Origin of the sequence: Dysgonomonas sp. Shenzhen-Wh21 (genome assembly GCF_043392705.1) — a bacterium.
Classification (GTDB): Bacteria; Bacteroidota; Bacteroidia; order Bacteroidales; family Dysgonomonadaceae; genus Dysgonomonas.
Genome location: NZ_JAIXHZ010000085.1, coordinates 1 through 47,791 on the forward strand (window position 1 = coordinate 1; position 47,791 = coordinate 47,791).

Annotated in this window: 32 protein-coding genes and 2 pseudogenes; 15 read left to right on the top strand and 19 right to left on the bottom strand. The window is 37.4% G+C overall.

Annotated elements, in window-relative coordinates:
* Both LDB17_RS05820 and LDB17_RS05825 read right to left on the bottom strand, forming a co-directional pair.
* Nucleotides 1-192 (bottom strand): annotated as a pseudogene (locus tag LDB17_RS05820) (dioxygenase); the annotation flags it as partial.
* A gap of 76 nt (nucleotides 193-268) precedes the next feature.
* Nucleotides 269-931 carry a YceI family protein gene (locus tag LDB17_RS05825; protein ID WP_252636577.1) on the bottom strand — a complete coding sequence of 221 codons (663 nt, stop codon included), beginning with the start codon at nucleotides 929-931 and terminating at the stop codon, nucleotides 269-271.
* 233 nt (nucleotides 932-1,164) lie between these two features.
* Between LDB17_RS05825 and LDB17_RS05830 the strand changes: the two genes are divergently transcribed.
* The 5 genes from LDB17_RS05830 to LDB17_RS05850 all read left to right on the top strand — a co-directional run bounded on the left by LDB17_RS05830 (nucleotide 1,165) and on the right by LDB17_RS05850 (nucleotide 8,802).
* Nucleotides 1,165-2,094: a LysR family transcriptional regulator gene (locus tag LDB17_RS05830; RefSeq protein WP_252636578.1), complete on the top strand. Its 930-nt coding sequence runs from the start codon at nucleotides 1,165-1,167 to the stop codon at nucleotides 2,092-2,094.
* 98 nt (nucleotides 2,095-2,192) lie between these two features.
* Nucleotides 2,193-3,848, top strand: coding sequence for an AMP-binding protein (locus tag LDB17_RS05835; RefSeq protein ID WP_252636579.1), 1,656 nt, complete (start codon nucleotides 2,193-2,195; stop codon nucleotides 3,846-3,848).
* A gap of 13 nt (nucleotides 3,849-3,861) precedes the next feature.
* Nucleotides 3,862-4,419 (top strand): DUF1697 domain-containing protein, encoded by a 558-nt coding sequence (locus LDB17_RS05840; RefSeq protein WP_252636580.1) that lies wholly within the window; start codon nucleotides 3,862-3,864, stop codon nucleotides 4,417-4,419.
* A 5-nt stretch (nucleotides 4,420-4,424) separates the two neighbouring features.
* Entirely contained in the window at nucleotides 4,425-6,113 is a 1,689-nt protein-coding gene (ettA, locus tag LDB17_RS05845; protein ID WP_252636581.1) for an energy-dependent translational throttle protein EttA, read from the top strand.
* A 130-nt stretch (nucleotides 6,114-6,243) separates the two neighbouring features.
* The gene (locus LDB17_RS05850; protein WP_252636582.1) at nucleotides 6,244-8,802 is read left to right on the top strand and encodes a DUF5686 and carboxypeptidase-like regulatory domain-containing protein; all 2,559 of its coding nucleotides are present in this window, start codon (nucleotides 6,244-6,246) and stop codon (nucleotides 8,800-8,802) included.
* Nucleotides 8,803-8,804: 2 nt separating this feature from the next.
* Here LDB17_RS05850 and LDB17_RS05855 read toward each other — a convergent pair whose 3' ends face one another.
* Nucleotides 8,805-9,752: a diacylglycerol kinase family protein gene (locus LDB17_RS05855; RefSeq protein WP_252636583.1), complete on the bottom strand. Its 948-nt coding sequence runs from the start codon at nucleotides 9,750-9,752 to the stop codon at nucleotides 8,805-8,807.
* A 449-nt stretch (nucleotides 9,753-10,201) separates the two neighbouring features.
* Between LDB17_RS05855 and LDB17_RS05860 the strand changes: the two genes are divergently transcribed.
* Nucleotides 10,202-11,485, top strand: coding sequence for a serine dehydratase subunit alpha family protein (locus LDB17_RS05860; RefSeq protein ID WP_252636666.1), 1,284 nt, complete (start codon nucleotides 10,202-10,204; stop codon nucleotides 11,483-11,485).
* A gap of 95 nt (nucleotides 11,486-11,580) precedes the next feature.
* Here LDB17_RS05860 and LDB17_RS05865 read toward each other — a convergent pair whose 3' ends face one another.
* From LDB17_RS05865 to LDB17_RS05880, 4 genes are all read right to left on the bottom strand, one after another.
* Nucleotides 11,581-13,797 (bottom strand): glycoside hydrolase family 97 protein, encoded by a 2,217-nt coding sequence (locus LDB17_RS05865; protein ID WP_252636584.1) that lies wholly within the window; start codon nucleotides 13,795-13,797, stop codon nucleotides 11,581-11,583.
* 175 nt (nucleotides 13,798-13,972) lie between these two features.
* Complete coding sequence (locus LDB17_RS05870) at nucleotides 13,973-15,367, bottom strand: SusF/SusE family outer membrane protein (RefSeq protein WP_252636585.1); 1,395 nt, start codon at nucleotides 15,365-15,367, stop codon at nucleotides 13,973-13,975.
* A 22-nt stretch (nucleotides 15,368-15,389) separates the two neighbouring features.
* Nucleotides 15,390-16,997 carry a RagB/SusD family nutrient uptake outer membrane protein gene (locus LDB17_RS05875; protein ID WP_252636586.1) on the bottom strand — a complete coding sequence of 536 codons (1,608 nt, stop codon included), beginning with the start codon at nucleotides 16,995-16,997 and terminating at the stop codon, nucleotides 15,390-15,392.
* 13 nt (nucleotides 16,998-17,010) lie between these two features.
* Entirely contained in the window at nucleotides 17,011-20,019 is a 3,009-nt protein-coding gene (locus LDB17_RS05880; RefSeq protein WP_393924931.1) for a SusC/RagA family TonB-linked outer membrane protein, read from the bottom strand.
* A 606-nt stretch (nucleotides 20,020-20,625) separates the two neighbouring features.
* On the opposite strand from LDB17_RS05880, the gene LDB17_RS05885 reads away from it, so the two are divergent.
* From LDB17_RS05885 to LDB17_RS05895, 3 genes are read left to right on the top strand one after another with little or no spacing between them, the layout of a single operon-like run.
* The gene (locus tag LDB17_RS05885) at nucleotides 20,626-21,798 is read left to right on the top strand and encodes an efflux RND transporter periplasmic adaptor subunit (RefSeq protein WP_252636588.1); all 1,173 of its coding nucleotides are present in this window, start codon (nucleotides 20,626-20,628) and stop codon (nucleotides 21,796-21,798) included.
* Nucleotides 21,795-24,947 (top strand): efflux RND transporter permease subunit, encoded by a 3,153-nt coding sequence (locus LDB17_RS05890; RefSeq protein ID WP_252636589.1) that lies wholly within the window; start codon nucleotides 21,795-21,797, stop codon nucleotides 24,945-24,947. Before LDB17_RS05885 ends, LDB17_RS05890 begins: the two co-directional genes overlap by 4 nt.
* On the top strand, nucleotides 24,940-26,319 hold the full coding sequence (locus tag LDB17_RS05895; protein WP_252636590.1) for an efflux transporter outer membrane subunit: 1,380 nt from the start codon (nucleotides 24,940-24,942) through the stop codon (nucleotides 26,317-26,319). Before LDB17_RS05890 ends, LDB17_RS05895 begins: the two co-directional genes overlap by 8 nt.
* An 82-nt stretch (nucleotides 26,320-26,401) precedes the next feature.
* Here the strand turns inward: LDB17_RS05895 and LDB17_RS05900 are convergent, their stop codons facing one another.
* The 3 genes from LDB17_RS05900 to LDB17_RS05910 form a co-directional block, all read right to left on the bottom strand.
* Nucleotides 26,402-29,056 (bottom strand): AsmA-like C-terminal region-containing protein, encoded by a 2,655-nt coding sequence (locus tag LDB17_RS05900; protein ID WP_252636591.1) that lies wholly within the window; start codon nucleotides 29,054-29,056, stop codon nucleotides 26,402-26,404.
* Nucleotides 29,057-29,359: 303 nt separating this feature from the next.
* Complete coding sequence (locus LDB17_RS05905; protein WP_252636592.1) at nucleotides 29,360-30,256, bottom strand: class I SAM-dependent methyltransferase; 897 nt, start codon at nucleotides 30,254-30,256, stop codon at nucleotides 29,360-29,362.
* A gap of 227 nt (nucleotides 30,257-30,483) precedes the next feature.
* Complete coding sequence (locus LDB17_RS05910) at nucleotides 30,484-31,989, bottom strand: helicase HerA-like domain-containing protein (RefSeq protein ID WP_252636593.1); 1,506 nt, start codon at nucleotides 31,987-31,989, stop codon at nucleotides 30,484-30,486.
* A gap of 146 nt (nucleotides 31,990-32,135) precedes the next feature.
* Here LDB17_RS05910 and LDB17_RS05915 point away from each other — a divergent pair, with 146 nt between their 5' ends.
* The 4 genes from LDB17_RS05915 (at nucleotide 32,136) to LDB17_RS05930 (ending at nucleotide 38,237) form a co-directional block, all read left to right on the top strand.
* On the top strand, nucleotides 32,136-33,461 hold the full coding sequence (locus LDB17_RS05915) for a hypothetical protein (protein WP_252636594.1): 1,326 nt from the start codon (nucleotides 32,136-32,138) through the stop codon (nucleotides 33,459-33,461).
* Between the two features lie 83 nt (nucleotides 33,462-33,544).
* Entirely contained in the window at nucleotides 33,545-35,482 is a 1,938-nt protein-coding gene (locus tag LDB17_RS05920) for an ABC-F family ATP-binding cassette domain-containing protein (RefSeq protein ID WP_291106201.1), read from the top strand.
* An 11-nt stretch (nucleotides 35,483-35,493) separates the two neighbouring features.
* A complete protein-coding gene (locus LDB17_RS05925; protein ID WP_252636595.1) occupies nucleotides 35,494-36,162 on the top strand; it encodes a GDSL-type esterase/lipase family protein in 669 nt (222 codons plus the stop codon).
* A 14-nt stretch (nucleotides 36,163-36,176) separates the two neighbouring features.
* Complete coding sequence (locus LDB17_RS05930; protein WP_252636596.1) at nucleotides 36,177-38,237, top strand: M13 family metallopeptidase; 2,061 nt, start codon at nucleotides 36,177-36,179, stop codon at nucleotides 38,235-38,237.
* Nucleotides 38,238-38,306: 69 nt separating this feature from the next.
* Here the strand turns inward: LDB17_RS05930 and LDB17_RS05935 are convergent, their stop codons facing one another.
* Nucleotides 38,307-39,044, bottom strand: a complete 738-nt coding sequence (locus tag LDB17_RS05935) for a glycoside hydrolase family 25 protein (protein ID WP_252636597.1) — start codon at nucleotides 39,042-39,044, stop codon at nucleotides 38,307-38,309.
* Between the two features lie 124 nt (nucleotides 39,045-39,168).
* Between LDB17_RS05935 and LDB17_RS05940 the strand changes: the two genes are divergently transcribed.
* Together LDB17_RS05940 and LDB17_RS05945 are read left to right on the top strand one after the other, a co-directional pair.
* The gene (locus LDB17_RS05940) at nucleotides 39,169-39,552 is read left to right on the top strand and encodes a CD225/dispanin family protein (RefSeq protein WP_006842542.1); all 384 of its coding nucleotides are present in this window, start codon (nucleotides 39,169-39,171) and stop codon (nucleotides 39,550-39,552) included.
* Between the two features lie 63 nt (nucleotides 39,553-39,615).
* Nucleotides 39,616-40,029: a DUF2752 domain-containing protein gene (locus LDB17_RS05945; RefSeq protein WP_252636598.1), complete on the top strand. Its 414-nt coding sequence runs from the start codon at nucleotides 39,616-39,618 to the stop codon at nucleotides 40,027-40,029.
* A 30-nt stretch (nucleotides 40,030-40,059) separates the two neighbouring features.
* On the opposite strand, the gene LDB17_RS05950 is transcribed toward LDB17_RS05945, so the two are convergent.
* The 8 genes and pseudogenes from LDB17_RS05950 to LDB17_RS05985 all read right to left on the bottom strand — a co-directional run.
* A complete protein-coding gene (locus LDB17_RS05950; protein WP_252636599.1) occupies nucleotides 40,060-41,181 on the bottom strand; it encodes an aspartate aminotransferase family protein in 1,122 nt (373 codons plus the stop codon).
* Between the two features lie 14 nt (nucleotides 41,182-41,195).
* Nucleotides 41,196-42,533 carry a hypothetical protein gene (locus tag LDB17_RS05955; RefSeq protein ID WP_393924933.1) on the bottom strand — a complete coding sequence of 446 codons (1,338 nt, stop codon included), beginning with the start codon at nucleotides 42,531-42,533 and terminating at the stop codon, nucleotides 41,196-41,198.
* Between the two features lie 11 nt (nucleotides 42,534-42,544).
* Nucleotides 42,545-43,900 (bottom strand): hypothetical protein, encoded by a 1,356-nt coding sequence (locus LDB17_RS05960; RefSeq protein ID WP_252636601.1) that lies wholly within the window; start codon nucleotides 43,898-43,900, stop codon nucleotides 42,545-42,547.
* A gap of 228 nt (nucleotides 43,901-44,128) precedes the next feature.
* Nucleotides 44,129-45,259, bottom strand: a complete 1,131-nt coding sequence (locus LDB17_RS05965; protein WP_252636602.1) for a glycosyltransferase family 4 protein — start codon at nucleotides 45,257-45,259, stop codon at nucleotides 44,129-44,131.
* A gap of 9 nt (nucleotides 45,260-45,268) precedes the next feature.
* Nucleotides 45,269-45,925 (bottom strand): hypothetical protein, encoded by a 657-nt coding sequence (locus tag LDB17_RS05970; RefSeq protein ID WP_252636603.1) that lies wholly within the window; start codon nucleotides 45,923-45,925, stop codon nucleotides 45,269-45,271.
* Nucleotides 45,926-45,935: 10 nt separating this feature from the next.
* Nucleotides 45,936-46,904 (bottom strand): N-acetyl-gamma-glutamyl-phosphate reductase, encoded by a 969-nt coding sequence (gene argC / locus LDB17_RS05975; protein WP_393924934.1) that lies wholly within the window; start codon nucleotides 46,902-46,904, stop codon nucleotides 45,936-45,938.
* Nucleotides 46,905-46,947: 43 nt separating this feature from the next.
* The gene (locus LDB17_RS05980) at nucleotides 46,948-47,322 is read right to left on the bottom strand and encodes a GxxExxY protein (protein WP_252636605.1); all 375 of its coding nucleotides are present in this window, start codon (nucleotides 47,320-47,322) and stop codon (nucleotides 46,948-46,950) included.
* A gap of 46 nt (nucleotides 47,323-47,368) precedes the next feature.
* Nucleotides 47,369-47,791 (bottom strand): annotated as a pseudogene (locus LDB17_RS05985) (argininosuccinate synthase); the annotation flags it as partial.

The window sequence follows — 47,791 nt, forward strand, 5'->3', positions numbered from 1 at the left end:
TGTTTCCCAGTGCGCTGAGATACAAAGAATAGCACGAGGCTTTGGCAGTTCACTTCCCAGCCGATTCCACTCATTCACAAACTCATTATCTTCTATTGCATTCATTGGGGTTCCATGTCCCACAAAAACAACAGGCATCAAAGGAGTATCATCAAAAGACATAACCTTTTTATGTAATTCTTTCAGAGTCATAATTCTAATCTTATATACAAAAACAGCCCTGACCTACGATCAGAGCTGAATCTCATCTACCTATTTATAAATATATTTATTGTTGCTGAGCTGCCTTTGCTACTATAGTTATCTGTAGTTCAATATTATCGTTTACGATATTCTCTTTCAAGTCTGCAAAAAGAGTTTTAGAACCATATTTTACATTCCATTGCGTACGATCTATAGAGAATGGAACTGTAACAGCTTTATATACATCTCCTTCTTTTGTTATCTTAGCTCCAAATGTAATATTTTTCTCTACATCTTTCAATTTCAGGTTACCGCTCACTTCATAGTTTACACTATCAGTGGGATGAGCAGCCTTCGCTACTTTAGTAATAGTAAATGTACTTTCGGGATAAGCAGCGACATCAAAAAAATCTCCACTTTTAAGGTGACCTGTGAGTTTATCTTTTAATATCTGAGTAGGAAGGTCTTCATCTACAATATTATTCATATCAATCACAAAACTACCTGAAGCTACCTCTTCTCCATTTACAGCTAACTGTCCACTCTTCAATGCGATTGTTCCTACATGGTCTCCTCCAACCTTAGACCCTTTCCATTTAATGATAGACGCTGTTGTATCTACTACCAATTGTTCACCTGTTCCTGTTGCTGCCGACTGGGCATCTGTTCCTTCTACCTTGTTCTTCGTTGTTGTATTGCAAGACACGGCAAACAATACTACCGCAATAGCTAATAAATATGTTTTCATATTATTTATAATTTTTAAATACTAATCGATTTGTTCTATTAAATATGATGCAAAGTTAAATTATCATTTTCTATTTACAAAATAGCAATATTTATACATTATCATAAAAAAATTTATAGATTTGTATTTCTTTAGTCTTTGGTTGCTAATAGTTTCTAATAAATATAGAACTCTGTAACCCTGAAGATTGTTCAATTTCAATTCATGAATTTATAATTTGCAATCAAATAGTAATGGTAAACTTAGAATGGTACAGGACATTTAAAGCCATTTATCAATATGGTACGCTCACAAAGGCTTCACAGGAACTTATGGTATCTCAACCCAATGTCAGTATTCAATTGGCATCCCTAGAAAGCTATATCGGTCAGCCTCTATTTATACGAATGCCTCGCAAAATGGTTCCAACGGAGTATGGAAAACAGCTTTACACGCAGATAGTAGAATCAATAGACAACCTCGAACGAGTTGAAACCGAATTTAAAAGGACTGTACTCAACAAAGCTCCAAGCATACGCTTTGGCACTCCGGCAGAACTCTTTTCGGATTATCTGGCCGAACATATAGGTAGTCAAGATGATCTGCACCTAACCGTTGAATACGGACTGGCGGACGAACTCACAGGCAAGCTTATCAACAATGATCTGGATATTGCAATCATCACCAGGCAGAGCAAATCAGATGATACGCTCACCTATGAGCCTCTATTCACCGAGTCATTTATGATTGTATGCAATTCGAATATGGACACAACTGTATTTGATGACCTAATAGCAAAAAACAATTTGAGCGAAGCTGAGAAATGGCTTAAAACCCAAAAGTGGTATGCCTACGATAATAACCTACCTCTTATCAGGCGCTTCTGGCGCGAGAGCTTCAAGAAACGCCCTATACTGAAATTACATGCTGTAATTCCGGATAACGTATCTATTCTAAAAGCCATAAAAAACAATAGTGGTCTTGCTGTATCATCTGACATAATAGCAGGAAAGGCTTTAGAAAACAAATGGGTAAAGACATTATGGAAAGGAACAATAACGGCAACGAATACACTCTATTTGGCTTACAATAAGAATAAGATACAGCCACAGTATGTAGAAAAAATCAAATCTTTCATATTAAAACATGTTGATACGAATATGGAAGATTTAACAACTGTATAATACCCGAAAAAACAAAATTAAGTTATGATTCTACCTAATTCACAAAAAAGTTAGTTTTTTGTGTATATTTGTATACATTACCTAGTACAATTTAAAATATGGAAAGCGGAAAATTTCTAACCCTCATAAAAGACGGAATATGTAACAACTGGGAGCGACCGGCTCTCACAGATTATAATGGTGAAACATACTTATATAAGGACTTCGCCACAAAGATGGCTCAATTGCATATTCTATTCGAAGATATGGATGTCCAAAAAGGTGATAAAATAGCTATTTGCGGACGTAATTCAGCAAACTGGGCAGTTGCCTTTTTTGCATCCCTCACCTATGGTGCTGTGATAACAACAATACTGCACGACTTCAGCGGAGAAAGTATACATTCGCTAGTAAATCACTCGGAATCAAAAGTATTCTTTGCAGATGAGTTTGTATGGTCGAAGATAGACCCGATACAAATCCCAACTGTGGAAACCATTCTTTTGATAGATGACTTCTCTGTACAGAAATCACGGTCAGCCAAATTGTTGGCATCGTGTGCCAATTTAGATCAGGCTTTACTGAAAAAATATCCCAATGGCTTTACGAAAGAAGATGTAGTTGTACACGACGAGTCGCCCGACGAATTAGCCGTACTAAATTATACATCAGGTACAACAAGCAACCCGAAAGGCGTTATGGTTCCTTATCGCAGCCTATGGTCTAATACACGGTTCGCTATAGATAATATCGAATTCGTAAAAGCCGGTGACGGTATTGTATGCATGCTACCGATGGCCCACATGTACGGATTAGCCTTTGAAGTTTTATTATCCATCGCCAAAGGCTGTCATATTCATTATCTGACACGTGTTCCTTCTCCTCAAATTATAATGGATGCCTTTGCGAAGGTAAATCCGACTTTGGTACTGGCTGTGCCGCTGATTATTGAGAAAATCATACAGATGCGTGTGTTTCCTGAGTTAAAGAAGCAGCCGGTGAAAACGCTGATAAAAATTCCTTTCTTCAGAAAAAAAGTATATCAAAAAATAGCAGACAAGCTAATACCGATGTTTGGAAGCAAGCTGGTAGAAGTTGTGATTGGCGGTGCTGCACTCAACAAAGAAGTAGGACAGTTCCTTACAGACATAAAATTTCCATACACCGTTGGATATGGAATGACAGAATGTGGGCCGCTGATTTCTTACGAGTATTGGGAAACGTACAAACCCGGATCTTGCGGACGTCCTGTAGACAGAATGAGTGTACGTATCGAATCGTCGAATATGGAAACCGAGACAGGCGAAATCATGGTAAAAGGGCAGAATGTAATGCTTGGCTACTACAAGAATGAAGAAGCGACAAAGCATGTCATAGACGAAGCCGGATGGTTACGTACAGGCGATTTAGGCGTGATGGACAGGGATGGTTTTATATTTATCAAAGGCCGGAGCAAGACTATGATACTAGGAGCGTCGGGACAAAACATATATCCGGAAGAAATAGAAGGCTTTTATAACAATTCTCCATACGTTGCCGAATCGCTCATCATAGAAGAAAATGGAAAACTAATCGCTCTCATATACCCCGATAAAGACTATATGAAGAAGCATGATATAAAAGAAAGTGAATTTTCCGAGATCTTCCTTACTGAACGGAAATCTATTAACAAGCGACTGCCAAGCTATAGTCAAGTTGCAAACTTCAGAATACAGGAGCAAGAATTCGAAAAAACGCCAAAACGGAGTATAAAACGATTCTTGTATCAACGATAAATAATATTCCAAGGTGGTATATATTGCGTTCCTCAAGGGAATTAATGTTGGAGGGAAAAATGTCATAAAGATGTCCGACCTGAAACTCATGTTTGCCAACATGGGAATATCGGATGCTATAACATATATCCAAAGCGGCAATATTCTTTTCACATCAGATGATACAGAGGAAGCATTAGTAAAGAAAATAGAAGCTTCTATTTTTAAAACATTCGGACTAAATATTGCGGTTATATTAAGAACTCTAACTGAATTAAAGCAACTGTTGAATTGTATCCCTTTTTCGGAGAATAATATTCGATATATAGAGCAAAATGCAGAAGGTGAAGTGTTCTATTTGTTTCTGTATAAAGAAGCTTTATCTCACGCTAGCAGAGAACGTATATCAGCACGAAAACAAGAAAATGATAGGCTAGAGATAATCAATCGGGATGTATATGTTTTATTTGATAAAACGATCAGAAATTCGAAACTAGCCAATGCTTTGCAGAAAGCAGATGAATATTGCACTTCTCGAAATATAAAAACAATAAATAAATTAGTAGAATTAGGTACAAATAATTTTATATAACAGACATGTCAGTAGACGATAAAAAAATCATCTTTTCAATGATTGGCGTAGGTAAAACGTACCCGCCACAAAAACAAGTATTAAAGAATATCTACCTCTCTTTTTTCTATGGTGCTAAAATTGGCATCATCGGGCTCAACGGTTCGGGTAAGTCAACATTACTAAAGATCATAGCCGGTATAGACAAAGAGTATCAGGGAGAAATTGTATCAGATAAAGGATACTCGGTTGGGTACTTGGAACAAGATCCAAAACTTGACCCCGCAAAAACCGTTAAAGAACTTGTGCAAGAAGGTGTACAACCGATAATGGATGTACTAAAGGAATATGAAGGCATAAACGAGAAATTCGGTCTGCCTGAATATTATGAAGACCCGGACAAAATGGATGCCCTCTTTGCACGTCAGGCAGAATTGCAAGACAAGATAGATGCAAGTGACGCTTGGAATATAGATAACAAACTAGAGCGTGCGATGGATGCTCTTCGTTGTCCGCCCGAAGACCAATTGGCAGCCAACCTGTCGGGAGGAGAAGCCCGCCGTGTAGCTCTGTGTCGTTTGCTATTACAAGAACCTGACGTATTATTGCTGGATGAGCCAACCAACCACCTTGATGCAGAATCAATTGACTGGCTGGAGCAACATCTCCAACAATACAAAGGTACTGTAATTTGTATTACCCACGACCGCTACTTCCTAGACCATGTAGCCGGATGGATTCTTGAGCTCGACCGCGGTGAAGGTATTCCTTGGAAAGGAAACTACACCTCATGGCTCGAACAAAAGACCAAACGTATGGAACAAGAGGAAAAACAAGCAAGCAAACGCCGCAAGACCCTCGAACGTGAGTTAGAATGGGTAAGAATGGCCCCTAAAGCACGTCAGGCAAAAGGGAAAGCCCGCTTGAACGATTACGAAAAACTCTTGAACGCCGACCAAAAAGAACGTGAAGAAAAACTGGAAATATTTATTCCGAATGGGCCTCGTTTAGGAAACAAAGTGATTGAAGCACACGGTGTAGGCAAAGCATTTGGAGATAAACTATTGTTCGACAATCTCGAGTTTATGCTTCCACCATCAGGTATTGTGGGTATTATAGGACCGAATGGTGCAGGAAAAACCACGCTCTTCAGACTGATACAAGGACTCGAGCAAGCGGATAAAGGCACATTCGAAGTGGGCGAAACCGTAAAAATAGGATATGTAGATCAATCACATGCTGATATAGATCCTAACAAAACGGTATATCAGGTAATATCCGGAGGGAGTGAATTTGTTCGTGTAGGAGGCAAAGAAATCAATGCACGTGCTTATCTTTCTCGTTTCAATTTTTCGGGAGGCGATCAGGAAAAGTTGACAGGTGTATTGTCGGGTGGTGAGCGTAACCGCTTGCATTTAGCACTTACACTGAAATCGGAAGCGAATGTATTGTTACTGGATGAGCCGACCAACGATATTGACGTAAACACCTTACGTGCTCTTGAAGAGGGGCTCGAAAACTTTGCAGGCTGTGCAGTGGTTATTTCCCACGACCGTTGGTTCCTCGACCGTATTTGTACTCATATACTGGCATTTGAAGGAAACTCGGAAGTTTTCTTCTTCGAAGGTAGCTATAGCGAATACGAAGAAAATAAAAAAATACGATTGGGTAATGTTGAACCAAGACGTATCCGCTATCGTAAGCTTATGAATTAAAAAAAGTAACGTTTTATGCAACGTTACAGAAATTACATAGTCTAATTAGTATTGATAATCAAGAGTAAATATCGATATTTACTCTTGATTTTTTAAATACAAAAAACAAATGTGATTCCCCAATAAAAGAATGAGTAAAACTCCACAATATATTATACTAAAGAAGACAGTTTTTCTCTTTTTATTCTGTTGTTTTTGTGGCATGACATACGCCCAATCCCTCACAGTAGTACGTGGAACTGTTAGAGATGCTGTAACAAAAGAAAAGTTACCTTTCGTAAGTGTTACGATCGACAATACATCTGCAGTAACATTTTCGGACGAAGATGGTGAATATAGACTAAGCTATAGGGGAAATAGAACGACAGTTTCGGCTTCACTGTTGGGGTACAAAAGCCAATCATTCACGATACATCCGGGCGTAACCACCACAAGAGAGATATTACTAGAACCAGAAGACAAACAACTGAAAGAAGTAATAGTACGTCCACAAAAAGAAAAATATTCGAAAAAGAATAATCCGGCTGTAGAACTGATCAAGAAAGTAATAGCCCACAAAGATATCAATAGTATTTCGGCATTAAAGTACTATCAGTATGAAGAGTACGAGCGTACATTTATAGCTCTGAATGAATTCAAGCCTGAACAATCGCAATTTAAGCGTTACAAATTCCTCCCTAATTATATAGATACATCTTTGATAGATAAAAAGCCTATCTTGCCGGTATCGGTAAGAGAAAAGCTAACAGATGTGTTCTATCGTAAAGATCCGAAAGGCAACAAACGTATTGTAAAAGGCTATCATATAGAAGGTCTTGATCAGACTTTCGAGACCGAAGCTCTCGATGCCATTATCAAAGAAGTTTTTAAGGATATTAATATTACAGACAACTCAATCACTTTACTATTTCAACAATTTGTCAGCCCGCTAAGTGATCACAGCTCTGTAAATTTCTATCGCTGGTATATATCCGACACAGTTAATATAGATCATAACCGATATGTGAAGCTCGACTTTGCCCCGTTCAATTCACGAGATATTGGCTTTACAGGGAACTTATTTATTTCTCTGGATAGTATGTATGCTGTAAAAAGAGCAATATTGAGAACTCCCCAAAAGATGAATATCAATTTTGTGGATGAACTGATCATACAACTCGATTTCAAAAAAACAGCAGACAACAAATGGATTCCGGACAAAGAGCGCATGGCCATAGACCTGTCGATGATAAACATGGTAAAATTCTATGTAGATAAAGTAAAGTCATACGAGAGATTTACAATAGACAATCCGATGGATCCCGTTTTTGCTTTGGCTGCTCCCGAAGCATTTGAAAAAGACTATCTGAAAAGAGATAAAAAATATTGGACTAACAGCCGTCCTCCGGATTTCAAGAAAGATTACCGGATGGATCAGATGATGGAAGATGTAAACAAAGTAGCTCTATTCAAAGTTTTGCTGAATGCTGGAAGTGTATTATCAACAGGCTATTTTCCTACCACCAAAAACAAGGAGGATACAAAGCTGGAAATTGGAAGACTCCCTACAATGTATAGTTTCAACCCTGTTGAAGGGAATCGTTTTAGATTGACCCTCAATACAACGAAGAACCTTCATAAACATCTCTTCTTATACGGATATGCAGCTTATGGTACTAAAGACGAAAAGTTTAAATACTATGGCGAAGCAACATGGGCTTTTAACGATGTAAAATATACCAAAGACGAATACCCAAGAAACAACCTGACGGTAGCTTATAAATATGATGTAAACACGCTTGGGCAACGACAGACACAAGCCGAGAAAGATAACATATTTATGTCGTTTCGCAGATCGAATAATGTGAAGATGACATACAACCGCCAGGCTGAAATATCGTACGATAAAGAATTTTACGGTGGATTCTCATTCACGCTCACCGGGCATACTTTTGATGAAGAAGCAGCCGGAAAACTTCTCTTTGAGAAGATGGACGAAAACGGTAACAAGTACAATGTAAATAGAATACGTACTACCGAAACAATGCTTACCTTGCGCTATGCACCGAATGAGAAATTCTACCAGATGCGCAGAAAGAGAAGTTCGTTGACTGCACCACGAACCATCTATACCTTATCGCATGTGATGGCAGTAAATAATCTCTTTGGTGGGCAATACAATTACAACAGAACTTCATTATCATTCTTCAAACAAATGTGGGTAGCTCCCTACGGAAAGCTGACCTTATCAGCACAGGCTGAAAAGCTGTGGGGCGAAGCTCCTTTTCCATTCTTGATTACGCCAAGCGCTAACAATTCATATACAGTCCAACGTGGTAACTATTATTTGATAGAACCGTTGGAGTTTGTGCACGATGCTCAAGTATCATGGGAAATATATTACCATCTGGGAGGCTGGTTATTCAATAGAATCCCTGTGCTTAAATGGTTGAAATGGAGAGAAGTATTTGGGTTCAGGGGATTCTATGGAGATTTGAGTAAGCGCAACAACCCTCGGTTTAATCACAATTTATTGTTATTTCCACAGGAGACGTTTGCAACCACAAATACCCCTTATATGGAATATAACATAGGTATCGAGAATGTTTTTAAATTCTTCCGAGTAGATTATGTTAGAAGGGTAAATTATCTCTACCATCCGAATGTAGATAAAGACGGAATCAGAATATCATTCGAGCTAACCTTTTAAAATTAGATAGAACCTAAAACTCTCAACAGTAGTTCTTGAGGATCAAGAGGGTGTTTCTTTTGTGTTTTTTTAGGAACAAGGACTTTCAATCCGAATGGAATTATTTTCACATGTATTTCTTTCCCCATCTCTACCGGATCACCGTCAATGTGCATCACCCCGGCTTGCTCTCTGATAATAGTAACTTCATTGGTCAAAAGCTCAACCATCTTACTATTTTCATCTATTTTTTTTGTAAACAATTGTAGTGAAGTTTGAGGTACATCCAATATTGAAAGAGGTTTCAATATCGCCACATTCATCAACCCGTCCTGTATATCGGCATGAGGTGCAATATGGGCATTGTATCCGTACTGCGATGCATTAGCACAAGTAACAACGAAGGCTTTATCCTTTATTGTACCTTCGGGGCATGTAACTATATACTCTTGTGGCTTTTGTTGAAAAAATATTTCAAGCATATTTCTGAGATACATCAAAGAACCTCTATTTTTCCTACCCGAAACCTTAGCTGCAACTTCAGCATCGAACCCTACTCCGCAGGTACAAAGGAATATACGGTCATTCACTGTTCCGTAATCAATGGATATTATATTTTCTTCTAATATGATCTCCATTGCTTTCTTCGGATCGATTGGAATGTTCAGGTCGCGTCCTAAACCATTTCCCGAGCCCATTGGTATAATACCAAGAGCTACATCAGAACCTACGAGAGCCCCTCCTACTTCATTTACGGTACCATCTCCCCCCACGGCAACCACATAGTCGGCCTTATCTTTTATTGCCTGAGTAGCTATTTCTGATCCATGACCGGGATAACCGGTAACAAAAATATGCACATCAAACTTATGGGCGTCAAATGCTTCAGCAATCTTATGCGGAATATTTTGCTTAGCCGAAGTACCCGATTTAGGGTTGATTATTACATATATTTTTTTCTTCTGAACCATAATGAAATGAATCTGTTTTGCGGTACAAAAATACTCTTTTAACTATCACTGTCAAAATAAATAAGTATTGAATTATATGACACGTAAAAAGGCTATTGATGCGATCCTATTATGGGTCTCCATATAAATAAAGTTATATTCTAAATTTATCTTATATATGAAGAAAGGCTTTCATAGATTGCTATAGTATTTTCTATACAAAACGAAAAGTAACACAATAAAATAACTCAAGAACTGTCACCTTTGTCACCTTTTAAACTTAAACATCTGTTTATATGACAATTACAAAAATAACTATTGTTACTTTTTTTATAAACTAAAACATCATCTATTGTTTGACTTATTGTCAATTATTTCTTTGCTTTTCCTTTTTTATGAAGCCTTTAACAATAAATAGAAAGAAGAACCTGTATCTTTGTCTCAATAAAACCTAAATCAGCTAAATGAGCATGCTAAACGAATGTGAACGTAGTCTAATCATCAGTTTAATCAAAAAAGAAGTTGTTCCGGCTATTGGATGTACAGAGCCTATTGCGGTCTCCCTATGTGTAGCCAAAGCCACTGAGGTATTGGAAACCGTGCCGGAGAAGATAAAAGTATACCTGAGCGCCAATATATTGAAAAATGCAATGGGCGTTGGTATTCCGGGAACAAAGATGGTAGGACTGCCTATAGCGATCGCACTAGGAGCTTTGATAGGTAAAAGTGAATATGGACTACAGGTGTTGAAAGACTTGAAGCCGGAAGATGTAGATACAGGGAAAGAATATATTGCGGAAAAACGCATAGAAATAGGGCTTAAAGAGGATATAGATGATAATCTATATATTGAGGTGCACTGCCTTAAGAACGAAAATGAAGCTGTAGCTATAATAAAAGGAACACACACACATTTTTCTCACATCTCTAGAAACGGAGAAATAACAGTAAATGAATGTGACAACAGCCTTTGCGAAGAGAATAAAGATGAGATAAAGTTATCCTTTTCAAAAGTATATGAGTTTGCGACAACTACTCCGATAGAAGATATTCGTTTTATACTTCAAGCGGCGGAACTAAACCGTACCGCTTCGAAGCTGTCAGCCCAAGGAAGCTATGGTCACAATGTAGCTAAAACGATGACAGGAGCATTGGGAAAACAAATATTCGGAGATTCAATGCTTACTCACATGATGTCGTATACCGCCGCGGCATGTGACGCACGTATGGATGGTGCTATGATACCGGTAATGAGCAATTCGGGCAGTGGTAATCAAGGAATTACGGCAACCCTGCCGGTTCTGACGTATGCAGAAGATACATATTGCTCGGAAGAGAGTCTGATAAGGGCATTAATTCTCAGCCACCTTACAGTAGTATATATAAAGCAGAAGCTAGGACGATTATCGGCTCTATGTGGTTGTGTTGCAGCTGCAACAGGTGCTAGTTGCGGGATAACTTACTTGATGGGAGGAGATTACAACCAAATAACATTTGCCGTAAAAAACATGGTTGGCAATATCACTGGGATGATTTGCGACGGGGCAAAGCCTAGTTGTGCCTTGAAGATATCCAGCGGAGTGTCTACAGCCGTGCTTTCGGCAATTATGGCAATGGAGCAAAAAGTAGTTTCTTCGCTAGAGGGTATTGTTGATGACGACGTGGACAAAACCATAGAGAACCTGACAAGTATAGGTGCTGTAGGTATGCAGGAAACAGACAAATTGGTGTTAAAGATAATGACCAGCAAATAACTCTTATGATTCATAGATTGAAATAAAAGAGCCGCCCCAAATGGAGCGACTCAAACCTAGATAACCAAACCCTATAACTAACTGTATCTTGCCTTTTAGAGCTTCTTTAAACCTTTTATATCGTTCTTACCTGCTTCTACAATGCTTATTGCATATCCTCCGGCAGGAGCACAGGATTGAGATAGTTTAGACTTATTAGAAATCACTACTTTTCGAATTGTATATGCCTGCGGATTGGTCTTATAATGAGCATCTTTTGCATCGCTATATATTGTAGCAATATATGTTTTTGCCGGATCGAGATAATCAAATGTAATAGTTGATGTACGTCCATTTTCATCACATACACTTCCTACAAACCAATTATTTGAACCCTTTGCCTTACGTGCTATTGTGATATATTCTCCCGGTTCTGCTTCAAGTATCTTACTTTCGTCCCAATCGATAGCTACATCTTTTATAAACTGGAAAGCATCAAGATGCTGTTTATAATTTTCTATCAAGTCGGCGGCCATTTGCAACGGACTATACATCGTCACATACAGTGCCAATTGATTCGCTAACGTACTGTTCACATGTGAATGATTATCAGGATTAATCTTGCTTACATCCATCTGGAAAATACCGGGAGTATAATCCATCGGTCCACCAATCAAACGGGTAAAAGGTAGTATGGTAACATGATTCGGTTTGCTACCTCCAAATGCCTGATATTCTGTTCCACGAGCTGACTCATTACCGATCAGATTAGGGTACGTACGACATACGCCTGTAGGACGAACTGCTTCATGAGCATTCAACATTATTTTATAATCGGCTGCTTTTTCCAAAGCATATTGATAATGATTTACCATCCATTGTCCGTAATGATATTCTCCACGAGGAATGATATCTCCTACATATCCGCTTTTTACAGAGTTATAACCATTATCCACCATAAATTTATATGCCTGATCAATATGGCGCTCATAATTACGAACCGAAGCCGATGTTTCGTGATGCATCATCATTTTAACACCTTTGCTCTTCGCATAATCATGCAATCCTTTCACATCAAAGTCTGGATATGGAGTAACAAAGTCAAACACATAATCTTTTGACTTACCAAACCAATCTTCCCAGCCTACATTCCAGCCTTCAACCAATACAGCATCAAACCCATGTTCTGCTGCAAAATCTATATATTCTTTCACATGAGCGGTATTTGCACCATGCTTACCATTTGGCTTTGTTTTAGAATAGTCTGTAACACCTAGCTGTACGCTATAGACATCATCAGTATAAGCCCATGTGCTTTTACCGGTAATCATCTCCCACCATACACCTACATATTTTACAGGCTTGATCCACGATGTATCTTCAATCTTACACGGCTCATTCAAGTTGAGTGTAATATGAGAAGCCAATACATCACGTGCATCATCACTCACTATCACAGTACGCCATGGCGTGTTACATGGAGCTTGCATATATCCCTTGTTGCCTTGTGCGTCAGGAGTCAACCAAGATTCGAATACCATATTCTTATCATCCAAGTTGAGATGCATACATGCGTAGTTTATCAAAGCAGCCTCATGCAGATTGATATACAACCCGTCATTTGTTTTCATCATCAATGCTGTTTGTACTCCTGTTGGAGAAAACGGTGTCTGAGAAGAGTTAGGAGTAATAGCCTTACTCATCAGCCCTCTTATCTCTGACAACTTCGATGTTGTATAATCATATTCTTGTGTATCATAATCGCCCGGGATCCAGAATGCTTTATGATCGCCTGCCATAGCAAACTGAGTTCGCTCTTCTTTTATAACAAAGTATATAAGATTCTTTTGCTCGGGAAATTCATAGCGAAAACCTAAGCCATCATCAAAGAGGCGAAAACGAATAAGGATGTGCCTGTCTGTTGATTGCTGATTTAGCGTTACAGCTAATTCATTATAATGATTGCGTATTTCTTTTACTTCACCCCATACAGGCTGCCATGTTTCATCAGAAGATGATGTCTTGGTGTCTATAACCTGAAATCCATTAAGTAAAGAAACCTTATCTTCCTTTTGCGAGTCTGTATTTCCTTTTATAGAAAAGTCATTGAAATCGGTATGAGAGTCACTGTTGTCTTTTAACTCCAAACCCAGCTTACTAGGCTTAATTACATCTTTTCCCTTATACGTTAAAGTATAAGTTGGCACACCATTACCCTGCAAATAAAACTTTAATGTAAGATTTCCATTTGGTGATTTGAGTTCTTGCGCTTTCACTGTTCCAAAGATTAAATAAAAGCCAATAAAAATAGAAATACTGATGATTTTTTTCATGATTCTTAAAAAAATATTTTCCTATATACAAAGAAACTACATTTAGAGCTGAGTGTTAGAATCCTTTTCTTGTAAACCAAACAAAATAATCTGCAAACGTTTGCAGATATTATAGCAAAAAGAAGAGATGACCTGATCAGCCATCTCTTCTAATAAGTATTTCGATTAATCTAATTTATTCAATTGTTCCTGTACCGGCATTGAAATCAAGAGTAACTTTTTTGCCTGCAGCAACAGGTACTGCTGCTTGATCGCCTCCGGCTCCTCTATATTCTATTTTTCCATTAAATATATTAAACTCACGAGTCCACCAATCAGTTGTAGCAGCAGATGAACCAGCATAGATTCTTAGATCTCCTGCAGCGGTAGTAGTTATTGTCATTTTATTCCCAGATATTGTAAACGGATATGTAGCCGCATCCCATCCCCCAAAGGCATTACCTATTCCGTATACCTTAGCAGGCTCTATAACAATCTTATCTGCAACCATATCAATGTACACCATGTAAAGACCGTCAGCATCAACTACAGCATTACCATCTTTTATTGAATATCCTTCTTTAGATGCAAGCTCTGAAAAGTCGCCACCATCCCAAGATGGTTGGGGAGCCCACTTGAAACCTTGGTTTGCAGTAAAATATCTTACACACCAGAATGAACCACTAGCTCCATTGACTGGAACCATTTTAACAACACCCGCAGGATCAGAGAACCAATTGCCAAACTCATTTCCTGTCATATAGAGTTCTTCGGGATAGGTAGGCTTTATAATTTCTCCTTGTACTGCTGAAACTGAAAATTTATTAGTACGAAGGTCAAGTTTTAGCGTCACATCGTATGCCGCACCAAGAGGTACACTAAGGTTTTTACCTCCTCCTTTGAGTTCAGTAGAAGACGAAGCAAGTGCAACTCCACCATCAGAGTCTCCGATAGATCCCATATTAGTATGAAATTTAATAGTAGATGATGCATCGTATGGAATAGTAATACCCCAATCTCCATTAAACCTAAACTTCATTTGATCCTTTGTAAAAGGGAAAGTGCCTTTAAATTCAACTGTAGCAGTCGACTCGTTATAGTTAACACTAGTAAAAGGGGATTCGGCATTCCATCCCTGAGGAGTGGCCGCTCCAATAACTCCAAACTTAGCCGGAACTATCGTGAGTTGACTTAAATTACTGTTATAAATAAGAAAATATAAACCATCCTCAGTCACTTTGTAAGCAGGACCTTCTGCTACAAGCTCACTAGTTACAGAAGAAACCTCTGCACCTTTTCCATAATTGATTATATTTCCTGTTGCATCAGCTTTTGTTATAAATAAATCTCCACTTGCTTTTAACCATGTAAAAATAGTAGACACACCTTCTCTCTCATCGGTGTCGGGATCTGGATATCCGGCCTTGAATGATGCTGCCGGTGCAATCGATTTATATACCACAGCCGACCCTGATACATAAACACCAGGCTGCACGTCATCGACTACCACCCAATTATCATTTTCACCACAAGCGGTGAAGCCCAGTATAAGGCAGAGTGTTATTCCCCAATATATAATTTTATTTTTCATCTTATTGCTATTTAATTTAGTATTAATATTTAGGGTTTTGAGTTAGATTCTTATTGTTATCCAAAACTGCGAATGGAATAGGGAACACTTTCCGATATGGCTCAGAAGGACTTCTGTCCATAGCAGCTTTATTAAATTGTCCAAATCGAATCAAATCTTGACGACGGAATCCTTCCCAAGATAATTCTAGCATTCTTTCCTTTAGTATATTTTCCAATGTTGCTGGTCTCTCGGATGCACTAACTCGATCTCGAACTTCTTTTAATAAGGCATCTGCATTTTGTCCGTCTCTAACCATAGCTTCAGCTTTCATCAATAAGACATCGGCGTAGCGATATAACACATAATCGTTGCTAACCAATTGTCCTCCGGCCTGAGCATTAGGGTCAAATTCATATTTTTTCCAACGAGCTCCTGCAGTTTTTTCTGTAGCCTCATTACTCGTATTTATTTTTATAGCATCAGGTTTGTACTCTAACACAACATCTCCATCCATTATATCACTACCATCGGGACCTTGTACCTTTCCTGTAAAGAAGCAGATATTCAGACGAGGATCTTCTCCACCTTCTCTAAAGACCTTTAATAAATCTGTCGTTGCTGATGCTCCATTCCATCCATCTTGTCCCCAAGCTTTAGCGTGAGCATAGTGACGAGTACGCACACAATACATATTTCTCGCTTTATATAATGTAGGATCCATTGGTATGACAAAAATATTTTCTACCGAACCTTCATTTTTAACAGCAAAATTGGCCGAATAACTTGGATTTAATGTGTAACCTTCTTCTTTTATCAAATCACAGTATTTGATAGTAGCTTTCCAAGCTCCTATGTCACTTCCATCAACAGAGAATGAAGTTGAGCCGTTAGGAACTCCGTTATTATCTTCCCAGTTATCGTCAGAATAGACCTGAGCATTTAATGCCAGCTTGGCTAGAAGAAAGTATGCTACAGATTTTGTCATACGCCCATAATATTCTCCCGGGACTGCACTCTTTGCCGATTTTAACAGGGGTAACGCTTCCTGTAATTCTGTCTTTACAAAGTTGAAAACTTCACTCCTTTCAGCTTGTTTTACCTCACTGATCTCTGTAGAAGAAGATGTTACAATAGGTACGCGGGCAAAATTATCTAATAAATAATAGTAATACATAGCACGAAGCGCTCTTACCTCTGCAATATATTCTTTAAGGTATACATTTTCACTATCCTGATCTAAATAGAACTGCATCTTATCTATCGACTGATTACACTTACCAACAACACGGTAGAGGTAGTCCCAAGAACCTTTTACAAGGTCGTTAGTAGATGTCCATTGATGCTGATACAGATTTACCCATAGCCCTCCATCGTACCAGTCAGCTCCTCTGGTTGGCAAAACAGCTTCATCTGCAGTAAAAAGATTGAGGTCATTCAAACCACGATCAGTTCCTGCCAAGCCACTACCTCCTCCATCAGCTCCAATCTCTGTATACAATCCAGCTACAGCATTCAAGTAGATCAACTGCTGACTTTTGTAAGCCTCATCTTCCGGCAATTGATCAATCGGTTTTTCGTCCAAAGAGCAAGCATTAAGTCCTAGAATAACTGCTCCTGCAATAAAACTATATAGAAATTTCTTTTTCATAATTGCTTATTCTTTAAAAATTAATATTAAGACCAATAGAGTATGTACGGCTCAATGGATAGAAACGTTTATCATCTATACCTAGATCGTTATCTGTTTTATTAGCATCTAGTGTCGAGCTATTAATCATCGGAGAAAGACCTTTATAAGCTGTGAATGTATGTAAATTGTTTACAGACGCAGTAATACGCATCGTCTTTATATATTTGCTAAACTTAGATGTATTGATATTATAGCCTAAAGTTAAATATGCTATATTTAGATAATCACCTTTCTCCAGCCAATAATCACTTACTCTGTTGTCTCTTATGTTCATCTTAGGAGCATCAGGCAGCACATTGTATGTTGGAAAATTATTCATATTCATATAAGATAAGTATGTACCGTTGAATATTTTATGTCCAAATGCGCCATTCAATTGAGTTTGAATATCAAAGTCCTTATACCTAAAGTTTATGTTTGCCCCAAGGAAAAACTTAGGAATTGACTGTCCTGCTATATAACGATCTTTACCCGCAGAAGTAATCACTGAGCCATCATTATCCAAGTCCAAAATATTATAAGAATAGCTATCAAAGCCATCGTTGATAATACCAGTCGCCTTAGGAAGATAAAATACGCCTAATGGTTGACCGACCAAATTGTAAACCACGTTGTTATCACCCCCGATCGATCCTGCACCAGAGATACCTCCAAGAGACATGTAAGTAGCAGCATTAATCTCCTGACCTTTGTACACACCATCTAGAGACAATAACTTATTTTTCTGGTATGCGCCATTAGCAGAAATAGTCAGCCCCATATCTTTTTTCTTTATCGGAGTAAAGTTTACTGCCAGTTCGAGCCCTTGATTCTCCATTGACCCCATATTAGCAAGTAAAGTAGGATGAATAAATGGAGGTACCGGTACTGTATAATTGAATAACAAGTCTGAAGTTTTAGAATAATAATAGTCAAAGGTTATATCTAACTTATTTTTCAAGATAGACAAATCAAATCCAGCATCAAAAGTTTTTTTAGTTTCCCATTTCAAATCAGGGTTAGGATTTCTTAAGTAGCCATATGATACAGCAGGGTCGCCATTTACGGTAACAAGTCCTGTAGGCCCCATTAACTGTAATGAATTATATGCAGAAATTGCATCCTGATTACCCGTAACACCATAACCAGCTCTCAGTTTAAAATTATCGATAACAGATATATTTTTGATAAATTCTTCTTCACTCATATTCCATGCTAGTGATCCTGAAGGGAAGAAGCCCCATTTGTTGTTATCTCCTAATTTAGAGGATCCATCGCTTCTTAAATTGACTGTTGCGATATATTTTCCACTATATACATAGTTAAAGCGTCCAAGTATTGAAAATATATCATATCCATTTCTGTATGAGCTGACATCTCCATATTTTACCAAAGCACCACCTTTCAAATTATCTGTATCAAAATAATTAGTACCAAAGCCTCTCGACTGAGAGGTAAAACCATGATATTTATAATTTTGACCTTCAACTAACCCTAGAATGTCAATAGCATGTACATCATTTAGGGTCTTCTTATAATTTAATCCTAGATTACCCATTAATATGTCTGAATTAGCCAATCCTCTATAGGCTAACCCCTTCTCTCTTATACCTTCTTTTATGTTTGTTGGTAAATACTTCGAATTTTCTTTCGAATTATATGTATATGATCCAAATGCACTAAACTTAAGTCCATCTATTATCGTCCAAGTCAATTTAGCATGAGCATTCAGATAAGCATTATTTTCTCTATCATTGATAGTCAAACGCCCTAGAGGATTATCAACCTCGTTAGCATTAACATCTTCCGGCCATGTTCCATCTTCATTTTGTGTAGCTGGAAATGTAGGATTAAATGAAGCCGCTGAATAAAAAGTCTTTTGATAGTTATTTACATATCGTTGTTCTTTCTTAGAACCGAATATCCCCATTTCCAATTGAATTTTTTTATCGAAAAAGAACTGGCTAATATCAATTTTAGCAGTATAGTTTTTCATCCAGTTATTTTTGATTATACCTTTCTGATCTACAATACCTAGAGATGCCCGATAGTTTGAATCCTCTGTTCCTCCACCAAAGGCAATTCTATGATTCTGGGTATAACCAAGTTGTTGCATTTCTTCTAAGAAATTAGTATTGGCTCCTCCATCAATAGCATTTGTCAATCCCAAATCCTGAACTGCCTGACGATATTGGTTTCCGTTAAGCATTTTGATATTCTTATACACCGATTCAATACCAAAAGTTCCATCATAACTCAAGCTTCTAACTCCATATTTTCCCTTTGTAGTTGTTACCACAATAACACCACTAGCCCCACGAGATCCATACTGAGCAGTTTCTGAAGCATCCTTCAATATCGTAAAACTCTCAATATCAGAAGGAGCAATTGCATTAAGTAACCCTAAATCTCCAAATACTCCATCGATAATAACAAGTGGATCATTACCTCCTGACAAAGAAGTCGTTCCACGCACACGAATAGAAGCCCCTGCTGTTGGATCTCCTCCAACCTTAGAAATATTAACTCCGGCAACTTTACCTTTAAGTGCATCTAATGGATTATTAACCACTCCGGCATTCATATCCTCTTTACTGATTTTTTGTACAGCACCAGATACAGTATGCTTACTACCGGTAGCATACCCAATAGCTATTACATCTGACAACATAACAGCGTCTTCTTCCATTAACACATTAATATTTGTTTTTCCTGATACAGAGACTTCTATGTTTTTGAAGCCGATATAAGAAAAAACCAAAGTACCATTGGACGGAACATTATTGATTTCATAATTACCATCCAAATCTGTTATAGTACCATTAGTTGTACCCTTAACAACAACACTACCACTAATGATAGGTTCACCGTTATTGTCCTTCACATTACCTTTAACTGTGATATTTTCGCCTTGCGCAAAAATATTTGATGTTGACACCAATATTCCTAGCATAAATAGTAGGAATACATTTAAACATCTGTTCTTAATCTTTCTTTTCATGCGAAATAATATTAAGATTAACATTAATATTGATTAGTTTATTACTTATTTCTATATAATCGGTTTATATATTCTATCGTACATAACATACTATTCGTATTCAATAAAAATTCTTATCAACCCTGAATTTTGAATAGAGGACAGAAGAGACAAATGTTATATTTTGTATATTTTTAAATAAATCTCGGTCTAGATTTAACATTAGAAACACTTGTATTTTCATGACATTTTAGGATTATAGTACAAATATGAGAAGACCTATTTTGTTTTGTATCAAAAGATTTTATAAAAAGCTGCTTTTTGTTATGCAAACGATTGCAATCGGATTGTAACATATATTTTGTTTATCAACCTTTTATAATCTTTAATATAACCATTATACATAATATATTAAATGAATGTGTACATTTGCGATGATATGCTGGACATTTGCAATTAGCAAAACTTATTTCGAAACGAAGACAATTTCTATACGATATATATACACAATTATAGAAGACTCTAAATTGCCGTCCCCTGTACACTAAAAGAAATAATATAAACTCAATATATGTTAAACAAAAAAGCTTAATGGGTTGTTTAAGATTTGACTACAATTAATTATTTATGAATAACATAAAAAGTATTTTATCTATCACCTTACTTAGTACATTACTACTATGCGCATGTAAAAAAACTCAAGTCGAGGCTCCAATTGTTGAAGTTGAAACTGTAACAACAGATAATTTCGAAATATACGGAGAATACGTGGGCCTTATTAAAGCATCACGTAATGTGGAAATTCATGCACGTGTAGAGGGATTCCTCGAAAAGATGACCTTTAATGAAGGAAAAGGAGTGAAAGCGGGAGAACCTTTATTTTACATTAACGACAGAACTTACAAAGCTAAAGTTGAAAAAGCAAAAGCAAAGCTAAAAAGAGATGAAGCGCAGGCTCTAAAAGCAGAAAGTGATCTCAAAAGAATAGAACCTTTATATAATCAAAATGCTGCCAGCAAGCTAGACCTTGACAATGCAGTAGCTGCACTGAATATGTCGAAAGCTGATGTGGCTATGAGTAAAGCCGACTTGGAACAAGCCGAACTGGAGTTAAGCTATACAGTGGTACGGTCTCCCCTATCCGGCTATATTAGCGAACGGTATGTGGACATAGGAACATTGGTAGGAAATTCGAAGTCGTTATTGGCTACAGTAGTAAAAAGAGACACCGTATTGGTCGATTTCAAACTTACTTCTCTCGACTATCTAAGAAGTCAACGCAGGAATGTGCATTTAGGCGAACTGGATACAACTCGGTCGTGGCAGCCAACTGTTACTGTTACGCTTGCAGACAACTCTGTATACAGCGAAAAAGGAATTGTAGACTTTGCATCCCCCCTTGTTGACCCTAAAACAGGAACTTTTGGCGTTCGTGCCGTATTGCCTAATCCCAATCAGGTTCTTCTACCGGGACAATTCACGCGTGTAAAACTATTACTAAATGTATTGGAGAATGTTGTCGTTATTCCCCGCAAAGCTATTTCGATAGAAAAAGGAGGAGCTCATATATTCGTTATACGTCCGGACAGTATAGTAGAAAAACGCTATGTAGAGACCGGCCCCGAACATGATAATAAGATAGTAGTTATCCGTGGATTGAGTCCGAATGAGCACATTGTTGTAGAAGGATATCAAAAGCTTACTCACGGACAAAAGGTTATATCGAGGACTACTAAAGAGGAAGCAAAAATAGAGGCTCTCGAGAAAGCGGATGAAAAGAAGAAGGAGGATAAAAAATGAAGCCGGGATTATTTATAGACAGGCCTGTACTTTCTACCGTCTTATCCTTACTGATTGTTATTATAGGTATCATTGGGCTGGTACTATTGCCGATAGAACAGTATCCGCAAATAACACCTCCCGTTGTAAAAATAGGAGCTTCTTACCCGGGAGCAAATGCAACAACAGTTTCTCAAGCAGTGGCAACACCCATCGAACAAGAGTTGAACGGTACGCCCGGTATGATATATATGGAATCAAGCAGTTCCAATTCGGGAGGACTATCCATCACCGTTACGTTTGATGTAAATACCAATGCTGACCTCGCAGCAGTAGAAATACAAAACAGGGTAAAGTTAGCCGAAAGTCGTCTACCGGCTGAAGTTCTACAAGGTGGGATTTCTGTTGAAAAGCAAGCACCCGGACAATTAATGACTATTGCTTTGACATCTGACGACCCTAAATATGACGAGATATACTTAAGCAACTATGCAACTATAAATATACTTGACGTTATCAGGCGTATACCCGGAGTGGGACGTGTTTCGAATGTCGGCAGCCGATATTATGGCATGCAAATATGGGTATATCCGGACAGGCTCGCCAGTTTTGGACTAACAATCAAAGATTTGCAGGATGCTCTAAAAGATCAGAATAGAGAGTCGGCTGCGGGTGAACTCGGTAAACAACCAATTGTTCATGTGGATGTGACTATGCCCATCACAGCACAAGGACGTTTGTCTACAGTGAGTGAATTTGAAGATATTGTAGTAAAAGCCAACAACGACGGTTCGTTCATACGCATGAGAGACGTTGCAAGAGTCTCTCTGGAAGCATCATCATATAGTACAGAAAGTGGTTTGAATGGCAAATATGCAACCATGTTGAGCATCTATCTTCTTCCCGGTGCTAATGCGATGGAAGTAGCGGATGAAGTAAAGGCAGCCATGGGAAATATAAAACAAGATTTTCCCGAAGGCTTAGATTATCTGATACCTTTCGATATGACGGAATACATCGGAGAATCTATCCACGAAGTTTATAAAACATTGTTCGAAGCTCTGACGCTTGTTATTATAGTAGTATTCCTTTCGTTACAAAATTGGCGTGCGGCTATTATTCCGATAGTTGCCGTGCCTATTTCCTTGATAGGAACATTCGGATTTATGCTTATGATGGGATTCTCCCTTAATATGCTGACTCTTTTGGGATTAGTTTTAGCGATCGGTATTGTTGTGGATGATGCGATTGTCGTCGTCGAGAACGTAGAACGTATTATGGAACAGAAGGGGGTAAATGCACGGGAAGCCACACACAGGGCAATGAAAGAGCTGACAGGCGCTTTGATTGCCACATCGTTAGTATTGGCTGCTGTATTCGTTCCGGTAAGCTTCCTTGACGGGATAACTGGAGCACTCTACAGGCAATTCTCTGTAACCATTGTCGTATCGGTACTTATTTCTGCAGTAGTAGCTCTTACACTTAGTCCTGCCATGTGTGCTATAATATTAAAGCCATCGAAAAAGAAAAAGCACTTCATCTTCCGCAAAATAAATATCTGGCTAGGGAATGGCAATAAGAAATATGCCAATATCTTACTAAAGGTTATAAACAACCCTAGACGTACGATGGCTGCATTTGGTATGGTGCTTGTATTTATTTTCGTATTGAATAAAATAGTTCCTACCAGTTTCATTCCGCAAGAAGATCAAGGTTATTTTACCGTAGAGCTTGAAATGCCCGAAGGCACAACACTAGAGCGTATGCGAACGGTTACGGATAGAGCTGTAGCTTATCTGGACAATCATGAAGCAGTAGAGTATGTACAAAATGTGACAGGATCAAGCCCTCGTGTAGGAACCAATCAGGGACGCACAACACTGACGGTTATCCTTAAACCGTGGAAAGAAAGAAGTACGGGAGTGGATCAAGTGATGCGTGATGCTCAAAAAGAATTCTACAATTACCCCGAAATAAGAGCATTTGTGAGTCGCCCTCCCGTCATTCCGGGACTCGGATCGGCAGGTGGCGTTGAAATGAAGCTTCAAGCCCGCTCCGATGCTCAATGGGACGATCTGGTGGCTGCGTCTGATACTTTTATGTATTATGCAAATAAGTCTAAGATCATTTCAAATGTATCTTCCTCTCTACAATCAGAAATACCTCAACTATATTTTGACGTAGACCGTGATCAGGCAATGCTACTCGGAGTGCCAATGTCTGATATTTTTTCAACAATGAAAGCCTATCTGGGGTCAGTATATGTAAATGATTTCAATATGTTTAACCGCATATACAAAGTATACATTCAGGCCGATCAATCATACAGGGCAACAGCCAGCGATATCAATCTTTTTTTCGTGAAAACGAAAAGTGGAGACATGGTTCCGCTTACAGCTTTGGGTAAAACCAGCTATACCACAGGACCGGGGAATATATCGCGCTTCAATATGTACACATCGGCATCTATGCAGGTTACCCCTTCGGCAGGACATAGCTCGGGACAAGCGATGAGCGAAATTGTAAACATCGCAAAAGAACACCTACCCGCTAATATCGGGGTAGCATGGAGCGGTCTCTCTTTTCAGGAACAAAAGGCTAGCGGGCAAACAGGTACAGTTTTAATACTGGTTCTGATATTTGTATTCTTGTTCTTAGCTGCATTATACGAAAGTTGGACTGTACCAATTTCTGTGATATTATCCTTACCCATTGCTGCGCTAGGAGCATTTATCGGCATTTGGATATTAGGACTGGACAATGATGTGTATTTTCAGATCGGACTCGTAACCTTAATCGGATTAGCCGCTAAAAATGCTATTCTGATCGTAGAATTTGCCAAGATACAGGTCGATGCAGGTATGCAACCAATATTTGCAGCAATGCAAGCAGCCAAATTACGTTTCCGCCCGATATTGATGACATCTTTAGCATTCGTACTGGGTATGTTACCGATGGTAATAGCTTCCGGACCGGGATCAGCAAGTAGGCATTCGATAGGAACAGGTGTATTTTTCGGTATGATTGTAGCTATAACATTAGGAATAATACTTGTGCCATTCTTCTTTGTGATAGTATATAAAGTAAAGGATAAGTTTAAGATTCCGGAACTTAAGTTTCCTAAATTCCCGAAAATAAAGAAACTTATAAAAAGAGATAACAATGAATAAACTTACATATATACTACTCATTTCCATAGTATTACTCTCATCTTGTAAAATAGGTCAGAAATACGAACAGCCCGAAATGAATATCCCTCAGGCATTCGATGCAAAAATAACGAATGAGGGGAATGCTTCTGACATCGGATGGAGTGCTCTATATAAGGATTCTGTATTACAAGGACTCATCACAAAAGCTCTCGACCACAACAAAGACATGCTCATAGCAGCTGCCCGCATAAAAGAAATGGCTGCAAACAAACGTATATCATTTGCAAACCTATTCCCTGAAGTAGGGGCTGAAGTGGCAGGGCAAAAGGAATATCTGAACTATGGTGGCGATTCGAAAAAATATTCACCTGAGCTAAGAGCCAATCTTAATGTATCGTGGGAATTGGATATATGGGGCAAACTGAGATGGGCCAACGAAGCCGGAATTGCTGCATATCTGCAAACGGTAGAAGCGCAAAAAGCCATGCACCTAACCATCGTAGCACAGGTTGCTCAGGCATACTTTGAATTAAAAGCATTAGATAAAGAGCTTACAATAGTGAAACAGACTCTGGATGCCAGACGTGAAGGAGTTCGTTTTGCCAAATTGCGCTACGAAGGTGGTTTGACATCTGAAATACCATACAGGCAAAGCCTTGTTGAACTTGCCCGTACCGAAACGCTGATTCCAAATCTAGAAAATGAGATAAAACTGAAAGAGAATGATCTTTTTGTACTCGTTGGAGAGTTTCCCATCGGAAACATTCCCAGAGGCAAAGATGACATTAGCCACCTGCAAGTTCCAGCCAGCCTACCTATCGATTTACCGTCGTCGCTACTGAAACGCCGTCCGGATATGATACAGGCAGAGCAAAAGCTGATAGAGGCTAATGCTAAAGTAGGGATGGCCTACACGGATATGTTTCCTTCGTTAAGACTTACAGGGCGTTTAGGTGGAGAAAATACCGAACTGACAGACTTTCTTAAAAGTCCGACATGGTTTATCTCGGGAGTACTTACCGGCCCTATATTCAATATGGGTAAAAACAAAGCAAAACATAATGCGGCAAAGGCTGCATACGAGCAAGAAGTATATAGCTACGAAAAATCTGTATTGAATGTATTTAAGGAAGTAAACAACTCTATCATTACGTTCAATAAAATGAAAGAGGTATATCTGTCACAAGAAGCTTTATACAATTCAGCTAACTCTTATCACGAGCTGGCTAAGTTGCAATATGTAAATGGAGCTGTTAAGTATATCGATGTGCTGGATGCTCAACGTCAGTTGTTCGATGCCGAGATAGCTTTGAACAATGCTACGTTAAACGAACTCTATTCGTTAGTTGCTCTCTACAAAGCATTGGGTGGAGGGCTTAATAGGGACTAAAAAAACTGTCTGAAAAGAAGATTTGTATTGTATATTGGCATTTTGAGTCTTCTTTTCAGACAGCTTTTAATTATATTATTTATCAGTTACCCGTGCCTTCTACTTTCTTTATTTGTTCTTCGGCTTTATCTCTCAAATTCTGACCTTGCTTTTTAGCTTCTTCTACAAGCTTCTTTCCTGCCGCCTTAGCTGCGGCTTTTGCAAGAGGATTACTTCCTGCCTTTTCTTCCAAAGCCTGTGATTGTTTCTCAGCCTCAACCACCAACTTTGTTGCAGTCGCATCCGCTTCCGATCTAATCCTTTCTATTTGTTTCGCTTTTTCTTCAGACACCTTCGCTGAAATATGAGCTCCTTTCTCTCCACCCAAAAGCTCATTTACGGCAGACGAAGCAGCTCCGGCAACCAACGCCTTGGTGTCTATTCCAATTTTGGGATTTGTAAATGTACCGCCTATTGTAATCGGGACAGACGACACGTAATGATTTGCTAGCGATTTAGGAAGCGTAACAGTGCCTTTATAGTCGATACTTTGATCAAGGCCAGTAGCCCCCTCTAATTTCATAACACCTCCATTGCCAAAGTTTACATTGAAAGGCTTGGTATTCAGTTTTCCATTATTTATAGTAAAAGGCAGATTCAAATCTTTTGTAGAGAATGATTTCAAAGCATCAGTTTTCAATGAAGACGACAAAGCGGTCAAAGCCTCAACACCTTCTATCTTCACATCATTGGTTTGTAATGCACCACTACCTGTAAGACCCGCTAAAGTCTGCATAATTGTCTCACCTAAAGATGTATTAAATTTGAAGTTCATAGAATATGTTCCTCCTAATTTTTCGAATATAGGAGCAAACTTTTGCACAGATTCTACCGACTTGAATGTTTCTGCAAATGACACTTTCGACAAAGCCAAATCAAAGTTAACCTTCGGAGTTTTAGGGCTTGATGTATCATACGTTCCGCTAACCTTACAAGAACCACCCAAAGCATTAGCGCCAACATTATTAAGAGTAAGCACTCCATTTTTAACAGTGATATTGCCAACCATATTTGTAATATTCATTTTTCCATATACAATTTGGTTGAGGGCTGCGTTCAATACAAAATCTATATTTTTAGGAATAATAATGTCTTCTGTTGTTGATGATGCTGTTTCTTCTGTTCCGGCAGTTTCGCTACTGATAAAATCATTCGCATTCAGATAGTTTGATTTTATATTCAACTGACCTTTCAGTGTTTGATCTTTCAATGCATAAGCAATAAAATTTTCGAGTCGTCCTGTAGCTGACAGATCATTTTTACCAATCTTCAGGTTCAGTGACGATAGATTTACATAGCGTGGCGAAAATTCCAATCCGGCATCGTTAATCACCACATCTTGCATGTCTTGAGACTTATAAGTCATATTGCTCAATTTCAAACTACCTGCTGCCGATACATTCTCATATTGTTCTTTTTCGATTGCAGACATCCGAGCAGCAACATTCAGATTAGCAGTCATCTTACCATTTAAAGCTGTACCTTTCTCTAACGGGTATACATCTTTAATCATACCTAAATCAATCGTCCCATTTGCCTGTGCTTTCAGGTTAGGATCGCTCATCGGAGTGGACACATTCAGGCTTCCCGAGAAAGGATTCCCCCCCAAATTGAAACTAAACTTACTGATATCAACAATCATATTATCCAACGAGCCTCCTTTACTGTTTATCGCCATAGCAACATTTATATTATTAACAGCTTTGGGTAAAGAAGGGTATTGGAACATCGCATCGTTCACCATTATCTTTACATCAAACGCTGGATAACTATCACCATGCATAAGACCTTTGATATATGCCTCCAACTTTGCTGTTCCTGATGTTTTCACATCTTTAAAGTCGGCTGTATACATCGCCGGAACAAGAGATAAGATATCTTTAAATTGGGTATCCGGCGCATTCAGCTTAAGATCGAACTCCATATCTTCATAATCCTTACCCACCATAGCAAAAGTACCATCAATAGATGCTTTAAGATCATTTAGTTGTAGGTTACTTTCCTTAAAGGCAAATTCCATCTTATCAAGATTCGCATTGATGGTAGCATCGGCCACACCTTGTATTTTATTCAAATATGGAATGCCATCCATAACAAATGTAACTTCGCCGATAGTAGAATTTGTATTTAATGTTGTTTCGCTAGCTGAAAAATCGCCATGCAGGTCTCCGTTCCATTTATTAAGTGTCACTTTCATCTTTGTAGAATCGTTCTGGTAAACAAAACTACAATCGTTGACCGTAATTTTTTTCAAATTGAGTTTGAAAGCAGATTCACTTTCGGTTGAAGCAGATACAGTAGAGTCAACCTTCATTATATCCCAGTTGGCACGTCCGTCTTCAAGCACTTTTGTATATATAGAAGCCTTATCCAGATTGATTTTGGATATATTATATTCGCTGCCAAAAAGACTCATCAAGTCGATAGTAACACTTGCCGACTTAGCACTCAATAGTGTATCTTTCTGAAAGTCTCCGACACCTACTACCGAAGCATTGTTTAGGGAGAGTGTTGCATTAGGAAAATTGGAAAACAAGTTCAGTCCAAAATCCTTAATATCCACTGTAGCGTTTAGTTTTTCGTTTGCGGCATTCAATACGGCAGTTTTGATTTTATCTTTAAACAAGAAAGGAATTGCTATCATAGCCACTATAAGCACAACGACAACAACCCCCGCAATAGTTAGAGCTTTTTTCATACTTTTCTCTTCGATTTTTATACTATGTATTTGTGTTTGTTTATTTTATTAACGGTTTATTCGCAATTTTGTTATAAGTCATGTTATGAAATATATTATGTTCGTATATAGCTATATCATGAAAGATTATTCTTGAAAGTTATCATATATTATGAGTAAATGTAATAAAAGAAACATCTCAAAAGTTACAAATAAAAAGAATGAAACAACTGTCACTTTTGTCACCTTTTGCTCACAAAAATCCATATAACACCATATATACAAGACCCTTACACGAGAAACGCAAAGATACAGAAAGTGACACTATTTTCTGATAAAACGGATATAAATACTCAGAGGTAAATTTTTACCGGATTTTTCAGGAACAATCAGTTCTCCGTACGTGCGATCTTTGACATCTGGAAAATAATCCTTTATAAGGTTATCAGCTATCACAGCAGAAAAGCCCATAGAGTATAGATTTAGTATAAGAAATGAATTGGAATCCTCCAGCAATTGCGAACAAAGAGACATTATTTCGGCTATATTCTCTTCCAATATCCACTTCTCGCCATCAGGACCACGACCATACGCAGGAGGGTCTAGTATTATCCCGTTATATTTCTTTCCTCTTTTTACTTCGCGGCGGCAAAATTTAAGAGCGTCTTCTACAATCCAGCGTATATCATGAAGATCAGAAGCATCCATATTTTCACGCGACCACGTGATTACTTGCTTCACAGAATCTACATGCGTCACATCAGCTCCTGCACTTTTAGCCGCAATTGAAGCTCCACCTGTATATGCAAAAAGATTCAAGACTTTTGGTTCAGAAACATTGAGGCTTCGAACTGTATCGTATATGAAATCCCAATTCTCCGATTGTTCGGGAAACACCCCTACATGCTTGAAAGATGTAAGACCTAAACGAAACCGAAGCTTCATTTCCTTATATTGATAGTTGATGAACCACTGGTCGGGCATTCCATTTTTTTGTACCCAAACTCCTTTGTCGTTGCCATCTTGAGAAGTCTTTCCTTTCTCCTTCTTGAAAGTGGCATCGGATGCGTCCTCCCACTGTTTCTCGGGCAGAGACTTACGCCATACTGCCTGTGGTTCGGGACGTCGGATAATGTATTTACCAAAACGTTCTAATTTTTCATAATCGCCCGAGTCGATCAGTTCATAATCTTTCCAATGCTGCGGTCTGAGTAATTGCATCTTTATTTCCTTTTATTCAGTCTGAATTTGAAAGCGAAATCAATGCTCAACAAATGTTCGTATTTGAAGATTTTATTGTTTTCTGGGTTCAAGACTACAAAGGTAGGACGATAAATTAATCCGACAGTAAATTTTGAAAAAAAATAAACAAGATTGTATCTATAAAGAAAACAGCCGAATGGTTGATTCCTGTCGACTGTCTTTCTATAATTTATATATATCAGGTTCTATCTTTTCTTTGATGAGCTTTTGAGAAACACGTTCAACACCTGTTTGGCAATAGGGACAAGCACTGTCGTTGCCATTCTACTCCAGAATCGTTTGTTTTCTACAGCATTCTTTTGGTCAATCTTAGCCTGTTCACGCTGTGCCCTTTCGGCTTCTTTCTGAGCTTTTGCGGTTGCTTTATCCTGCGCCACTTGTTCTTTCTCGCTCAAAGTACCTTGCAAACGCTCAGTTAAGATTTCGTAAGCTGATTCTCTATCTACTACTTGTGCATAATGGCGATACAATATAGAACCCTGCGTCATCTGATTACGGGCAGCAGTATCCAATGGTCCGATTTGCCCTTCAGGAGGTAGAATAAAAGCTCTTTCGACCATATTGGGTCGACCTTTTTCATCTAATAGCGAGACTAAAGCCTCTCCCGTAGCCAGTTCCGAGATTGCCTGTTCTGTATCAAATTTAGGATTCGCTCTGAAAGTTTGCGCCGCAACCTTGACGGCTTTCTGATCTTTCGGCGTATAGGCTCTCAATGCATGTTGTACACGATTCCCTAACTGACCTAATACAGAGTCGGGAATGTCTGCAGGAGTCTGTGATATAAAATAGACGCCTATCCCTTTCGAACGAATGAGACGGACAACCTGCTCTATCTTTTCCAACAATGCCTTCGGGGCATCACTAAAAAGTAAATGAGCTTCATCGAAAAAGAATACCAGTTTTGGTTTATCCGGATCTCCCACTTCGGGCATCACTTCAAACAGCTTGGTCATCAACCACATCAGGAATGTAGTATATACACGTGGAGAATTCATCAGCTTATCTGCTGCCAATATATTTATAACGCCCTTCTCTCCTACTGTTTGTATCAGATCGTCGATATTCAGATTTGGTTCTCCGAAGAATTTATCAGCACCTTCTTGCTCTAACGCAATTAATCCACGCTGTATAGCTCCAATACTTGCCGTAGAGATATTGCCATAGCTTGTTGTAAAACGATTAGCATTATTTCCTACATATTCCAATAGCTTTTGTAAGTCTTTCAAGTCGATGATATCTAAAGACTCATCTTTCGCCAATTTAAAGATAATAGTAAGAACTGCCGATTGAGTGTCATTGAGAGATAAAAGCCGGCTTAATAGAAGCGGCCCCATATCTGCAACCGTAGCTCTGATAGGTGCTCCTTGATCTCCAAAGACATCCCAAAACTGAACAGGGAAATCTTGAAATTTAAATCCTTTGTCTGCCAATTTGTATGATTCTACACGTTGGGTAACGCTCTCCTTATTTCCTCCAACGGCGGCTACACCAGATAAATCTCCCTTCACATCTGCTGCAAATACAGGAACTCCCATTTTACTGAATGTCTCGGCTAAGGTCTGCAATGTTACTGTTTTTCCTGTACCTGTGGCTCCGGTGATAAGTCCGTGTCGATTAGCCATTTTAGGAACCATACAGACTTCCTGTTCGGGAGAAATAGCTATAAAAGCTCTTTTTTCATTATCATACATTGGCTTATATTTTTTAAGTTTGTTTTCTTATTATATAAAATCAAAAAGGAGTATAAAAAGTTCGCTAATGGTATTACAAAAATAATTATTTATTGCAATACACATCACCAATCGATATAAAGCTTAATTTTATCAAAAAGAATTTATTGAACACATTCGCTAAAATAAGAAAATGGGTAACAGATAATCCGATAAAAAGCATCATTATTGTCGGTACTTTAGTTCGCTTAGTTGTTGCCTTTTTATATCAGTATATAACCCTCTATCCTGATAGTGAAGGGTATGTAGAGTTAGCTAAGAGAATACTCAATTTTGATTTTTCAGGCTATGAAGGCCAACGTTCTCCGGGATATCCTATTTTACTTGCGTTAAGTAATATCTCTTATTCTACAACGGGTGCAATACAGTTTATTATAGGAATAGTTACTCTTATTTACTTCTACAAAACATGCCTATCGGTGAGGTTGAACAAAAAAATATCTTTTTATTTAACTCTTATATTAAGTTGCTATTTACCAACTATTTTCTTTGAGGTAGCTATTCTTACAGAAACACTTACATTACTCGTTGTAACAATTATATTGTATCTGTTTTTTAGAATTCGAAGCGGAAAGTCGGATCAATACATAGGACTAAGTATATTGTGTGGATACCTTGTTTTGATAAAGCCTTTTTATATATTCTTACCCGTAATTCTCTTTTTTATTCTATTAAATGTAAGTTCTTTCAAGTCTCTCTTAACTAAACTGTCTTTTATGTTAGTAATTCCTCTTTTTGTTTTTCTAGGTTGGTCTTATGTAAACAAAAAGAATACAGGCTATTTCACCTCCACAACTTTTTACGGATTCAATCTTGCTCAAAACTGTGTCAACTTTGCAGAAAAAACAACACCCGAATATGCTCCAATAGGCAATATATATGCCAAGTATAGAGACAATAGAATTTCGGACAAGGAAATAGCAATGACTATCTGGGAAGCATACCCTGAATTGGAATCGGAAACCGGCTTATCGTTCCCCGACTTATCCAACAGGCTTTATAATTATAGTATTGCTACAATTAAAGAGAACCAGACAGCGTACTTGCAGCAGGTTTTTATCTCGTGGCGTGATTTTTGGAAAACATCATTGTATTGGGAATATGATAAATTTGCTATTCCTCATGCCAATGAAATACTATTGTATATATGCTACTTAGAAAGGATTCTGTTACAATTAATAAAGATTGCGTTTATAATCCTCATCCCATACAATATATCCAGAGGTATAAAGCAAAAGAAAATTACCCCTCAACTTACAATATCTATAATAGTATTCACAGCATCGATACTACAAGCTTTTGTTACATACGGAACAAATTCACGATTTAGCTTTCCATTCGAAATGCTTATTGTATTATCTGTCATATTAAATGTTTTAGACATAAGATATAAAAAACTCGAAAGATCTGATATACAATTCGAGTCGAAATAGGCTTCAACGCTGAAAATAAAGATCAAAAATAGCCAGATGCAGTAAAATTGACTATTTTTGTACGTTTTATAAACTTAATTGATGTGATTTCAGTAGAAGGACTAACGGTAGAATTTGGAGGTTTCAGCCTCTTTGACGATATATCTTTTGTTATCAACAAGAAGGAAAGAATAGCCCTTGTTGGTAAAAATGGAGCAGGTAAATCAACCATGCTTAAAATATTTGCAGGGCTGCAAGCTCCTACACGAGGGAATCTTTCCGTGCCCAAAGACATAACGATTGGTTATCTGCCGCAGCACATGACCCTAAAAGAAGGTAATACTGTTTTTGAAGAGGCTTCTTTAGCATTTTCTCACATACAGAAGATAGAAACCGAATTAGACTATGTAAACAAACAGTTGGCTGAAAGAACCGACTATGAATCGGAAGCCTATCACAACCTGATAGAGAAATCATCTTATCTCAACGAGGAGTTTATGATGTCGGGGGGCGGTAACTTTCAGGCAGAAATAGAAAAAACACTGACTGGTCTGGGATTTAGGCGTACAGACTTTGAACGTCCAACCAGTGAGTTTAGCGGAGGATGGCGTATGCGTATCGAATTAGCCAAACTGCTTCTTCAACGTCCTGACGTACTTTTGCTCGACGAGCCGACCAACCACCTTGATATAGAGTCGATTCAGTGGCTCGAAACATTTCTTTCGACCCGAGCCAATGCTGTCTTACTTGTATCGCACGACCGTGCTTTTTTGGATGCTGTAACCCAACGCACAATAGAAATATCTCTCGGACGTATTTACGATTATAAAGTACCCTATACCAAATATGTGGAACTGAGGCAGGAGCACCGCGAGCATCAAATACGTGCTTTTGAAAATCAGCAAAAGCAAATACAGAAAACCGAAGAGTTTATAGAGCGTTTCCGCTACAAAGCGACAAAATCAGTACAAGTACAATCACGCATAAAGCAATTGGATAAGCTAGAACGGTTGGAAGTAGATGATGAAGATAATGCTATGCTGAATCTTAAATTTCCTCCCGCACCACGTTCAGGCTCTTATCCTGTAATTGTAGAAAATGTGGAAAAAAGCTATGGGGATCATCTGATCTTCAAAGATGTAACATTTACAATACATAGAGGAGACAAAGTAGCTTTTGTTGGGAAGAATGGAGAAGGGAAATCTACCTTAGTGAAATGCATCATGAACGAGATTGACTTCAAAGGCAAACTCGAACTAGGACATAATGTGAAAATAGGCTACTTCGCACAGAATCAAGCACAGTTATTAAACGGGGATCATACCGTGTTCGAAACAATAGACTATGTGGCTGTAGGTGACATCCGAACTAAGATCAGAGACATACTGGGAGCCTTTATGTTTGGTGGCGAAGCATCTGACAAAAAAGTAAAAGTTTTGTCGGGAGGAGAACGTAGCCGCTTGGCAATGATACGCTTACTACTCGAACCCGTAAATCTGCTTATTCTCGATGAGCCGACCAATCATCTCGATATGCGTTCGAAGGATGTTTTGAAAAAAGCAATTAAAGAATTTGACGGAACAGTTATCGTAGTATCCCATGATCGAGATTTCTTAAACGGGCTTGTAGAAAAAGTTTATGAATTTGGTAACCAACAAGTAATAGAGCACTTAGGCGGAATCTATGAATTTCTTGAAAAGAAAAAGATGGATAGCCTCAAAGAACTTGAAGTGTCTACATCTCCACTTAATGAATCTGATAAGACTACAGATCAAGAATCTGTAAATAAGCTATCTTACGAAGAGCGAAAAGAATTAGGCCGTCAAATCAAACGAGTAGAAAAGCAGATTTCGGATATAGAAAAAACTATAGAAAGTAAAGAGAACGAAATAGCCGAAATAGAACTTAAACTAACAACACCCGAAGGTGCAGCCGATGCTTCTCTTTTCGAAAGGCATGGGCTATTAACAAAAGAGTTGGAAGACGATATGCTCAAATGGGAAGAATTGACAGTTGAACTTCAAAACATTTCGAAAGACTAAATTTGCATTCTATGAGAACTATATTATCAATTTTGATGTTATTTTGTACAATGATTTTATCGGCACAGGAAATACAAGAAAATATCCTTGAAAATAAAACCTATCTCGAAAGAATGGCTTACTTCAAGGCAAACCCTCTGACTAATGGGCAAATAATATTCTTAGGAAATAGTTTGACACAAGGCGGGAAATGGAATGAATACTTCCCTACTCAAAAACCTGTAAACAGAGGTATATCTGGTGACAATACATTGGGTATGCTCAATCGGTTAAACGAAATTATAATTGCTAAGCCAAAGAAGGTATTCCTCATGGCAGGAATCAATGATATATCTCTCAGCAGATCGAATGAGAAAATAATGATAGGCATCAAGTCTATCATCTACCAGATAGAAACAGGCTCGCCTTATACAAAAATCTATGTTCAAAGTCTATTGCCAATCAACAACAATAGAAATGTGTATCAACGAATGTTGAATAAAGAATGGCAGATAGAACAGTTGAATAAAGAGTTAAAAGCTTTCTGTGAAAAGGAGAATATAACCTTTATCAATATTTATCCTGCATTTTTGAGCGAAGACAGAACCTTAGATGCAAAGTACACAACGGACGGATTGCATCTGAACGATAACGGATATACAGTTTGGGTAGACCAAATACGAAAATATGTAGAAGAGTAACTAATTTAATTTATATGAACAAAATCTATTTCTATTTACCGATTGCCGCTCTCGCTCTAACGCAAGTGAGCTGTAAACAAAAGGCAAGCGCACAGGACTCGGATGCAGATATTATGAATATCGCACAGAAATTTGATACTGCCAATCTGGATATTACAGCTATCCCCGGCAATAACTTTTACCAATACGCTACAGGCGGTTGGGCAAAAGCAAACCCTATGAAAGACGAATATGCACGCTATGGCTCGTTTGATCAATTGGCTGAACGAAACCAAGAGCAAGTAAAAGGTCTTATCGAAGAATTGGGTAAAACAAAACATGAGCAAGGTTCTATTGCTCAAAAGATTGGAGACCTGTTTGCGTTGGGAATGGATAGTACGAAGCTGAATGCCGACGGAGCTAAACCAATAAAAGCTCAGTTGGATAATATAAACAAAGCTTCGACAACGGCTGATATAGTAAAACTAACCGGAGAATTAAGAAAGTATGCGAACTCTCCATTCTTTGGTCTATATGTAGGTGCCGACGACAAAAATAGTTCTATGAATATTGTTCAACTATACCAAGGAGGTCTGGGATTAGGTGAACGTGATTACTATGTTGCACAAGACTCTACATCGGTTGCTATCCGTAAGGGATATCTCAACTTGATAAAGACTCAATTTGTAAATGCGGGCTACAGCGAAGCTGATGCACAAAAATCAGCTGACGTAGTTCTAAAAATAGAAACAGCTTTAGCAAAAGATCACTTCAAAAAAGAAGACACCAGAATTCCAGAATTGAATTATCACAAAATGAATGTTACCGATTTGAATAAATCAGTAGCTAATTTTGACTGGAAAGCCTTCTTTGATGCAGCCGATGCTAAAGACTTCACAGAGATCAATGTAGCTCAGGTTAAACCGATTGCAACAGCCGTAAATTTGATCCATACACTACCTATCGATGAGTCGAAAGCTTATCTTTCATGGTGCTTGATAAATTCTGCAGCCGGGTATCTTAGCGACAACTTTGTAAATGCAAACTTTGACTTCTACGGAAAACAACTTAGTGGCCGCAAAGTATTACAGCCTCGTTGGAAGCGTGCTGTAGGAGTTGTTGATGGAGCTCTTAGTGAAGCTGTAGGTCAAATGTATGTAGAAAAATACTTCCCTGCTGAAGCTAAAGAAAGAATGCTGAAGTTGGTGAAAAATCTACAAGTAACATTGGGCGAACGCATCAACAACTTGACATGGATGAGCGATGCAACGAAAGCTAAAGCTCAGGAAAAACTGAACTCTTTTACAGTTAAGATTGGTTATCCGGACAAATGGAAAGACTATTCAACGCTTAATATAAAGAAAGACTCTTATTGGGAAAATGTAGTACGGGCAAGTGAGTTCGATCATAACGAAATGATCAAAAAAATCAACAAGCCTGTAGATAAGAGCGAATGGCATATGCCTCCACAAATGGTGAATGCATACTATAATCCAACAACAAATGAAATTTGTTTCCCTGCGGGAATTCTACAACCGCCATTCTTCTATTTAAACGAAGATGATGCGGTTAACTATGGAGCTATCGGTGTTGTTATCGGTCATGAAATGTCTCACGGATTTGACGATCAAGGATCTAAATATGACAAAGATGGTAACCTGTCGGACTGGTGGACAAAAGAAGACTCTAAGAAATTCAACGAAAGAGCTCAGGTGCTTGTTCAACACTTCAACAAGATAGAGGTTCTTCCGGGTGTATTTGCAAATGGAACATTTACTTTGGGCGAAAACATCGGAGACTTTGGTGGACTTCAAATTTCATACAATGCATTCGAAAAAACAGATGAAGCTAAGAAAGGCGATAAAATAGACGGCTTTACTCCGGCTCAACGTTTCTTCTTATCTTATGCAGGAGTATGGGCAGGTAATATTCGTGATGCAGAAATCCTACGTCGCACAAAAACAGACCCGCACTCTTTAGGAAAATGGCGTGTAAACGGTACATTACCTCATATCGATGCATGGTATAAAGCATTTAATATCACAGAAAAAGATTCTCTATATATTCCAAAAGAAAAGAGAGCTGATATCTGGTAATATAAATAGGTTTTAAAAGAAATGGGTTCGTTTTCTGCGAACCCATTTTTTATTTTATACCCTTATATATCAGTCTTTTTTTATCAGTTGATCAAATTCCTCTCTAGTTCCGGCAAATGCATTCAGGTCAACATCCGTTTTTATGCCTTCTATTTTCCCTTTATTCGTATATTGCCAAAACAACCATTTACGCCCATCAGGCAGCTTTGGCTTAGAAACTATATCTCTTATCCAAATGGGATTATCCATGAACTGCCCGATCATGTAGTTCTTATAGAACTCATTTGTAGTGTAGATAAGCACCTTTCGTTGATAATGATTTTCTAAGATCTCTATAAACTTTGCAATTTCTGCTATAATATCTTCCTTGCGATTTTCCTGCTGGCAATTCCCACCATACTCCAAGTCAATAATCGGCGGAAGGTCTATACTATCCTTAGGTACATAATGAATATAATTTCTGGCTTGTGCATCCCCATCTTTACAAAATGTAAAAAAATGATAAGCACCTACCGGTACATTATGATGAATGGCTAGTCTCCAGTTTTCCTGAAAAAGAGAATCTTTATGATTACCTCCTTCTGTGGCTTTTATAAAAGCAAATTGAACGGATCGCTTGTCTAATTTTCCCCAATCAATTGTTTGTTGATGATGAGAAACATCTATGCCTTGTACCGGATACTCCTCAAAAGAAGGGTAGTTCATTCGTATATATCCTTTGGTATAAGCAAAGTATAAGCCGGTTATAACAAGAGCTATAATCAATATCGCACCAAGGGAAGAATATATGATGAGTTTCTTTTTCATACAGATATTAAAGTTAACACGATAATATTATTTTTAGTGAAGATAATAATTACTATTTTCTTTTAATATGTAGAAATTATATTTATTTTTGATAAAAATTATTAATCTTAAAAATCAGATAGTTATGTCAGAATTTAACTCAGAAAATCAAAGTTACCAATCTTCTCCCTATCAGGCTAATAATTTAGATGATTTTGCTAAACCTGTTAAACCTGATAATAACTTGGTATTATCAATTGTAGGTACAGTACTTGGACTCTGTTCACCATGCTGTATAGGACTCATATTAGGTGTTATTGCAATCGTGTTTTCGACACAAGTAGACTCAAAATATAATGCCGGAGAATATGAAGCAGCACAGGGAAATGCACAGAAGGCTAAGATTTTTGCCCTGATTGCCATCGGATTATTCGCACTCAATTTAATCTATGGTATTATTATGTTTATCACAGGCGGAATGGATGCTGTACTGGAACAATACAAAGAGGTTCTAAAATATGCAGAATAAATAAATACTAAATAATTAATATATTTGGAAAGGTAATCGTAGCAATTACCTTTCCTTTTTTATATGAGAAAATATATAGGATATATCATTATCATAGCTATTCCTTTAATCATAGCATTTGTCTATTACAATTATTATGCAACAACAGGGAATATATGGAGCAAACAGTGTAGTTTTCACGAGTTCACAGGACTTCAGTGTCCGGGATGTGGCGGGCAACGATCTTTTTATCATCTGCTACACGGAAATATATTGCAAGCATTACGGTATAATGCTCTATTAATAATTATACTCCCCTTCCTGCTATATATATATTTCCTCTTAGCTCAGGTTTACATATTAAAGAATAAGAAATATCTCAAATACTTTAACTTTTCAGAGAAGCTGGGATATATCTTTATCGCCGGATTGGTCATATTCTTTATCCTACGGAACATCCCCATATCTCCTTTTATTTACTTATCTCCTCCTCAGTAAAAGAAAGAAAGTGGCTTTCGCCACTTTGCATTATATTACTTTCTTAAATCTTTCGAGGAATATATTTGCCTGATCGATAGTCAAACAAAGTGGAGGCAATAAGCGGAACACATGAGTTCCTGTAGCTCCTGTAAAGACTTTCTCTTCGAAAAGAAGCTTCGAACGTTTCTCTTTAATAGGTTCATTAAATTCTATCCCAATCATCAAACCTCGTCCACGAACTTCTTTTATCTGAGGGATCTCCTTCAACTCTTGCATCAGGTATTCACCAACATTGTAAGCATTCTCTATCAGCTTCTCTTCTTTCATAATATCCAATACTGCAATAGCTGCAGCACAAGCCAAATGATTTCCACCAAAAGTAGTACCAAGTTGACCATATACAGCCTTAAACATCGGATTGATAAGCACGCCTGCCATAGGAAAACCATTACCGATACCTTTAGCTACAGTTATAATATCAGCTTGTATATCTGCATACTGGTGAGCGAAGAATTTACCACTACGCCCATATCCCGATTGTATTTCATCCAATATAAGAATAGTTCCTGTCTCGGTACAAACATCACGAAGCTGCTTTAAGAAGCTGTCTTCAGGCACTTTTATTCCCGCAACCCCCTGAATACCTTCAATCAAAACAGATGAATACTCTTTAGTTGCAAGCTCTTTCTTTATAAATTCAATATCATTGAATGGAGCAAACACATAATTCGGATTCATATTCACAGGAGCTGAATATGCCGGAATATCTGTAGCTGCCACCGTAGCTGAAGTGCGCCCATGAAACGCTTTGGCAAAGGCCAACACTTTTTTTCGTCCATTATGGAAAGAAGCAAGTTTTATGGCATTTTCGTTTGCTTCTGCACCCGAATTTATCAGAAACAGAAAATAATCGGGATAGCCACATTGTTCTCCAAGTTTCTGGGCAACCTCCTGTTGCAATTTGTTTATTACTGAGTTTGAATAAAACCCAAGTTTATTCAATTGATTTGTTAGTTTTTCTACATAGTACGGATGAGTATGCCCAACCGATATCACAGCATGCCCTCCATACAAATCCAGGTATTCATTTCCCTTGTCATCATATACATAGCATCCATTACCTTTCACTATGTTAATATCAAACAATGGGAACACATCAAATAATTTCATTTTCTATATATTAATTAGTTATTTATTTCTTTTATTGTCTCTATCAATTTCTCTTGCTGAAGTATATACATTCCAAGTCTGTTTTCAGAAATCCCTTCTTTTAGTTTATAGGTATATTCGGGAATATTATCTCGCTTTATAATTTCTAAATAAGCAAATTGTATGTTCGATGTATCGTTCAATTTATAAGCTGCTTCTACAATATGAGTAGATACTGCAAAGAACGAATTCTTCACCTCAGTTAATGCTTCAACAACAGCCAAAGTTCCATCATAAGCATCTTTTACATTAGTACCTCTAAATAACTCATCAAATATAACCAATGCTCTGTTTTCTTTCAATTCGTTCGCCACATATTTTACCCTCAACACCTCAGAATAGAAATGACTATAGCCCGAATTTAGACTATCTGCTATATTTATAGTTGTATATAGCCCTGTTAGAACACTAATATCCATTTTCTCCGCAGGTACAGGAAAACCTGCATGAGCCAAATATACAGCAACGCCTAAAGATTTCAAGAACGTAGATTTACCTGCCATATTAGGTCCTGTTACAAAAATTATATTCCTTTCTGATTCAAACCCTACATCATTCCTTACAGAATTCTCTACAAAGGGATGAAATAATCCATTTATTTGCATTCTATTTTGACCCGATGGCAATATATTTGAATAAGAGAATTTATACTTATTAGCGACCTTTGCTACTGCTATAAATGCATCATATTCATATATAAGATGAAGTAAAAAACGAATTCGTTCTTTATGCGTATAGCGAAATATGTAATCATACTTTGCAGTACTATAACTATCAATCTTTTCGAGGCTTTTGATCTTTAGTATCTCTGAATATTCTGTCTCAGAGAACAAAGCCAGAACTTTATCATTATTTCTTTTTATTAAGGTCGGACACTCTTTTTGTGTCAACATTTTAGAAAAACGATATATTATGTTTATCATATCGATAGTATAATCAACACCTCTTTCAACTATATAATATTCATTCTTAGGGTTTAATTTATTAATAACCTTTTTCTCTATAGCACCCAATTTGGATGGTGGCGTTGTCGGATAATTCTCTTGTATTAAATAATGCTCTACGAAATCAAGAGAATTTTTATCTATTTCCAATTCTTCTTTTATCTGATTGGAACTAAAGAAAGATATTGCCTCTTTTCTTTCGTTTATCTCAAGATAGTCACAAAGAGGATATCTCAGGAAATCATAAAGCTTATTTTTACCACCTAAACAACGGGTAAGATTGAATAAATTGAATATAGACTTTCCTCCCTTTACTGTTTCAAAAAGTTCAAGATCCTTTAATGTCTGACTATCAATTTTAAATTCCATTCAATCTATTTTTATGTACAATTTATATTATTTATCAAATCTATCACACCTTCTTTGTTTATGATATACATTCCAAGCCTTACATCCGAGACCCCCTCTTTCAATTTATAAGTATAAACCGGATGTCCGTCTTCTTCCTTTATATCAAAGTAACTGAACTGAATATTAGCTTTTGACTCCAACTCTCTCGCTGCTTCTACAATATGGGTTGATATAACAAAAAATGAGGTTCTAATTTTAGCAAAAGCAGAAACGACCGCTATTGTTCCATCATAAGCATCTTTCACATTTGTTCCTCTAAAAAGTTCGTCGAATAGAACTAATATCCTGTTATTTGCTTCCAGCCTATGAGCCACATCCTTGATCCTCATTACTTCGGCATAGAAATGGCTATACCCTGTACTCAGATTATCCGAAATATTTATAGTTGTACTCAATCCGGACAAAATACCGATTTTCATTTTACTGGCAGGAACAGGAAAACCTGCATGTGCCAAGTATACAGCGACACCTAGCGCTTTTAGGAATGTTGACTTACCCGCCATATTAGGTCCCGATATGAATAATAGATTCGACAGGTTGTCGAAATGCACATCATTCGAGATAGCATTTTCTACAAAAGGATGAAATAGCCCTTCCAGTTCAAGTACAGTCTCTGTTTCAGGTAATATGTCAGGATATTGCAAATTATATTTAGCAGCAGCTTTTGCCACCGCAAACAACGCATCATATTCATGTACAAGGTCTAGGAAGAAATGTATATGTTTCTTATCGGTATAGCGAAACATATAATCGAGCCTCATTATATCATAAGACTTGTATTTCTTCATATCCTTTATCTCTTTGTATGCCTCTTTTTGGAAAAGCTCCAGAACAATTTCGTTATTCTTCACTAAGAATACAGGAGCATCACCTTCTTTAAGTTTGTCTGCCAAGGCAATGGAAAATTGATATATATTCTTTAGTAGGTCTACAGTCGAAGTAACTCCTTTTTCGGCAAGATAATATTCATTACTGCTTGTACTTATCTTGTCAGCAATCATTTTCTCTATAGCCGTAAACCAAGAAGGCATCCGTGTAGGATAATCGGGCTGCCGTAGATAGTATTCAGTAAAATCCAATGCATCCTTATCAAGATTCAGACCATTCGGGAAATGCTTATGAAAAAAGGCAATCGTCTCCTTTCTTTCCGTGATCTGCTTATAGTCAGCCAAAGGATTAGCAAGATACTCGTATAACTTTTTCTTACCTCCAATGCACTGTGTATGATTAAATAAACCAACAACAGACAGCCCTTCTTTGACTGTTTCAAAGATTTCTAGATCCTTCTTCGTCTGACTGTCTACTTCAAATTTCATATATTTCATGATTATAAGGTTTTATCGGTTCTATACAAAATAGATATACTGTAGAACCTTTTTCCATAAACCTTATCGTTTTTTATTTTAAGAACTCTGACTCTCTACTAAAAGGTGCCAACCAACTGTCACAGGAGCGAAGCGTATGTAAAAGTAACACTTACCAGTATACTCTTTATTGTTACTTTATCCTTAAAAAACTTCTATAATAGTAATCTTATAAGCGGAATATAATCCTTACAATTCTTTCATATAACCTACAATGGTCTTCATTGCCGTATCCCAATTCAATCGGGCTTCGAAATCATGGTAAGCCGACAGAGCCAACTCATTATAATAGCTTTTGTTTTCGAATGTTTTATATATCTGTTGCGCATACTCTTTGGGTTCTACTTGGGGGCTTAGGATTATTCCATTCGTATCATTCACAATAGAGGGAATTCCTCCTGTTGCAGCCGATACACACGGAACAGCATACGACATAGCTTCAGAAAAAACAATCGGTGTACAATCTGCCCGTGATGGGATAAAAAGAAAATGGCTTTGCAAAATCAAATCTTCTACCTTTTTCATCCCTTCGGGAGTAGCTTTACTTATACGCCCATGATTGATTATATAAGGTGGCAGGTTCTCTGCCGGTAGATTATCGATACCTACAATATGTAATTCGGCTGGTTGACGTAGTTCTTCATTCAAACACCTAACAGCATCGATGGCAATATCACCACCTTTACGAAACCAGTCAACACCTAGGAAAAGAATCTTACAAACATCTGTACTTCTTTTTTTAAGTATATCTTTTATCTCCTCTAAAGATATTTTCTGTGTAGAGATATTTCCACCAAAAGGTACAATCCTTACTTTATCCCTATCCGCATTATAATCTTTGATTGCACTATCTGCAGCCCACTGAGAACTATAAATAGCCAAACTACTTGAGTCTAATGATAATTGCTCCATCTGATTTCCTTCTTTAATATACTGCTGACTAAGATTTGAAAAATAGTCATAGTAATTTATCATCGAAGCAAACGTAGCATCAGTATATATAACCTTATGCTTATTTGTTTTCAGATAAGACATAAGAGTAGAGCTGTGAGAAAATAATATATCTGTAGTCGGATTCAGTTGTGCTGAGATCTGCCTTGCATAACTTTTTCCGAATTCGGGTGACCTGTCTGCACGATATATTTTGTTTCGCCCATATAACTTATTCTTTGCCTTTAGCGAGAATGTCCAATCTTCCTGCAAACCTGTTATATAATCCACATTGGAGTATTTAGCCAGATTTGTTGCCATAAAATGTACAGTACCCGACCAATGCTTTATGTCTGTGGATGGAAAGTTTGTTACATAGGTTATGATCATAACTCATAGTTATTTATATGTTCTGACTACAAAATAATGAATTATTTTATTGGAAGAGAATGCATATATTGATAATAATACAAATAATATGATAATTAACAATAAAAAAAAGAAAGGAACTACTATAATTATACCGAAAAATTCTTTTCTAAAAGCCCATAATAGCCCAATAGCTATAAATATATAAACATAAGGTAAAATAATTCTTTCTGTATTATGAGTTATCCATCTATGATAAAACTCTTTATACTCATCCAACTTCACCAATTCTTTAAATATTTTATTAGATGCTTTATACTTTTTTAATCTTCCTAAATTAATAGCAATCCATTTTTTACTTCCTATATACAAAGTATTATACTCATAGTAGTTTTTATCCAATTTGCCTATTAGAACCTCTAGTTGATCAGCAACTATTTTCCCTTTCTTATACTCTCCTTTATCATCAAAAATTCTTATATACATTATTTTCAGATAGATAAACTTTGAAATTGTAATATTTGTATTCGCATTCTCTAAATCATCAAAAAAACTTAGATTGTGCTTATAAAAATTTAAGAAAAGTTCATCTCTTTTCCCTTTTGGCACATCTTTCTTTAGAATATTATCCAGTTCAATAAGGATAGGGTGCTTAGATTTGTCTGAATTATTAGGAGGAGTATACATAAATATTTCTTTAAAAAGCAGATGCTTTCAAATTCAACCCTACAGTTTCTTCCAAACCAAAAATCAGATTCATATTATGCACTGCCTGACCGGAAGCTCCATTTACGATTATATCAGATAAGAATATCGATTTAAAACAAGTTATAAATACAAATAAATGTGTTCTGCATCTTGAGAAGCATGGTAATAAACTGCTTATTCTTTCATGTATCGACAATTTAGTAAAAGGACTATCCTTATAATAATCTTTATACAATTTCTGGGCATCCTCTATTGTACCGTCGTAATTGAGATAGGTAGATACAAAAATACCTCTCGTGAAGTTTCCTCGCACAGGAATAAAGTTAATATCTTCACCAAAATTTGCCTGCAACTGATTTAGAGACTGTTTAATTTCAGTCAGATGCTGATGTTCGAAAGCTTTATAAACTGATATATTGTTTTCACGCCAACTGAAATGCGATGTAGCAGAAGGCTTCACCCCTGCTCCTGTAGATCCTGTGATAGCATTCACATGAATCTCAGAAGTCAGCTTATTTGCTTTTGCCAAAGGTAACAATCCTAGCTGTATAGCAGTTGCGAAACATCCCGGATTAGCCACATAGGAAGACTGCTTGATTCCTTCTTTATTCAACTCAGGAAGACCATAAATAAACTTATTTCCTACTGCTTTATGTCGATAATCTGTAGAAAGATCAATTATTTTCAGGTGATTAGGGATATCATTCGCATCCAAGAACTTCTTAGTATCACCATGTGCTGTACAGAAGAATAAAACATCAATCTTATCATAAGGTAACTGATCGGTGAAACTCATATCTGTTTCTCCCAACAGACCTCCATGTACATCTGTCAGCTTATTCCCTGCATTACTTGTACTATTTACGAATACAAGTTCTACTTGCGGATGATTGAGCAATATCCTTATCAGTTCTCCGGCTGTATAGCCTGCTCCACCTATTATTCCTGCTTTTATCATTTATTTTTATATTTACCACAGAGTGAACGGAGTCTCTCGGAGTTTATAAAATGTATCTCTTGATACCGTCCTTTAATGATTTTACATTAAAATTCATCAAGAAACCAACTTCTACTGTTGAAAGTTTCATATAAGTTAGAAGTTGAGCTGTATGAATATCCAATAGTTCTTTAACTGATTTCAATTCAACAATAACAGTCTCTTCTATTAAGAGATCTATACGATAACCCGCATCAATTTCTATTCCTTTATATTCTACAGGTAATTCTAATTGTTTTTCAACAGATAATCCATTTTTCGTTAATTCGTAGAATAAACATTCCTCATAGACTTTTTCAAACAAACCCGGCCCTAACTCAGAATGTACAGCGTACGCACACTTTAGTATTTCTCCGGTAAGTTCTGCCTGCTTTAACATAAATAACTCCGAGCGACTCCATTCACTCCGTGGTTGATCTTAAATATTATTTTCCGTTTTTCTTCTGCACACTATGATATATCTTATTTGTCATAGCGTATATTTTGGTAAATCCTTTAGCATCATCCGAAGTCCAAGCTTTATTCATTTCGCCATATTCACCAAAGTCTGCCTTCATCAGGTCAAAATCGCTTTCTACACCTACAAGCGTATAATGATAAGGTTTGAGCTCTACGATAACACGTCCTGTGACATTACGTTGCGAACTTTCGAGCATCGCTTCTATATCACGCATCACAGGCTCTAGGTACTGCGCTTCATGTAGAAACATTCCATACCAGTTACCTACCTGATCTTTCCAGTATTGTTGCCATTTAGTAAGCGTATGCTTTTCCAACATTTTATGGGCATTGATGATAACAATAGGTGCAGCAGCTTCAAAACCTACACGTCCCTTAATACCTATAAT

Bases quoted from the DNA above. Each gene is read 5' to 3' on its own strand.
- LDB17_RS05825 (WP_252636577.1), bottom strand. From the start codon at position 931: ATGAAAACATATTTATTAGCTATTGCGGTAGTATTGTTTGCCGTGTCT.
- LDB17_RS05830 (WP_252636578.1), top strand. From the start codon at position 1,165: ATGGTAAACTTAGAATGGTACAGGACATTTAAAGCCATTTATCAATAT.
- LDB17_RS05835 (WP_252636579.1), top strand. From the start codon at position 2,193: ATGGAAAGCGGAAAATTTCTAACCCTCATAAAAGACGGAATATGTAAC.
- ettA (WP_252636581.1), top strand. From the start codon at position 4,425: ATGTCAGTAGACGATAAAAAAATCATCTTTTCAATGATTGGCGTAGGT.
- LDB17_RS05850 (WP_252636582.1), top strand. From the start codon at position 6,244: ATGAGTAAAACTCCACAATATATTATACTAAAGAAGACAGTTTTTCTC.
- LDB17_RS05855 (WP_252636583.1), bottom strand. From the start codon at position 9,752: ATGGTTCAGAAGAAAAAAATATATGTAATAATCAACCCTAAATCGGGT.
- LDB17_RS05860 (WP_252636666.1), top strand. From the start codon at position 10,202: ATGCTAAACGAATGTGAACGTAGTCTAATCATCAGTTTAATCAAAAAA.
- LDB17_RS05865 (WP_252636584.1), bottom strand. From the start codon at position 13,797: ATGAAAAAAATCATCAGTATTTCTATTTTTATTGGCTTTTATTTAATC.
- LDB17_RS05870 (WP_252636585.1), bottom strand. From the start codon at position 15,367: ATGAAAAATAAAATTATATATTGGGGAATAACACTCTGCCTTATACTG.
- LDB17_RS05875 (WP_252636586.1), bottom strand. From the start codon at position 16,997: ATGAAAAAGAAATTTCTATATAGTTTTATTGCAGGAGCAGTTATTCTA.
- LDB17_RS05880 (WP_393924931.1), bottom strand. From the start codon at position 20,019: ATGAAAAGAAAGATTAAGAACAGATGTTTAAATGTATTCCTACTATTT.
- LDB17_RS05885 (WP_252636588.1), top strand. From the start codon at position 20,626: ATGAATAACATAAAAAGTATTTTATCTATCACCTTACTTAGTACATTA.
- LDB17_RS05890 (WP_252636589.1), top strand. From the start codon at position 21,795: ATGAAGCCGGGATTATTTATAGACAGGCCTGTACTTTCTACCGTCTTA.
- LDB17_RS05895 (WP_252636590.1), top strand. From the start codon at position 24,940: ATGAATAAACTTACATATATACTACTCATTTCCATAGTATTACTCTCA.
- LDB17_RS05900 (WP_252636591.1), bottom strand. From the start codon at position 29,056: ATGAAAAAAGCTCTAACTATTGCGGGGGTTGTTGTCGTTGTGCTTATA.
- LDB17_RS05905 (WP_252636592.1), bottom strand. From the start codon at position 30,256: ATGCAATTACTCAGACCGCAGCATTGGAAAGATTATGAACTGATCGAC.
- LDB17_RS05910 (WP_252636593.1), bottom strand. From the start codon at position 31,989: ATGTATGATAATGAAAAAAGAGCTTTTATAGCTATTTCTCCCGAACAG.
- LDB17_RS05925 (WP_252636595.1), top strand. From the start codon at position 35,494: ATGAGAACTATATTATCAATTTTGATGTTATTTTGTACAATGATTTTA.
- LDB17_RS05930 (WP_252636596.1), top strand. From the start codon at position 36,177: ATGAACAAAATCTATTTCTATTTACCGATTGCCGCTCTCGCTCTAACG.
- LDB17_RS05935 (WP_252636597.1), bottom strand. From the start codon at position 39,044: ATGAAAAAGAAACTCATCATATATTCTTCCCTTGGTGCGATATTGATT.
- LDB17_RS05940 (WP_006842542.1), top strand. From the start codon at position 39,169: ATGTCAGAATTTAACTCAGAAAATCAAAGTTACCAATCTTCTCCCTAT.
- LDB17_RS05945 (WP_252636598.1), top strand. From the start codon at position 39,616: ATGAGAAAATATATAGGATATATCATTATCATAGCTATTCCTTTAATC.
- LDB17_RS05950 (WP_252636599.1), bottom strand. From the start codon at position 41,181: ATGAAATTATTTGATGTGTTCCCATTGTTTGATATTAACATAGTGAAA.
- LDB17_RS05955 (WP_393924933.1), bottom strand. From the start codon at position 42,533: ATGGAATTTAAAATTGATAGTCAGACATTAAAGGATCTTGAACTTTTT.
- LDB17_RS05960 (WP_252636601.1), bottom strand. From the start codon at position 43,900: ATGAAATATATGAAATTTGAAGTAGACAGTCAGACGAAGAAGGATCTA.
- LDB17_RS05965 (WP_252636602.1), bottom strand. From the start codon at position 45,259: ATGATCATAACCTATGTAACAAACTTTCCATCCACAGACATAAAGCAT.
- LDB17_RS05970 (WP_252636603.1), bottom strand. From the start codon at position 45,925: ATGTATACTCCTCCTAATAATTCAGACAAATCTAAGCACCCTATCCTT.
- argC (WP_393924934.1), bottom strand. From the start codon at position 46,904: ATGATAAAAGCAGGAATAATAGGTGGAGCAGGCTATACAGCCGGAGAA.
- LDB17_RS05980 (WP_252636605.1), bottom strand. From the start codon at position 47,322: ATGTTAAAGCAGGCAGAACTTACCGGAGAAATACTAAAGTGTGCGTAC.